The organism is Streptomyces sp. SID13031, assembly GCF_010548305.1.
In the GTDB taxonomy this organism is placed as follows: domain Bacteria; phylum Actinomycetota; class Actinomycetes; order Propionibacteriales; family Kribbellaceae; genus Kribbella.
Genome location: NZ_JAAGLV010000021.1, coordinates 112,698 through 154,762 on the forward strand (window position 1 = coordinate 112,698; position 42,065 = coordinate 154,762).

The 42,065-nt window shown below is 68.2% G+C and carries 50 protein-coding genes and 1 riboswitch (1 of these 51 only partly in view); of the genes, 30 read left to right on the plus strand and 20 right to left on the minus strand.

Annotated features, from left to right (window positions below; genetic code table 11):
* On the minus strand, nt 1–190 hold the start of the coding sequence (locus G3I17_RS33070) for a hypothetical protein (RefSeq protein ID WP_164602025.1). The gene continues 482 nt to the left of window position 1, outside the view; only the first 190 of its 672 coding nucleotides appear in the window; the start codon lies at nt 188–190; its stop codon lies beyond the left edge, outside the window.
* A 210-nt stretch (nt 191–400) separates the two neighbouring features.
* On the opposite strand from G3I17_RS33070, the gene G3I17_RS33075 reads away from it, so the two are divergent.
* Nucleotides 401–2,182: a PHP domain-containing protein gene (locus tag G3I17_RS33075; protein WP_164602027.1), complete on the plus strand. Its 1,782-nt coding sequence runs from the start codon at nt 401–403 to the stop codon at nt 2,180–2,182.
* Nucleotides 2,179–2,730: a hypothetical protein gene (locus tag G3I17_RS33080; protein ID WP_164602029.1), complete on the plus strand. Its 552-nt coding sequence runs from the start codon at nt 2,179–2,181 to the stop codon at nt 2,728–2,730. Before G3I17_RS33075 ends, G3I17_RS33080 begins: the two co-directional genes overlap by 4 nt.
* Before the next feature lie 17 nt (nt 2,731–2,747).
* Here G3I17_RS33080 and G3I17_RS33085 read toward each other — a convergent pair whose 3' ends face one another.
* Nucleotides 2,748–5,000, minus strand: a complete 2,253-nt coding sequence (locus tag G3I17_RS33085; RefSeq protein WP_239063150.1) for an AAA family ATPase — start codon at nt 4,998–5,000, stop codon at nt 2,748–2,750.
* A gap of 133 nt (nt 5,001–5,133) precedes the next feature.
* Here G3I17_RS33085 and G3I17_RS33090 point away from each other — a divergent pair, with 133 nt between their 5' ends.
* Together G3I17_RS33090 and G3I17_RS33095 are read left to right on the plus strand one after the other, a co-directional pair.
* Nucleotides 5,134–6,594, plus strand: a complete 1,461-nt coding sequence (locus tag G3I17_RS33090; protein ID WP_343238497.1) for a M4 family metallopeptidase — start codon at nt 5,134–5,136, stop codon at nt 6,592–6,594.
* A 192-nt stretch (nt 6,595–6,786) separates the two neighbouring features.
* Nucleotides 6,787–7,341 (plus strand): NAD(P)H-dependent oxidoreductase, encoded by a 555-nt coding sequence (locus tag G3I17_RS33095; protein WP_343238498.1) that lies wholly within the window; start codon nt 6,787–6,789, stop codon nt 7,339–7,341.
* A 23-nt stretch (nt 7,342–7,364) separates the two neighbouring features.
* Here the strand turns inward: G3I17_RS33095 and G3I17_RS41845 are convergent, their stop codons facing one another.
* Nucleotides 7,365–7,487 carry a hypothetical protein gene (locus tag G3I17_RS41845; protein WP_275402605.1) on the minus strand — a complete coding sequence of 41 codons (123 nt, stop codon included), beginning with the start codon at nt 7,485–7,487 and terminating at the stop codon, nt 7,365–7,367.
* Nucleotides 7,488–7,671: 184 nt separating this feature from the next.
* Between G3I17_RS41845 and G3I17_RS33100 the strand changes: the two genes are divergently transcribed.
* Nucleotides 7,672–8,676, plus strand: coding sequence for an LLM class flavin-dependent oxidoreductase (locus G3I17_RS33100; protein ID WP_164602128.1), 1,005 nt, complete (start codon nt 7,672–7,674; stop codon nt 8,674–8,676).
* 225 nt (nt 8,677–8,901) lie between these two features.
* Here the strand turns inward: G3I17_RS33100 and G3I17_RS33105 are convergent, their stop codons facing one another.
* Nucleotides 8,902–9,399, minus strand: coding sequence for an Lrp/AsnC family transcriptional regulator (locus tag G3I17_RS33105; protein ID WP_164602031.1), 498 nt, complete (start codon nt 9,397–9,399; stop codon nt 8,902–8,904).
* A gap of 129 nt (nt 9,400–9,528) precedes the next feature.
* Here G3I17_RS33105 and G3I17_RS33110 point away from each other — a divergent pair, with 129 nt between their 5' ends.
* A complete protein-coding gene (locus G3I17_RS33110; protein ID WP_164602033.1) occupies nt 9,529–10,689 on the plus strand; it encodes a PLP-dependent aspartate aminotransferase family protein in 1,161 nt (386 codons plus the stop codon).
* Between the two features lie 40 nt (nt 10,690–10,729).
* Here the strand turns inward: G3I17_RS33110 and G3I17_RS33115 are convergent, their stop codons facing one another.
* Nucleotides 10,730–11,317, minus strand: coding sequence for an ATP-dependent Clp protease proteolytic subunit (locus G3I17_RS33115; protein WP_275402611.1), 588 nt, complete (start codon nt 11,315–11,317; stop codon nt 10,730–10,732).
* A gap of 39 nt (nt 11,318–11,356) precedes the next feature.
* Here G3I17_RS33115 and G3I17_RS33120 point away from each other — a divergent pair, with 39 nt between their 5' ends.
* Both G3I17_RS33120 and G3I17_RS33125 read left to right on the plus strand, forming a co-directional pair.
* A complete protein-coding gene (locus G3I17_RS33120) occupies nt 11,357–11,800 on the plus strand; it encodes a helix-turn-helix transcriptional regulator (protein WP_203591097.1) in 444 nt (147 codons plus the stop codon).
* A gap of 26 nt (nt 11,801–11,826) precedes the next feature.
* A complete protein-coding gene (locus G3I17_RS33125; protein ID WP_164602037.1) occupies nt 11,827–12,222 on the plus strand; it encodes a GNAT family N-acetyltransferase in 396 nt (131 codons plus the stop codon).
* Here the strand turns inward: G3I17_RS33125 and G3I17_RS33130 are convergent.
* Nucleotides 12,209–13,090 (minus strand): hypothetical protein, encoded by an 882-nt coding sequence (locus tag G3I17_RS33130; RefSeq protein ID WP_203591098.1) that lies wholly within the window; start codon nt 13,088–13,090, stop codon nt 12,209–12,211. The genes G3I17_RS33125 and G3I17_RS33130 overlap by 14 nt on opposite strands.
* A gap of 70 nt (nt 13,091–13,160) precedes the next feature.
* On the opposite strand from G3I17_RS33130, the gene G3I17_RS33135 reads away from it, so the two are divergent.
* The 3 genes from G3I17_RS33135 to G3I17_RS33145 all read left to right on the plus strand — a co-directional run bounded on the left by G3I17_RS33135 (nt 13,161) and on the right by G3I17_RS33145 (nt 16,093).
* Nucleotides 13,161–13,736, plus strand: a complete 576-nt coding sequence (locus G3I17_RS33135) for a DUF4865 family protein (RefSeq protein WP_164602039.1) — start codon at nt 13,161–13,163, stop codon at nt 13,734–13,736.
* Between the two features lie 145 nt (nt 13,737–13,881).
* Nucleotides 13,882–15,033 (plus strand): MFS transporter, encoded by a 1,152-nt coding sequence (locus tag G3I17_RS33140; RefSeq protein ID WP_343238499.1) that lies wholly within the window; start codon nt 13,882–13,884, stop codon nt 15,031–15,033.
* A 157-nt stretch (nt 15,034–15,190) separates the two neighbouring features.
* Complete coding sequence (locus G3I17_RS33145; RefSeq protein ID WP_164602041.1) at nt 15,191–16,093, plus strand: DMT family transporter; 903 nt, start codon at nt 15,191–15,193, stop codon at nt 16,091–16,093.
* Here the strand turns inward: G3I17_RS33145 and G3I17_RS41265 are convergent.
* Together G3I17_RS41265 and G3I17_RS33155 are read right to left on the minus strand one after the other, a co-directional pair.
* Nucleotides 16,054–16,581, minus strand: coding sequence for a hemerythrin domain-containing protein (locus tag G3I17_RS41265; RefSeq protein ID WP_343238500.1), 528 nt, complete (start codon nt 16,579–16,581; stop codon nt 16,054–16,056). The two genes, G3I17_RS33145 and G3I17_RS41265, sit on opposite strands and share 40 nt — an antisense overlap.
* 94 nt (nt 16,582–16,675) lie before the next feature.
* Nucleotides 16,676–17,362 carry a TetR/AcrR family transcriptional regulator gene (locus G3I17_RS33155; RefSeq protein ID WP_164602043.1) on the minus strand — a complete coding sequence of 229 codons (687 nt, stop codon included), beginning with the start codon at nt 17,360–17,362 and terminating at the stop codon, nt 16,676–16,678.
* Between the two features lie 51 nt (nt 17,363–17,413).
* On the opposite strand from G3I17_RS33155, the gene G3I17_RS33160 reads away from it, so the two are divergent.
* Nucleotides 17,414–18,325: an SDR family oxidoreductase gene (locus tag G3I17_RS33160; RefSeq protein ID WP_164602046.1), complete on the plus strand. Its 912-nt coding sequence runs from the start codon at nt 17,414–17,416 to the stop codon at nt 18,323–18,325.
* Nucleotides 18,326–18,339: 14 nt separating this feature from the next.
* Here the strand turns inward: G3I17_RS33160 and G3I17_RS33165 are convergent, their stop codons facing one another.
* Entirely contained in the window at nt 18,340–19,161 is an 822-nt protein-coding gene (locus G3I17_RS33165; protein WP_203591100.1) for an MBL fold metallo-hydrolase, read from the minus strand.
* A 10-nt stretch (nt 19,162–19,171) separates the two neighbouring features.
* Nucleotides 19,172–19,774, minus strand: a complete 603-nt coding sequence (locus tag G3I17_RS33170; RefSeq protein ID WP_164602048.1) for a LysE/ArgO family amino acid transporter — start codon at nt 19,772–19,774, stop codon at nt 19,172–19,174.
* A gap of 79 nt (nt 19,775–19,853) precedes the next feature.
* Between G3I17_RS33170 and G3I17_RS33175 the strand changes: the two genes are divergently transcribed.
* On the plus strand, nt 19,854–20,741 hold the full coding sequence (locus G3I17_RS33175) for a LysR family transcriptional regulator ArgP (RefSeq protein WP_164602050.1): 888 nt from the start codon (nt 19,854–19,856) through the stop codon (nt 20,739–20,741).
* On the opposite strand, the gene G3I17_RS33180 is transcribed toward G3I17_RS33175, so the two are convergent.
* Nucleotides 20,692–21,951, minus strand: a complete 1,260-nt coding sequence (locus tag G3I17_RS33180; protein WP_164602051.1) for an FAD-dependent monooxygenase — start codon at nt 21,949–21,951, stop codon at nt 20,692–20,694. The genes G3I17_RS33175 and G3I17_RS33180 overlap by 50 nt on opposite strands.
* A 103-nt stretch (nt 21,952–22,054) precedes the next feature.
* On the opposite strand from G3I17_RS33180, the gene G3I17_RS33185 reads away from it, so the two are divergent.
* Together G3I17_RS33185 and G3I17_RS33190 are read left to right on the plus strand one after the other, a co-directional pair.
* Nucleotides 22,055–22,639, plus strand: coding sequence for a TetR/AcrR family transcriptional regulator (locus G3I17_RS33185; RefSeq protein ID WP_164602053.1), 585 nt, complete (start codon nt 22,055–22,057; stop codon nt 22,637–22,639).
* A 1-nt stretch (nt 22,640) separates the two neighbouring features.
* Nucleotides 22,641–22,841: a hypothetical protein gene (locus G3I17_RS33190; protein WP_164602055.1), complete on the plus strand. Its 201-nt coding sequence runs from the start codon at nt 22,641–22,643 to the stop codon at nt 22,839–22,841.
* On the opposite strand, the gene G3I17_RS33195 is transcribed toward G3I17_RS33190, so the two are convergent.
* Nucleotides 22,807–23,700 (minus strand): hypothetical protein, encoded by an 894-nt coding sequence (locus G3I17_RS33195; RefSeq protein WP_164602057.1) that lies wholly within the window; start codon nt 23,698–23,700, stop codon nt 22,807–22,809. The genes G3I17_RS33190 and G3I17_RS33195 overlap by 35 nt on opposite strands.
* 47 nt (nt 23,701–23,747) lie before the next feature.
* Here G3I17_RS33195 and G3I17_RS33200 point away from each other — a divergent pair, with 47 nt between their 5' ends.
* Nucleotides 23,748–24,146 carry a VOC family protein gene (locus tag G3I17_RS33200; RefSeq protein WP_164602059.1) on the plus strand — a complete coding sequence of 133 codons (399 nt, stop codon included), beginning with the start codon at nt 23,748–23,750 and terminating at the stop codon, nt 24,144–24,146.
* Here the strand turns inward: G3I17_RS33200 and G3I17_RS33205 are convergent.
* Complete coding sequence (locus G3I17_RS33205) at nt 24,143–24,640, minus strand: GNAT family N-acetyltransferase (RefSeq protein WP_164602061.1); 498 nt, start codon at nt 24,638–24,640, stop codon at nt 24,143–24,145. The two genes, G3I17_RS33200 and G3I17_RS33205, sit on opposite strands and share 4 nt — an antisense overlap.
* A gap of 21 nt (nt 24,641–24,661) precedes the next feature.
* On the opposite strand from G3I17_RS33205, the gene G3I17_RS33210 reads away from it, so the two are divergent.
* On the plus strand, nt 24,662–25,798 hold the full coding sequence (locus G3I17_RS33210; RefSeq protein ID WP_164602063.1) for an ionic transporter y4hA: 1,137 nt from the start codon (nt 24,662–24,664) through the stop codon (nt 25,796–25,798).
* Here the strand turns inward: G3I17_RS33210 and G3I17_RS33215 are convergent.
* Together G3I17_RS33215 and G3I17_RS33220 are read right to left on the minus strand one after the other, a co-directional pair.
* Nucleotides 25,788–27,224, minus strand: coding sequence for an ankyrin repeat domain-containing protein (locus tag G3I17_RS33215; protein WP_164602065.1), 1,437 nt, complete (start codon nt 27,222–27,224; stop codon nt 25,788–25,790). The genes G3I17_RS33210 and G3I17_RS33215 overlap by 11 nt on opposite strands.
* 144 nt (nt 27,225–27,368) lie before the next feature.
* The gene (locus G3I17_RS33220) at nt 27,369–27,734 is read right to left on the minus strand and encodes a nuclear transport factor 2 family protein (RefSeq protein WP_164602067.1); all 366 of its coding nucleotides are present in this window, start codon (nt 27,732–27,734) and stop codon (nt 27,369–27,371) included.
* Nucleotides 27,735–27,783: 49 nt separating this feature from the next.
* Here G3I17_RS33220 and G3I17_RS33225 point away from each other — a divergent pair, with 49 nt between their 5' ends.
* The 4 genes from G3I17_RS33225 to G3I17_RS33240 all read left to right on the plus strand — a co-directional run bounded on the left by G3I17_RS33225 (nt 27,784) and on the right by G3I17_RS33240 (nt 30,425).
* On the plus strand, nt 27,784–28,818 hold the full coding sequence (locus tag G3I17_RS33225) for an amidohydrolase family protein (protein ID WP_164602069.1): 1,035 nt from the start codon (nt 27,784–27,786) through the stop codon (nt 28,816–28,818).
* Between the two features lie 97 nt (nt 28,819–28,915).
* Nucleotides 28,916–29,365, plus strand: coding sequence for a hypothetical protein (locus G3I17_RS33230; RefSeq protein ID WP_164602138.1), 450 nt, complete (start codon nt 28,916–28,918; stop codon nt 29,363–29,365).
* A gap of 6 nt (nt 29,366–29,371) precedes the next feature.
* Nucleotides 29,372–29,782, plus strand: coding sequence for a DCC1-like thiol-disulfide oxidoreductase family protein (locus G3I17_RS33235; RefSeq protein WP_164602071.1), 411 nt, complete (start codon nt 29,372–29,374; stop codon nt 29,780–29,782).
* Nucleotides 29,754–30,425 (plus strand): TetR family transcriptional regulator, encoded by a 672-nt coding sequence (locus G3I17_RS33240; protein WP_164602073.1) that lies wholly within the window; start codon nt 29,754–29,756, stop codon nt 30,423–30,425. The genes G3I17_RS33235 and G3I17_RS33240 overlap by 29 nt, the downstream gene beginning before the upstream one ends.
* Nucleotides 30,426–30,428: 3 nt before the next feature.
* On the opposite strand, the gene G3I17_RS33245 is transcribed toward G3I17_RS33240, so the two are convergent.
* Entirely contained in the window at nt 30,429–30,947 is a 519-nt protein-coding gene (locus G3I17_RS33245) for a DinB family protein (RefSeq protein ID WP_164602075.1), read from the minus strand.
* A gap of 191 nt (nt 30,948–31,138) precedes the next feature.
* On the opposite strand from G3I17_RS33245, the gene G3I17_RS33250 reads away from it, so the two are divergent.
* Both G3I17_RS33250 and G3I17_RS33255 read left to right on the plus strand, forming a co-directional pair.
* Nucleotides 31,139–32,941 carry a DEAD/DEAH box helicase gene (locus tag G3I17_RS33250; RefSeq protein ID WP_203591102.1) on the plus strand — a complete coding sequence of 601 codons (1,803 nt, stop codon included), beginning with the start codon at nt 31,139–31,141 and terminating at the stop codon, nt 32,939–32,941.
* Between the two features lie 149 nt (nt 32,942–33,090).
* Complete coding sequence (locus tag G3I17_RS33255; protein ID WP_164602077.1) at nt 33,091–33,459, plus strand: DUF1304 domain-containing protein; 369 nt, start codon at nt 33,091–33,093, stop codon at nt 33,457–33,459.
* A gap of 216 nt (nt 33,460–33,675) precedes the next feature.
* On the opposite strand, the gene G3I17_RS33260 is transcribed toward G3I17_RS33255, so the two are convergent.
* A complete protein-coding gene (locus tag G3I17_RS33260) occupies nt 33,676–34,317 on the minus strand; it encodes a LysE family translocator (RefSeq protein ID WP_164602079.1) in 642 nt (213 codons plus the stop codon).
* Between the two features lie 117 nt (nt 34,318–34,434).
* Nucleotides 34,435–34,562: riboswitch (cobalamin riboswitch) on the plus strand.
* Nucleotides 34,563–34,595: 33 nt separating this feature from the next.
* On the opposite strand from G3I17_RS33260, the gene G3I17_RS33265 reads away from it, so the two are divergent.
* The 6 genes from G3I17_RS33265 to G3I17_RS33290 all read left to right on the plus strand — a co-directional run bounded on the left by G3I17_RS33265 (nt 34,596) and on the right by G3I17_RS33290 (nt 38,560).
* Nucleotides 34,596–34,799: a CbtB domain-containing protein gene (locus tag G3I17_RS33265; protein ID WP_164602081.1), complete on the plus strand. Its 204-nt coding sequence runs from the start codon at nt 34,596–34,598 to the stop codon at nt 34,797–34,799.
* A 40-nt stretch (nt 34,800–34,839) separates the two neighbouring features.
* Nucleotides 34,840–35,610 carry a CbtA family protein gene (locus G3I17_RS33270; protein ID WP_164602084.1) on the plus strand — a complete coding sequence of 257 codons (771 nt, stop codon included), beginning with the start codon at nt 34,840–34,842 and terminating at the stop codon, nt 35,608–35,610.
* Nucleotides 35,607–36,233 (plus strand): histidine phosphatase family protein, encoded by a 627-nt coding sequence (locus G3I17_RS33275; protein ID WP_164602086.1) that lies wholly within the window; start codon nt 35,607–35,609, stop codon nt 36,231–36,233. Before G3I17_RS33270 ends, G3I17_RS33275 begins: the two co-directional genes overlap by 4 nt.
* Nucleotides 36,234–36,323: 90 nt before the next feature.
* The gene (locus G3I17_RS33280; protein ID WP_164602088.1) at nt 36,324–37,439 is read left to right on the plus strand and encodes an alpha/beta hydrolase; all 1,116 of its coding nucleotides are present in this window, start codon (nt 36,324–36,326) and stop codon (nt 37,437–37,439) included.
* Nucleotides 37,436–37,807, plus strand: a complete 372-nt coding sequence (locus G3I17_RS33285) for a hypothetical protein (protein ID WP_164602090.1) — start codon at nt 37,436–37,438, stop codon at nt 37,805–37,807. Before G3I17_RS33280 ends, G3I17_RS33285 begins: the two co-directional genes overlap by 4 nt.
* 177 nt (nt 37,808–37,984) lie before the next feature.
* The gene (locus G3I17_RS33290; protein ID WP_164602092.1) at nt 37,985–38,560 is read left to right on the plus strand and encodes a dihydrofolate reductase family protein; all 576 of its coding nucleotides are present in this window, start codon (nt 37,985–37,987) and stop codon (nt 38,558–38,560) included.
* A gap of 10 nt (nt 38,561–38,570) precedes the next feature.
* On the opposite strand, the gene G3I17_RS33295 is transcribed toward G3I17_RS33290, so the two are convergent.
* Complete coding sequence (locus tag G3I17_RS33295) at nt 38,571–38,948, minus strand: VOC family protein (protein WP_164602094.1); 378 nt, start codon at nt 38,946–38,948, stop codon at nt 38,571–38,573.
* A gap of 144 nt (nt 38,949–39,092) precedes the next feature.
* Here G3I17_RS33295 and rox point away from each other — a divergent pair, with 144 nt between their 5' ends.
* The gene (gene rox, locus G3I17_RS33300) at nt 39,093–40,523 is read left to right on the plus strand and encodes a rifampin monooxygenase (protein ID WP_164602096.1); all 1,431 of its coding nucleotides are present in this window, start codon (nt 39,093–39,095) and stop codon (nt 40,521–40,523) included.
* Here the strand turns inward: rox and G3I17_RS33305 are convergent, their stop codons facing one another.
* Both G3I17_RS33305 and G3I17_RS33310 read right to left on the minus strand, forming a co-directional pair.
* Nucleotides 40,524–40,625, minus strand: a complete 102-nt coding sequence (locus tag G3I17_RS33305; RefSeq protein ID WP_203591103.1) for a VOC family protein — start codon at nt 40,623–40,625, stop codon at nt 40,524–40,526.
* Nucleotides 40,626–40,642: 17 nt separating this feature from the next.
* Entirely contained in the window at nt 40,643–41,377 is a 735-nt protein-coding gene (locus G3I17_RS33310; RefSeq protein WP_343238501.1) for an SDR family oxidoreductase, read from the minus strand.
* Nucleotides 41,378–42,065: the final 688 nt, after the last annotated feature.

Consider the following 42,065-nt stretch of genomic DNA (forward strand, 5'->3'; position numbering starts at 1 on the left):
CCGACTGCGGCGTCGACGCCGTCTCCTTGGCCGAGTCCTGCCTGCTCATCATGACGACGAGCCAGGCCAGCAGTACGACCACCACCCCGACCGCGACCCCTGCCAGGGCAGCCAGCGTCGCGTTCCCGCTGTCCTTGCCCAGGTGGGTGTTCTCGTGACTTTCCGTGACTGAATCCGGTTCTACGCTCATGTTTCCCCCCGGGGCTCATTGAAGACCCGTCGCTCTGCGTTGTCTATGGCCTGGGGGTGGTCGTGGACGGCGAATAGTCAAATGCGACATCGTCGCAAAACAAGGGGTTCCGGGGCAAGGGGTGGGGGCTGGGGTTCATCCGGACAACATCTGGATGTCATTCGGAAAGGCGATGATCCCGCGGGATTCCGCCATCCGAGAGGAAACACGATGGGACACACCCACGACCACACCGGCCACGGTCATGGTCACGATCACAGCCACGATCACAGCCATGAGCACGGGCAGGGACACGGTCATGGGCACGATCACGACCATCACCACCCGAACACCGAGCTGGACGCGGCCACCACCGCGGCGCTGGACGAGTCGGTTCCGGACAGTGACCTCTCGCCGACCGAGCTGTCGCGCCGCGGGCTGCTGCGCTCGGCCGGGATCCTCGGTGGAGCAGCGGCGCTCGCCGTCTCCGGTGCGGAGTTCGCTGCCGCGACCTCGCCGACCTCGCACGTGTTCACCTCCGGCGGCCGGCCGAACGTCTGGCTCGCGGGGGACCACCACATCCACACCCAGCTGAGCTCCGACGGTATGTACCGGGTGATCGACCAGGCGCAGCACGCGGCCGCCAACGGTCTCGACTGGCTCGTCATCACCGACCACGGTGGCGCCACCCACGCCCGGATCGGCGTCGACCTGGTCAACCCGCAGATCAAGGCGGCTCGGGCAGAGCTGAAAGACACCCTGATCTTCCAGGGCCTGGAGTGGAACATCCCGGCGGCCGAGCACGGCACCGTCTTCGTCGCTCCGGGCAGCCGTGAGGTCGAAGTACTGAAGCAGTTCGAGAACAGCTACGACGGCAGCGTGAAGAACGCCGGTGCCAACACGCCGGTCAACGAGCAGCTCGCCGTCGACGGCATCCAGTGGCTCGGCCAGCAGGTCGACCTCCGCCGGGTCTCGGACGCACTGTTCCTCGCGAACCACCCCGCCCGCAACGGCATCGACAGCCCGCACGAGATCCGCAACTGGCGCGACGCGGACCCGCGGATCGCCGTCGGCTTCGAGGGCGCACCCGGTCACCAGGCCGGCGGCCTGCCCGCCGCGATCGGCGCCGGCGGGGCCCGCGGCCTTTACGGCAACGCCCCGAACGCGAACTCCTTCCCCGGGTACCCGGCCGAGTCGTACCGGACCTGGGGTGGCTTCGACTGGATGACCGCCACTGTCGGCGGCCTGTGGGACAGCCTGCTCGCCGAGGGCAAGCCGTGGTGGATCAGCGCGAACTCCGACTCACACGTGAACTGGAACGAGACCGCCCGCCGACCCGACGGCTCGGACCAGGCCCAGTTCGACCGAGACGGCCGCTACATGGACCCGGTCTACAGCGGCACGGTCAACCGCACTGCGGCTGACTTCTTCCCCGGCTACTACAGCCGCACGCACGTCGGCGCCGACAACCGCGACTACCGCGCGGTGATGGAAGGCCTGCGCAACGGCCGGGTCTGGGTCGACCACGGCGCGCTCGTCAAGGGCGTCGAGGTCGAGGTCCGCGAGGCCGGCAAGACTCGTGGCGAGCCGCTGGGCGGTGCCTTGCACGTACGCCGGGGTCGCGCGGTCGAGCTGGTCGTCCGGATCACCGCGCAGAACGTGCCGAACTGGTCCAACTTCGTGCCGTCGCTCAACCGCGTCGACGCGATCGTGGGTGCGGTGACGGGTGCGGTCAGCGACAAGGACACCTTCACGGCGCCCGACACCAAAGTCGTCCGGCAGTGGGACACCTCCGGCAAGCGCGGCATCTTCGAGCTGGTCCTGCCGCTGGGCAAGGCGGAGACCCCGTACTACGTGCGCGTACGTGGTACCGACGGCAACCGCAGCCAGCCGGGCTACCTCGGTGCAGCGATCGACCCTGCCGGTCCGAAGCTGGACGTGGTCGGCGACGCAGACCCGTGGGCCGACCTGTGGTTCTACACGAACCCGATCTGGGTGCTTCCGACCAAGTGATCATCGCCGTCGATGCGGACTCCGCAGACGCCGTGGAGGCAGAGCATGTCCTCCACGGCCTGCTGGAGTCCGCGACAGGCCCGGTAGTCGCCTGCACCCACGTGGTGCCAGGCGGCCACCTGGCTGTCTCCATCAGTACCTCGGCTGCCTTCGACCAGACAGCTCTGACCCAGGAGGTCGGCTCGGCCATCATCCGCGCGGGGGCGGCTGAGCCAGAGGTCGCAGGCCCGAGCCAACTCGTCCGCGGCGCCTACGTAGCCGCAGTAGAGACAGCACTCGGTACGGCGGGCCGCCTGGTCGCGTTCCCCGGTCAGGAGAACGCCCACGGCACCCTGACGGCAGCAGACCTGCGTGACCGCTGCGGTATCGACCAGGTAGAAGCACTGGGCGGCCTCACCGTCGAGGACTCCACCCTGATCGACACCCGCGGCTTCATCCGCCCGATCCGCCGCAACGGCCAGGTAGTCCTCCTGGTCCAGCCGGCCGCCGGCGGCGTACTCATCCCCTTCGAGGTAGAACACCAGATCAAGTGCTGCGCTAACCACTGACGCGAAAAGCTGGACCGTCAGGTGCGGACATCCCAGGAGTCCGAGCTCTGCAGGACTTCTGGGAGCGGGCCGATGACGCCCAGGCGCTGGGTGCAGCGCGTCAGGGCGACGTACAGGTCGCGCAGGCCGCGAGGGGACTCGATCAGGATGCCGTCGGGGTCGACGACCAGGACGGAGTCGAACTCGAGGCCCTTCGCGCCCGCCACGGTAAGCACGGTGATACCGGCAACGTCGCCGACTGCCTCCTGCACCAGCTCGAGCCGGTGCCGCGAGGTGATCACCCCGACCTGCCCGTGCTGCGTCTCCTCGTGTGCCACCTTGCTCACGTACGCCGCCTGCTCGGCCGCCGGGACGTCCAGGTGCCAGGGCTTGACCCCAGTGGACCGCACTGACCGAGGGGCCTTGGCTGTCGGGTCGACCTCGCGCAGTACGTCCGCAGCGAGCTCCATCACCTCAGCCGGTGTCCGGTAGTTCAGCGTCAGCTCCGCCAGCCGCCAGCGGTCCCCGAACGTCGGTGCCAGCGCTTGCTGCCAGCTAGTACTGCCGCCGGCAGCACCCGTCTGGGCGACGTCGCCGACCAGCGTCATCGAGCGCAACGGACAGCGCCGCGCGATCGCGCGCCACGCCATCGGCGACAACTCCTGCGCCTCGTCCACGATCACGTGCCCGTACGTCCACCGCCGGTCGACCGAGGCGCGCTCGGCCAGCGTGCGATCGTCATCGGCCTCATATCTCGCCGCGAAGGCTTCCGCATCGAGGATGTCCTTCGCCGACAACACCTCCGCCTCGTCGTCCTCGTCGAAGTCGGTCGACCCTGATCCGGACAGCACGTCCAGCGAGCCCTGCGCATACGCGATCGCCCGCGCGCGTTCGGCCCGTTCGCGAGCCAGGTCGCGCCCGTCGTCACCGAGCAGCTCAGCGGCTTCATCGAGCAGCGGTACGTCGGCGGGGCTCCAGTCATCGCCGTACCGGAGCAGGTGCTCGCGGTCGAGCGCACTGAGCTGCGGCGCCGCCGACGCGAGTCGCTGCTCATCGCCGTACAGGTCGATCAGTAGTTGTTGCGGGCTGAGCACCGGCCAAAGCTTCACCAGCAACGCCTGTACTTCGGGGTCCGCGACGACCTCCTTGCGCAACTCCTCCAGGTCGTACTCGTCCAGCAGGTTCTCCCCACCGAGCGGGTCCTCGCCGATGATGTCGGCGTACTGCGTTGTGAGCAGGTCGATCGTCTCGTTGGCGAAGAACGGCTGGGCCTGGTTGTGCGTCAGTTGCCGGGCGCGCGCCTTGGCCCGGGTCTCCTCGACCACGGACGGTTCCAGCCGTAGTACGGTCCGGTCGATCGTCAGCTCGATCGGTTGGCCGGGCACCCATTGACGGTCGGCGACCGCGGTCTTGATCACCTCGGCCATCACCGCACGGCCCTTGACCTCGGCCACCTCGGCGGGCTCCGGCCGGGTCGCGGTCAGGCCCGGGTACAGCTCGGCGACGGTGACCAGGCGGACGCCGTCCTCGCCGAGCGACGGTAGTACCTGGCCGATGAACTTCAGGAACGTCGAATTAGGGCCGACGACCAGAATTCCGCGCTTTTCCAGTTGACTGCGATGTGTATACAAAAGGAAAGCGGCCCGGTGCAGCGCGATTGCGGTCTTCCCGGTGCCCGGTCCGCCCTGGACGACGAGCACACCGGCCAGCTCGGAACGGATGATCCGGTCCTGGTCGGCCTGGATCGTCCGCACGATCGACTCCATCGTGCCGGTCCGCCGGGCGTCGAGCGCGCTGAGCAGGACCGCCTCGCCGACCACACCGGTACCGGGCTGGGACGCGCCGTCCGCGGTCCGGTCCAGGTCGAGCTGCTCGTCCTGGACGTCGACCACCTGACGCAACCTGGTCTGGATGTGCCGGCGGCGGACGACGCCCTCGTTCACCACCGCTGTGGCGATGTAGAACGGCCGCGCGGCAGGCGCGCGCCAGTCGACCAGCAACGGTTCGTAGTCCTCGTCGTGCAACCCGATCCGCCCGATGTGCAGGACGCCACCGTCCTCGTCGTCGAGCCGGCCGAACGCGAGACCCTCCTCGGCCGCGTTCAGCCGGGACAGCCTGGCGTTCAGGTCCCGGACCCGGCCGTCGCGCTGGTGCAAGGCTTGCGCGTTCTTGGTGCCGGCCACCTGCTCGTCTTGCCGGCGACCCTCCGTACGTTCGCGCTCACGGTCGAGCGTTGCGTAGAAAGCCGTCAGGTAAACCTGTTCAGCCTGGACCGGATTCAGCAATTCCAACCCCTCGTGATAAACTGCACCTCGTTGGTTCCCAGGGCCGATTTCGGCAATTTCTCTGGTAGCAGCCACAAATCCTTGAGTTTATCGCATTTCGCTCTTTGCGGTACCCGGCCGAAAGGGCACGATCAGGTCCATGACGGTCCACCACATCGTCCCGCCGTACCTGCTCGAACACCTCGAGCGCACCGCGGACGACCCGAATCTGCGCGCTCGCTACCGCCAGTCGCTGCAGCACGACGCCGTACTCCGGAGCCGCCCCGCCGCTTTCGGGCAAGGCTCTGCCCAGCTTGAAGGCAGCGAGGCCGGAGCGCGACGGGTCGTCCACGATGCGGAGAACGGCACCTGCCTGCCAGGGACTCCGGCCAGGCGCGAAGGCGACCCGGCCGTCGCGGACGAGACCGTCAACCGGGCCTACGACGGCACCGGCGCGACCTGGACGATGTTCAAGGAATGCTTCGGCCGCGACTCGGTCGACGGCGCCGGACTGCCGCTGAACTCGACGGTGCACTTCGACCGTGGCTACGCGAACGCCTTCTGGGACGGCGCGCAGATGGTGTTCGGCGACGGGGACGGCGAGATCTTCGGCGACTTCACCCGCTCGATCGACGTCACCGGCCACGAGTTGACGCATGGCGTCACGCAGTACACGGCCGGGCTTGTCTACGAAGGCCAGTCGGGCGCGCTCAACGAGAGCCTCTCCGATGTCTTCGGCTCACTCGCGAAGCAGCACCACCTGGGCCAGTCCGCCGCCGAAGCCGACTGGCTGATCGGCGCCGAACTCTTCCGCCCAGGCGTCGCAGGAGTAGCCCTCCGCTCGATGAAGGCCCCCGGTACGGCGTACGACGACCCCCGCCTCGGCCGCGACCCACAGCCGGCCCACATGTCCGGCTTCGTCGAAACCACCGACGACAACGGGGGAGTCCACCTTAACTCCGGCATCCCCAACCACGCCTTCTACCTACTGGCCACAACCCTGGGCGGCAACGCCTATGAGAAGCCCGGCCAGATCTGGTACACCACCCTGACCTCAGGCACCCTCACCCCCACTACCACCTTCACCACCTTCGCCGAAGCAACTCACAGAACGGCCAGCACCATGTACGGCCCCACCTCCCCCGAAACAACCGCCGTAACCCAAGCCTGGCAATCAGTAGGCGTCCTCCTCCCCACCACCGCCGAGGTCAGCTCCACCGATGCCAGCCCTGCCGACGCCGGAACCACCGACACGGCGCGAACCACCGACGCCGAAACGACTGGTACCGAAACCACTGGTACCGAATCCGCCGGCACCGAAACGGCCGCTACTGAAACCGTCGGTACCGAAACCGCCAGCACCGCCGACACAGGCGATGCCACCGACTCGTCGAGCGAGCGAAGCGAAGCGGAAGCCCCGCCCGGCCAATCAGCCGAGTCGGTCGAGCTAATGCGTGCCGCCAACACCTCCCTGGCCCTCAACACCCCACCGGCCCCACCCGCAACCCCGCCTGCAGCAGCACCATCCGAGGCGCCCGCGACCCCGCCGACCTCCGCGACCCCGCCGACTCCGGCCGACTCATCGCCGACCCCGCCATCCGCACCCTCGCCGACCGACTAGCGGCCCGCCGCCTTGCCGACGCCGTACCGTCTCGCGCCGTGCCGTCTTGCGCCGCTCCCGGCGACGTGCGCTCTCGCCGGTCGGGCTTGACCTCAAGGAGGCTTGAGGTTCTAGCGTCGAGGGGTGACTGTGCATCCGCTTCGTCTGGCGTTGGTGGTCCGGAATTCTGAGCCGGGTAAGTTCGGCACCGTTGTGGCTGAGTGGTTTGCGCGGGAGGTTGAGAGCCGGGACGAGTTCAAGCTCGACCTGATCGACCTCGACCGCACACCTCTGGCCGACCTCCCCGCCCGTATCGACGAGGCGGATGCGTTCGTAATCGTCTGCCCGGAGTACAACCACGGCTACCCGGGCGACCTGAAGACCGCGATCGACGCAGTACGGCGCCCCTGGTACGCGAAACCGGTTTCCTTCATCGTCTACGGCGGCCGCTCGGGCGGTCTCCGCGCCGCCGAGCAACTCCGCCAGGTCTTCGGCGAACTCCACGCCGTCACCATCCGCGAAACCCTTAGCTTCCACCAGCCAACCGACCCCTTCAACCCCCGACGGCACCCCGACCGACCCCACCACCCCACTCGCCGCCGCCACCCTCCTCACCCAACTGGCCTGGTGGTCCCGCCCCCTCCGCGAAGCCCGCACCACCACCACCCCCTACCCCGCCTGACCCCCCCGCTTTGGACACGACCCACCCGCCCAACCCCCACCCAGTCCCCAATGTCGCCCACGCCAGCCACCTTGTGCACGGCCTGAGCGCCGAGCTCCGGCCGAATTGCTCAGGCCGTGCACAAAGTTGGCTCGGCCCGCTCGGCCCGCTCGGCCCGCTCGGCCCGCTCGGCCCGCTCGGCCCGCTCGGCCCGCCGTCGGCGACGGCGACGGCGACGGCGACGGGCGAGCACCGACCTCGTAGTACCGGTTGGCCGGTACTACGCCGCGCCCGTGTTCGCGTCGAGCGCGACCTCAGCCTTGGGGGTGCTGCGTCGCGCCCGCGTTCGGGCGGGCGGGAGCGCGGTGCCGTAGTACGGGTGAGGCGGAATAGTTGGCGAGGGGCGGCGGTTGGCATTCAACGTGAGTGCTGAAGCGATGCCCCTGTCCGTGCTTGACCTTTCGCCGGTGCCGACGGGGACTCGTCCGTCCGAGGCGCTGCACGAGACGCTTGAGCTTGCTCGAAGCGCGGAGGCGGCCGGCTACCACCGGTACTGGCTCGCCGAGCACCACAACATCTCCAGCGTGGTGAGCACGAGCCCCGAGGTGATGATCGCGGCCGTCGCCGCCGCGACCTCGTCGATCCGTGTCGGCTCCGGCGGCATCATGCTGCCGAACCACTCACCCCTCAAGGTCGCCGAATCCTTCCGCGTCCTCGGCGGCCTGTACCCCGGCCGCATCGACCTCGGCATCGGCCGCGCGCCCGGCACCGACCAGCGCACCGCGCTCGCCCTCCGCCGCAGCCGCGAGGCCCTCGCCGCCGACGACTTCCTCGACCAGTACGCCGAGCTCCGCGCGTACGCCGAGGGCTTCCCTGCCGGGCACCCGTTCGCCCCGATCTCCGCGCAGCCGGACGACGTCCCGCTGCCGCCCGTCTGGATCCTCGGCTCCAGCGCGTACGGCGGCCAGGCGGCTGCGGCGCTGGGTACGGGCTTCGCCTACGCCGGCCACTTCGGCACGCTCGATCCGGCGGGTGTCATCAGCTCCTACCGCGAGCTCTTCCAGCCTTCACCCGAGCAATCGAAGCCCCACGCGATCCTCGCCCTCGCCGCAATCGTCGCGGAGACGGAAGAGCGCGCCCAAGCCCTGAGCCTCGCGAACCAGCTCTCCATGCTCCGCCTCCGCTCAGGCCGCCCGAGCCCGCTTCCCTCGCCCGAAGAAGCCGCCGCGTACCCGTGGTCCGACGGCGAACGCGCAGCCGTCGAGGAGTGGGCAGGCCTGGTCACCGTCGGCACGCCCGACCAGGTGGCCGAAGACCTGTCCCGCCGAGCCCAATCAGCCGGCGCCGACGAACTCATCATCACCACGAACATCCACAACCCTGCCGAGCGCCGCGAATCGTACGACCTCCTAGCCACCGCCTGGGGCCTGAAACCCCGCTGACCGGGGTGATGCCGAGGACGTCGTACCGGGCGCCGAAGCCCGGGGCGTGGCGCCGAAGTCCCGGGCGTGGCGGAGAACAGGTACGACCGAACAGTCAACGAACCGAACCGAACCGACCGGTCGCCGCTGGCCGACGACCTTCGATGCCGCACTGCCGCGCCTGCTGTCCTTCCAACTCAAGCGTATCCAGCTGACTCGCTTCGGGCGGGGAGTTATCCACAGGGGCTAGGTGTGGGTGCCTCGGACGTGTTCGAAGATGAGGCTGGTTTCGGCGTGGATGACGGCGGGGTCTGCGGTGAGGTGGTCGAGGACGAAGTCGCGGAGGGCGTCGGGGGACTCGGCCGAGACGTGCAGCAGGTAGTCGTTCGCGCCGCTGACGTGGAAGAGGGACAGTACGCCGGGGAGGCGGGGGGCCGCCGCGCGGAAGCGGTCGATCTCGTCGCGGGAGTGGGCGCCGATACGGACCGCGACCAGCGCCTGCAGCGGCCGGCCTAGGGCAGCCAGATCCACATCCGCGTGGAAACCGCGGATCACCCCGCGTTCGCGCAGTGAGCGGACGCGCGTCAAACACGTCGACGGCGCGATGCCGGTCGCCTCGGCGAGGGCGTTGTTCGGCATCCGGCCGTCGGCCGTCAGCAGCCGGACCAGCTCCTGATCGACCTCGTCGAGCGCAGCAGACACCGGCCGCGGGGCCGGTCCAGGCGTCCGACGATCCTTCGGCATGCCCCCACTGTAGGTCCCATCCACAGAATCCACAGCGTGTGGATAAGCCTGTGGACGAATTTTCTTCGGAACTCTTGCACCAAATCTGCAGAAGATTCCATCCTCAGGCGTATCCCCGAGGAGGCGACCATGACCCAGCTGGACACCCGCTCCGTACACGCCGGCCGCGACGACCTGACCGCGCTCGGCGTCCACGTCCCCCCGATCGACCTGTCCACGACCTACCCGCTGCCCGGCGTGGCGAGCGGCGGAGCCTCGTACGACGCTCTGGCGCTCGGCAACGGCCCCGACGGCGGCAGCCTCGTGTACCAGCGCCTGTGGAACCCGAATGTCGCCCGCTTCGAGGAGGCCCTCGCCGAGCTCGAGTACTGCGACGGCGCAGTCGCCTTCGGCTCCGGCATGGCGGCACTCTCCGCTGCACTGCTCGCCACCGTCGTCGCGGGCCGCCCGCACGTAGTCGCCGTCCGCCCGCTCTACGGCGGCTCGGACCACCTGTTGTCCACAGGTCTCCTCGGTACGACGGTGAGCTGGGTGACCCCCGCCGGTATCGCTGACGCCGTCCGCCCCGACACCGGGCTCGTCCTGGTGGAGACCCCGGCCAATCCGACCGTGGAACTGGTCGACATCGCCAACGCGGTCCGCCAGGCCAACGGCGTACCGGTGCTGGTGGACAACACGTTCGCGACGCCAGTACTCCAGCAACCCGCGCAACACGGCGCCACACTCGTCTTGCACTCCGCGACGAAGTACCTGGGCGGCCATGGCGACGTGATGGGTGGAGTAGTCGCAGCGAACGCCGAATGGACCGCCCGGCTTCGGCAGGTCCGTGCGCTCACCGGAGGGCTCCTGCACCCGCTGGCGGCGTACGAGCTGCACAGGGGACTGCAGACGCTGCCGGTACGGGTCCGGGCGCAGCAGACGTCGGCAGCGAAGGTCGCTGACTGGCTGAGCACACACCCGGCTGTGGATGACGTCTACTACCCAGGACTGCCCGAGTGCGACCCGCTAGGCCTGGTCGGACGCCAGCAGGCCGGGCCGGGTGCAGTGTTGGCCTTCACCACTGCAGGCGGGTACGACGCTGCCGCCCGGGTGGCAGCGTCGCTCCAACTCATCACTCACGCCGTCTCGCTGGGCGGAGTCGACACCCTCATCCAGCACCCGGCGGGTCTCACCCACCGCCTGGTCGACGAGTCCGCCAAGCCCCACGACAACCTGCTCCGCCTCAGCATCGGCCTGGAGGACTCGGAGGACCTCACCACAGACCTGGCCCAGGCACTCACCGCAGGCTGACTCGGCTCAACACAGCGGCCTCAGCCCGGTACAGGCGACTTCAGGCTGGTACCGCGACTGGGTGTTCCAGCACCTTGTCGATGATTCCGTAGGCGAGCGCCTCCTCCGGCGTGAACCAGCGATCCCGGTCGGAGTCCGCCTCGATCTGCTCCAGTGGCTGCCCGGTGCGCTCGCTCAGCAGCCTGGCCAGGTCCTTCTTGGCCAGCACCGACTGCTCCGCCTGGATCTTGATGTCCGTCGCCGTCCCGCCCATCCCGCCGGTCGGCTGGTGCATCATGATCCGGGCGTGCGGCAGCGAGTACCGCTTGCCCTCCGCCCCGCAGGCCAGCAGCACCTGTCCCATCGAGGCGACCAGCCCCATCGCGTACGTCGCGACCTCGTTGCTGATGAAGTTCATCGTGTCGTAGATGGCCAGCCCGGCCGACACCGAGCCGCCGGGCGAGTTGATGTACAGCGAGATGTCCGCCTTCGGGTCCTCGGCGTTCAGCAGGATCAGCTGGGCGCACAGGGCGTTCGCGTTCTCGTCCTTGATCTCGTCGCCGAGTACGACGATGCGCTGCCAGAGCAGTCGCTGGTAGATGTGGTTGTCGAGGGCATTCGGTGCGGTGGTCTCGCTCATGTTCTCCAGCGTCGCCGCCCGGCGCCCGGCAGTCCCGGGAATCTGCCCATGGCAGATCTGCCCACCGCAGACCCGGCCGGGGTGGCACACTCGACACAGGACATCGAACCAACGACCTCAAGGGGAGGCCCGGACGTGCTGCTACGCCAGGTGATCGGAAACGTCTTCCGCCGGCTGCGGCGCGAGCGGGGAATCACCCTGCGCGAGCTCGCCGAGCAGGCCCAGGTCTCGGTGCCGTACCTGTCCGAGATCGAGCGCGGCCGCAAGGAGCCCTCCTCGGAGATCCTCGCCGCGATCTGCCGGGCGCTGGACCTGGAGCTCGCCGACCTGCTGACCGAGGTGCAGTTCGACCTCGCCACCGCGGTCCGCTCCACGCTGCCGTTGCACCTGCAGACCTCCTCGATCCGCGTGACCGAGTCTGGCCCGCAGCGAGTGGTCTCCTCGCCCACCGCGTACTCCACCTCTGCCCAAGCCTTCGCCCTGGTCGCCTAGGCAGAGCTCGTAACCGGCGCTGCCCTGTGATCGAGTACCGCACGCGCTTCCCAGTCGACGATGCTCAGCTGTCCAGCCTGCATGCGCTCGCTTTCGGGCACCCGGATGAGGTGCAGCCGTGGGCCGTGCGACTGGCGCGGCATGCGCTCACCTGGGTTGGCGCCTTTAGCAACGATCTTCTCGTCGGGTTCGTACAGGTCTGCTGGGATGGCGGCGCGCATGCTTTCGTGCTCGACACGGCCGTCCACCCGTCGTACGGGCGACAAGGCATCGGCAAGGAGCTGGTGCGCGTCGCCGCCGAGGAGGCGAAGGTGGCGGGCTGCGAGTGGTTGCACGTCGACTACGAACCGCACCTGGCCGACTTCTACGTGAAAGCGTGCGGCTTCTCGCCCACCGAAGCGGCCCTGCTCAAGCTCCGCTGAGTACTGCGGTCAGGCGCTCGGTCGAGATGCAGGAGATCAGGCATCGCTCCTTGGCGTCCCCGAGCAACTCGGCGGTCCAGCGCGTGAACCCGCCATCACCCAGTTCCACGCCCCCGACGCCGATGCCGAGCGCAGTACCGGAGTAGTAGTTGGATCCCTTGTCCCGCTCAGGATCCTCGCTGAGGTCGACCTTCAGCGCAGGCCGCACAGTGTCGTCGATGCGCTCCCGTACTGCGGTCCGCGCGAACGTGGTGTACGTCAACTGCGCCTCGTCGCCCAGTACGTCGTGCCAGAAGCGCAGGTGATCCACCAGCAGCTCTGCCTCGATCCGCCCCGACCCGGTGTCGCGCGCACTCGACACCAGCGCGAACAGCTGGAAATGCGCGGACATCCCCGGCGCATCGACCGCCTGAGCCCGTACCACCCGCTGGCAGGCAGCAAGATCCACGCGCGCCTGCCCCGCGCGCCGCCGGACAGCGGCCTCGATCGCCAACTCGTTGGTCGGATCACTGGCGACCTCGGTACTGCGAATCGTGCTGACGATCTTGTTCTGGTCGACCGTCGCCACCGCCGAGCAAGTCCCCAGCGGCGTCAACGGAGACAGCTCTACCCCGGCGAATCGCTCGGGCAGCCGCTCCCACAACCTCGCCTGAGTCTTGACCAACGCCCGCGGATCCACCCCGGACGGCCGCACGAACCGATCCTCCAGCCACCGCCGCATCACCCGAGCCGGCGTCACGGCGCCCGCCCGCTCACGACTGATCTGGAGCAGAACCGTCTGCAGTTCCGACGGGCTGAGGCCCCGCTCCAGTGCCTCCCGAGCCCCCTCGGGAATCTTCTGCCACACCCGCTCGCCCACGTCAGCCATCTAGAGAGCCTGCCGGATCACCGCCGAAAACGCTTCCCGATTAGTCTCTGTACCTACTAGTCTGTACGGCATGGATGCGATGCAGTATGAGATCTCGTTGCCGGCGGACTACGACATGGGGATCATCCGGCGGCGGGTAGAGACCTTCGGGGCGCGGACAGACGACTTCGACGGACTCGGGGTGAAGGCCTACCTGGTGCAGGACTTGGCAAACGGGTCGGTGGTGAACCAGTACGCGCCCTTCTACCTGTGGAACGACACGGCGGGGATGAGCCGGTTCCTCTGGGGTGGTGAGTTCTTCAGCGGGATCTGCCGGTCGTTCGGGCGGCCGAGCGTCCGGCATTGGACCGGCGTCGACTCGTTGGCCGGCAGCGAGGTGGATCAGCCGGCAGTGGGTGCGACGAAGAATGTCTGGCAGTTGCCGCCCGACGTCGACCCGGCGGGACCAGTGGCCGAGGCGATGGAGGCGCTGCGTCGGACGGCAGCGATGCCGGGTGTCCACAGTTCGGCGATCGCTGTGGATCCGGCACGCTGGGAGTTGGTGCACTTCACCTTGTGGAGCGGCGAACCGGGGATCGTGCCGGGAACTCGCTACCAGGTCCTGCACTTGTCCACACCCGGAATAAAGGAACTGTTCGGGCAGTGACTTCACGGATATCTTCTTGGGTATGACTTACTCGAGCCCGCACCTTTGACGTCCTGACCCGCAACGACCCAGCGCAGTACCGCGCAGCCTCTCGGCGCGCATCGTCGCCTTCGAGGCGCTGCAGGACTTCATCCCGCTCTATCCGGTGTACCAGTTGCTGTTCACGGATCACGGGCTGTCGGCGGCGGAGGTCTCGTCGCTGTTCATCATCTGGTCGACGACCGCTTTCCTGCTCGAGGTGCCCTCCGGCGCCTGGGCGGATGTCTTCTCCCGACGCAAGCTGCTGGTGCTCGGAGCGCTCGTTCGCGGTCTGGGCTTCGCCGGCTGGATCGTCGTTCCCTCGTACGCCGGGTTCGCGCTCGGCTTCGTCCTGTGGGGAGTCAGCTCTGCGCTGATCTCCGGCACGTTCGAAGCCCTCGTGTACGACGAACTCGCCGCGCGTGGAGCCGCCGATCGGTACGCCGGGCTGATCGGCAGGGCGAAGTCGGCCTCGTTGGTACTGAACCTGGCGGCTACCGCTTTGGCAGCGCCGCTGTTCGAGCTCGGTGGTTACCCACTGCTGGGTGCCGTCAGCGTGGCCAGCTGCCTGCTTCAAGCGGCAGTCGGCCTGTCCCTGCCGGAAGCGACCCGTGTCGCCACGGCTGATGAGACGGAGGAGGTGGAGACGGGAGCCGGAGACGGTCCGCTCGGGCGGTATGTGGCGATGCTTCGCTTGGGGTTGAGCGAGGTGACGACGAGTCGCACCGTCCGCAAGGCCGTCGTGCTGGTGGCTCTGCTGGGTGGATTCCTTGCGTTTGACGAGTATTTTCCCTTGCTGGCAAGGGAGATCGGCGCATCGACGGCCCTGGTGCCGTTGCTGATCGCCGGGACGGTTGCCGCCCAGGCGATCGGTGGAGCGCTCGCGGGTCCGGCGTACCGGTGGCCGGGATCGGTGCTGGCGGTCGGGCTGGCGTTGGCGGCCGGGTTGCTGGCGTGGGGTGCGTTGAGCGGGACGGCCGGAGGGTTCGTGCCGATCGCGATCGGCTACGGCGTGATGCAACTCGTCATCATCGTCGCCGAGGCGCGGCTGCAGGACGCCATCACGGGTCCGGCGCGCGCGACGGTGACGTCGGTGTCGGGGCTGTTCGCCGAGCTCTTCGCCGTGCTGGTCTACGCGGGATTCGCGCTGGGGTCGGTCTGGTTCGCGCTGCCGGTGCTGGTGGCGGGCCTCACGGTCCCACTGTTCCTGACCGCGCTGATCACCCCGTCGGCTCTGCCTGCGCCGCCTTCACAAGCGCAGGAGGGTGCTGAGGGATGAGGCGAGGCGGTTGATGAAGGCAATGCGGTTGGTGTCTGTGGTTGATGCCAAGGAGAGAAGGGGGTTGAGGTCTTCGAGTTCGACGAGGCGGATCCAACCGGGCGGTCCCCTCGATTATTAGGTGTCTGCCGAAGTGTCCGCCGCCTACGGTCAGCAGGTGACTACGACCGATCGACGCCAGAGTGTTCTTGCCGCGGCTGCGGCTGCTGTGACCGTAGTCCTGTGGGCCTCGGCCTTCGTCGCGATCAGGCATATCGGGCAGGAGTTCTCGGCCGGGGCGCTGACACTCGGGCGGTTGCTCGTCGGGAGCCTGCTGCTCGGAGCGTTGGTGTTCAGCCGGCCGCGGCGATGGCCCGCCAAGGCTGACTGGAAGTTGCTTCTTGTCTGCGGGCTGGTGTGGTTCGGCGGCTACAACGTCGCCCTCAACCTGGCCGAGCAGCGCCTGGACGCCGGTACTACGGCGATGCTGGTGAACATCGGCCCACTAGTGATCGCGTTGCTCGCCGGGCTACTGCTCGGCGAAGGGTTCCCGAAGCAACTGGTGATCGGCAGCATCGCGGCGTTCGGTGGGGTGGTGCTCATCGGCGCGTCCTCATCCGAGGGCAAGGCGGAGACGTGGGGAGTCGTCCTCTGCCTGGTGGCCGCGGTTGCCTATGCCGTCGGAGTGGTTGCGCAGAAGCCACTGCTCAGCCGGTTGCCCGCGCTCGAGGTCACCTGGCTCGCCTGCACGATCGGAGCAATCGCCTGCCTGCCGTTCGGGCCGGCGCTGGTGCGCGAGACGGCCGATGCCCGGCCGTCCACGATCTGGTGGGTCGTTTTCCTCGGTGCGTTCCCGACGTCGGTCGCCTTCACGACCTGGGCCTACGCCTTGGCCAGGACGAGTGCCGGGCGGCTCGGCGCGACGACGTACCTGGTCCCGCCACTGGCCATCTTCCTTGGCTGGCTGCTGCTGGACGAGTCGCCGGCCGGGCTCGCGTTCGCCGGTGGCGCGCTCTGCCTGGTCGGAGTGGCGATCTCCCGCTACAAGCCGAGGCGTGACTCAGGTACCTGGTCCGGGTAGAACCCGAGCCTCGCCAGCGGCTCGACAAGATCCTGTTCCTCGTACGCAAGGTGTGAGAGGAGGGTGTCGGTCAGGTGATCGATCGCACCTTGGATGGCGTCGTGGTTGTCCGGCCGGGTCAGGTGCTGAACGAGGGCCCGGTCGACCTCCTGGATCGCGTCATGGATCACCAGGTGCTCCTCGGTCAGCCGATCGATCACCGGTTTGAGCCGCGGTTCGCGGCTCGCCAGGTGCGGGGAACACGGCGGCGTCTTCGTGGGCGTGATGTTGGGTAACTGTGCTGCAGTAGCGGGCGCAGATCGCGCCGAGGGTCCAGTCGACCTGGAGCTCGAGGGCTGATCGAACGCCGGCGCGACCCCGCCGACCGGCGCCGGCACATCGTCGAGATCACCCCGCAGGGCAAGAGCCGGGCGGGGTGATTTCGAGGCCGCGCTCGCCGGCGTCGAAGCTGCGCTTTTCGCGGACCTCTCGGCCGGCGAAGTCGCCACACTGCAGGGACTGCTGGCCCGTGTCAGATCGCCCGGCGACGAAGGCTCGTGCCCAGAGTAGGGACTCGGCAAATCGCCTCAATGGCTCCGGTAGTCACAAGCCGAAGCGCGCCTCGATGCCGCCGACGACCACGGAGATCCCAGTGACGAAACCGCTGTCGAAGTCGTAGTGCAGTCCCTCGGCGCCCAGTTCGGTGACCACGCGGACCAGCGTCGGCGCTTTGCCCGGCGGCAGGTTGCTGATGCGGGAGAGCAGATCAGGAGCCAGGTCGAAGGTCTCGGCGCGGACCGACGCCTCGCCGAGGCTGAAGCCGTGGATGAAGTCGATGAGCGTGTTCACGGCCTCGAAGATCTGCCGTGGTTCCGCACCGGCCCGGTCGAGCGCCCGGTAGAACGGTTCGACGGTGACCACGACGACGTCCGAGACCGCTGACGTGTCCGAGAGGATCTGCAGAGCCAGGTTCGGGTGGGCTCGCAAGGCAGCGCGGTAGGCGCCGGCCGCACCGATCAGCTCCTCCTTCCAGGAAACGCTGTCGTCGGACGGTGCGGACTCCAGTTGGGCGAAGACGAGCTCGGCGAGTCCGGCGAAGACGGCGGCCTTGTTCGGCAGGTGGTGGTAGATCGACATCGGGTTCACCCCGAGCGTCGAGGCGAGCCGGCGCATCGTCATCGCCTCGATCCCCTCGGCGTCGACGATCCGCAGCGCCGCCTCGAGGATCGCGCGCCGGCTGAGCCGCTCTTCCCCGGCCCGGGGCCGGCCAGGCTTGCCAGCATTAACCATACGACGTATGGTACGAAACCATACAGTGTATGGCTACAGCGGGAGGCAGCTATGAAGCCGTTGGCGGGCAAGGTGGCGTTGGTCGCGGGGGCGACGCGGGCTGCCGGGCGGGGGATTGCGATGCAGCTCGGCTCGGCCGGCGCCACCGTCTATGTGACCGGCCGGTCCACGAGGGCGCAGCGGTCGGAGATGAACCGGCCGGAGACGATCGAGGAGACCGCCGAGCTGGTCGACGCGGCAGGCGGCCACGGCATCGCGGTACGGGTCGATCACACCGATCCCGAGCAGGTGAAGGCACTCGTCGAGCGGATCGAGGCCGAGCAGGGTGCGCTGCACATCCTGGTGAACGACATCTGGGGTCAGTCCGGCGAGCCGGAGTGGGACAAACCGGTGTGGGAGTCGTCGCTCGACGCCGGGCTCAAGCTGTTCCGGCTCGGCGTCGAGACGCACGCGATCACCAGCCACTTCGCGCTGCCGCTGCTGATCAAGTCACCCGGCGGCCTGGTGATCGAGATGACCGACGGCACCGACGAGTACAACGCGGACACCTACCGCGTCTCGTTCTTCTACGACGTCGCCAAGGGCGCGGTCAGCCGGATGGCGTTCGCGCTGGCGCACGAGCTCAAGCCGTACGACGCGACCGTGATCCTGCTGACCCCCGGCTGGCTGCGCTCGGAGGCGATGCTCGACGGCTTCGGCGTCACAGAGGAGAACTGGCGCGACGCGACCGAGAAGATCCCGCACTTCGCGATCTCGGAGAGCCCTTCGTACGTCGGTCGCGCGGTGGCGGCACTGGCCGCCGACCCCGAGGTGTCGCGCTACCAAGGCAAGTCGCTGTCCAGTGGGGAGCTGGCCAAGGTCTACGGCTTCACCGACCTGGACGGCAGCCGGCCCGACGCCTGGCGCTACATCGTCGAGGTCGAGTCCCAGGGCAAGCCCGCCGACACCACCGGCTACCGCTGACCAGCTAGACCTCGCTAGAGCTTGTGTGGCGGGCAGACCTCGCGTCCAGGACTCACAGCGGGCAGTGGAGAAGCAGTGCCGGTGAAAGCGGTCTGCGGATGCGCGGCAGCAATCGGTACTCCGGTAGCTGCCGCCAACGCCAGTACGTCGCGCCGCGAGGTCACCGCCACCGCAGGCTCACTCTCATAGACATAGGTCAGCTCAGGCCACCGCGCCTGCGCCGGATGCACTAGCACATCGCCACCGAGCACAGCCCGCGACGTCACCACGCACTGATGCCCGGGCGTGTGCCCCGGCGTCGGCAGCAACCGCACGCCTCCATCTAGCGAGGTCTCCCCATCCACTGCCCGCAGTTGCCCAGCATCGGCGAGCGGCCTGATCAACCTCTCGTACGTCGCCCCGCCGCGTGCGTGCTCCAGTTCCGCCTGCTGCACCACGTAGGTCGCGTTCCCGAAGCGCGGTACCGCCGCCTCCAGGTTCCAACCCGCGTGGTCCAGATGAATATGCGTCAGCACCACAGTGTCGATCTCATCAGCCCGTACTCCGGCCGCCGACAACAGCGCGGGCAACCGCCCGACAGTCCCCAGCCACTCGGCCGCCTCGCCTCCAGCCGGCCCGATCCCGGTGTCGACCAGCATCGCGCCCGCCGACGAAGTCACCAGATAGCTGTGGAAGTGCAGCCACCAACCACCGTCGGCCGCGACACTCCCCGGCGCAGACGCCGCCGTCCACTCCTGATGCGAGGCAGACCACCCCGGCAGCGCAGTCTCCACCGCCTCCGGAAACACCGCCACCGCATCGCACAACACCGTCACATCCACACTGGGCAAGTCCACACCGGGCACGCTAATGCGAAGGCAGGAGCATCCACACGCCCAAACCGGCCATGATCAGCGCAATTCCACCGTCCAAAAACTGCCAGGCGCGAGGCTTGGCGAAGATCGGGCCGAGTCTGCGGGCGAAGAAGCCGAGCGCGAAGAACCAGACGAAGCTGGCCGCGACCGACCCCAGGCCGTAGATCCAGCGGCCGTCCGAGCCGCGCTGGTTGGCCAGCGAGCCGAGCAGGACGACGGTGTCCAGGTAGACGTGCGGGTTGAGGAAAGTGAAGCCGAGGCACGTCAGTACGACACTCCGCAGCGCGGCCGGCGCGTGATCGGCCGGCCTCAGCGCCGCCGGGTTCACGGCTCGCCGCGCCGCGATCAGGGCGTACGTGAGAAGGAAGAGCGCACCGCCGTACCGCGCGATGTGCAGCGCGGTCTGGCTGCTCGTGATCAGCGCGCCCAGACCGGCGATACCGCTCGAGATGAGGAGCGCGTCGGAGAGCGAACAGATCAGTACCACCGGCAGCACGTGCTCGCGCCGCAGCCCCTGGCGGAGGACGAACGCGTTCTGCGCGCCGATCGCGACGATCAGCGACAGCGTGGTGGCGAAGCCGGCAAGGAGGGGCATAGCTCGACCGTAGGAGTCGCCCAGGCAACAAACCAGCTAAAGTTTCTGAAGTACCATTAGCAAACCTTAAGGCCGACAAATGCAGCTCGACTCAGCCCAGCTGGACACCTTCGCGGCCGTGATCGACGAAGGCAGCTTCGACGCCGCCGCGCGCAAGTTGCAGATCACGCCGTCGGCCGTCAGCCAGCGGATCAAAGCGATGGAGAGCCGCCTTGGCCACGTGCTGGTGCAGCGGACCAAACCAGCCCGCACCACCGAGGCAGGCGAGCCCGTACTACGGCTAGCGCGCCAGGTCTCTCTCCTCGAGGTCGAAGCGATCGCCGCCGTCAAGGGAAAGCTGGAGGGCCTCCGCCTCCCCATCGCGGTGAACGCCGACTCGCTGAACAACTGGTTCCTCCCGGTGCTCTTCGCCGTGCCGCCCGAGTTGGTCACCGCGTTCGACCTGCGCCAGGAAGACCAGGACCACTCGGCCGAGCTGCTGCGCAACGGCACCGTACTGGCCGCGGTGACCGGCGATCCCAAGCCGGTGCAGGGCTGTCGGGTCCAGGCACTCGGCAAGATGCGCTACCTGTCGGTCGCGACGCCGGAGTTCGCCGGCCGCTGGCTGACCGGGCGGCCGTTGCCGGAGGCGCTCGAAACGGCGCCGATGATCGTCTTCAACGCCAAGGACATGCTGCAGCACCGGCTACTCCGCAAGGTCACCCGTCGGCGGCTCGACCCGCCGACCCACACGATCCCCGCGCCGGGGCCGTTCGTCCGGGCGATCCGGCTCGGCCTCGGCTGGGGGATGATCGAGGAGGAGATGGTGGAGGAGGAGCTTGCCGACGGCCGCCTGGTGGAGGTTGCCAAAGGCAAATATGTCGACGTGCCGCTGTACTGGCAGCACTGGAAACTCGACTCCGCCGTGCTGGACGCTCTCACCGCCGCGGTGCTCCAGGCTGCCGAAGCCGGTCTCCGGACCCGCTGACCCCGACTCCGTCCCTGACTCCGACCTTGGCTTCGGCTTCGTAGTCCGGCAGGTCGATCGCGTTGCCGACCTTGAGCGGCAGCTCGTCGATCAGCTTGCGCCAGGGCAGGTACGGCATGAACTTGAAGGTCAGGTTCCGCAGCATCAGGAACGCCTTGCTGCCTGGGACGAACCACTGCGCCCCGTCCTTGCCCTGCTTCTGGCAGGCCTCGACGAAACCACGCATCCGGTCGTCGTACGCCGCGAAGGCGCGCAGGTGATCGCCGTCAGCGGCCAGCAGTTCGCCGGCCAAGACGTACGCGCCCACGACGGCGAGGCTGGTGCCCATCCCGGACAGCGGTGATGCGCAGTAGCCCGCGTCGCCGGCCAGCGCGACTCGGCCGACCGAGTAGTTCGGCATCTTGATCTGGCTGACCGCGTCGAAGTACCAGTCCGGTGAGGTCTCGATGCCGGACAGCAGCCGCGGCACCTCCCAGCCGACTCCGGCGAAGGCGTTGCTCAGAAGCCTCTGCTGCGCTGCGATGTCATTCCGGTCGTAGGTCAGCGGCTTCGATGCGAAGTAGAAGAGCGCCTTGGCCGCGTTGTTCCCCGCGCTGTAGGTGCCGGCCGTCTTGCCGGGCACATTGACGAATCTGGCGGTGTGGTCCAGCCCCAGGTGGTTCTCCACGGTGAAGACTGAGTTGTAGTAGCCGAGGTCATGGAGGTACTTCGACTCGTCCCCGAAGGCGAGCCGGCGCACGTTCGAGTGCAGCCCATCGGCGCCGATCACCAGGTCGAACCGACGGGATCCGCCGCGCTCGAAGGTCACGTCGACGCCGGTGCCGTCCTGCGTCAGCGCCGCGATCGAGTCGTCGAAGAGGTACTCGACCTTCGCTCTCGTCGCGTCGTACAGGATCTCGACCAGGTCGCCGCGAAGCACTTCGAGTTCGCCGCTGAGCACCTTGGACGTCATCACGGCGACCGGCTTACCGGACTCCTTCACGTACGTCATCTCGCCCATCCCGGTGGTCCTGGCCTGGACCTGCGCCAGCAGACCCATCCGGTCGAGCACCTTCAGTGAGGCGCCGCGGAAGTCCACCGCGTAGCCGCCGGGCCGGGGCTCCGGCGCCCGCTCCACCACGGTCGGGCGGTAGCCGTAGCGCTCCAGCCAGAAGGCCAGCGCGGGTCCGGCGACGCTCGCACCCGAGATCAGCACGGTCGTGTTCGTCATTTTCTGCTCCTTGAGGTCCGGGGAGGGGGTGATGAGACGACTGTACGATGGTCTTAGACGCACGTGCAAGACATCTGTATCAGACGTCGGCTAGGATCGGGCCATGGGAAACCGCGAAGCCCTGATCGAGGGCGCCAAGAGCTGCCTGATGGAGAAGGGCTACAGCCGGACCACCGCGCGCGACATCGCGACGGCGGCCGGGGTGAGCCTGGCCGCGATCGGCTACCACTTCGGCTCCAAGGAAGCCTTGATGAATGAGGCGATGCGGCAGGCGCTGGACAGCTGGGGTGCGGACGTCGCCAAGGCGATGAGCGCCGACCAGTCCACGGAGGGTGATGTCCGGGAGCGGTTCGCGGCGACCTGGAGCCAGGCGGTCAAGACGTTGGAGTCGCCGGCGACCCGCGCGCTGTGGGTCACGCAGTACGAGGTACTGAGCCTGGGTGCTCACATCCCCGAGCTGCTCGAGGCGTTGTCGAAGCTGCAGGGCGAGGCGCGCGAGGGGTTGGCGCAGCTGTTCGGCTCGGCGGACGAGAGCACCGACCAGGAGACGGTCCAGCAGCTCGGCGGCTTCTACCAGGCGCTGATGCTCGGCGTGATCGCGCTCTGGCTGTTCGATCCTGAGAAGGCGCCCAAAGGCGATGACCTGGCCAAGGCCATCCAGCTGGTGGCAACCCAGCTAGGCTCGTGAGATGAAGAAAGCGCTACCGGCCGCCTTGGGGCTGCTGCTGACCGTCCTCGGTGTCGTCTGGGCGGGGCAAGGCCTCGGTTATATCGGCGGCAGCTCGATGAGCGGCAAGAGCCTGTGGGCGATCGTCGGACCGATCGTGGCCGCGATCGGCGTCTCCCTGCTCTACGTCACTTTCCGGGGTCCGCAGAAGCGGCAGAGGTAGGCAGGTCGGCGGCGTCCCAGCGCATCGCCATCGGGTTGTCGGCCGGGACCGCGCCAGACGCCATGATGGCGCCGCTGATCGGCCGGAGCAGCCGGTCGAGCTCCGCGGCGTTCTCGTCGCCGAAGGCTGACCAGCCCACCTCGGCGAGCCGGTCCGTCGTGTCCTCGACCGACTGCCGCAGCGCATGACCGGCCTCAGTCAGTACGCCGTCCGCCGTGAGCAGCCCGCGTTCCCGGAGGTCCTCCGACGCGGCCGCCCACTCCTCGTCGCTCCAGCGCCTGTTGAGCTGGAACACCTCCTTGGACGGGCCGCCCGCCGCGGAAATGGTGATGCACGCCTGGCACGGGGACAGCCCCGCGCCGACCAGGGCACTCACGTGTCCGTCCCCACGAGACTCTCTGAGGATGGTGGTGGCCTGCCACAACACCAGATGCGGCTCGTCGGGCCACTCGAGAGCTGCGTTGGCCGCTGCGAGGGGCCGGCCGGCAGTCGGCGCCAGTTCGGCTGCTTGGCGCGCCAGTTCGGCGGCACGGCGTACCGGCGTACCGGGGTCGGGGAAGCGGCGTACTGCGCTGTCGACCGCCTCCAGGCGAGTGGTCAGGAGCTGCGAAGGCGTGGCGAAGTTCCACGCGTCGGGGATGGCTCGGGCGACCATCGACGGGTGGAAGTTGTAGAAGACCGCCGTCACGAGCTCCGGGCCGACAGCGCCCAGCGGAGCGGCCCGGCAGGCGAAGTAGCTCATCCAGCCGCCGCGTAGCCCGAGTGCGTCGGTGGCCTTCCTGGTGTCGGGCGCGAAGTACGTGATCGCGTGGTAGGGCTCCAGGACTTTCCACAGGCGACGGGCGCGCGACTCGGTCATGCCCTCGATCAAAGCAGATCGAACCTCGGCGATGAGAGGCTTCCGCCATGAGTATCCGGGTGCAGTGTGTGATCTACGACGCGATCGATCCAGCCGCGCAGGCGAGGTTCTGGGCCGAGGTGCTCGGCTGGCGGATCACCCACGAGGTCGAGAAGGAGTCGGTGCTCGAGCCGCCGCTGGGGAGTCGCGAGGACGGCATCGTGCCCGATATCTTGTTCGTCCGGGTACCGGCCGACGAGACCAAGTCGCGCAAGAACCGCGTGCACATGGACCTGCGCCCCGACGACCAGCAGGCGGAGCTGGCCCGGGTCGAGAAGCTCGGCGCCAAGCGCGCCTCGGTCGGCCAGGACGAGTCCGTCTCCTGGATCGTGATGGAAGACCCCGAAGGCAACGAGTTCTGCGTCCTGCGGGCCTTCACCCCGGAGGAACTCGCCACTCTGAGCTAAAGGTGCCGATGCATTATGTGCAGCCCGACGTACCCCTGCGTCGGGCTGAGGAACGCCTCGGGCACCGTGCCGATGATGGCGAAGCCGAGCGACTGCCAGAGCTTGACCGCACCCGTGTTGGACTCGACCACCGCGTTGAACTGGATCGAGCGGAACCCGGTACGGTCCGCCCAGTCGATCATGTCCTGGCAGAGCGCGCGGCCGACGCCCTGGCCGCGCGCCGCGGCGTCGACCATGAAGCTCGCGCTGGCGACGTGCGCGCCCGGGCCGGGGCGGTTCGGGTACATGTTGGCGCTGGCCAGAACCTTGCCCTCGGCATCGACCGCGACCGTCGTCCGGGCCAGCGGTGACGAGGACGCTGACATCCAGATCGCCCGCGCCTGCTCGAAGGTGAGCTCGGGGTCGTACGTGTAGGTCTCTTGTGTGGTGATGATCTCGCGGAAGAACGGCCAGATCGTGTCCCAATCCTCCGCGACGGCCTCTCTGATGTCCATGAACCGATAGAATCACAGGGGATGACCAACACAGCCGTTCATGGGTTGCCGCGCTGGAGTCTGGCCGTGCCCCCGCTCGCTCTCGTCGTCCTTGCGCTGTCCTGGGGTCGCAAGCCCGGTGTGGTGCTGCTGATTCTCATCTGCGCCGGCCTCGGTGCCGCGGTGATCGCCGCCGTCCATCACGCCGAGGTCGTGGCGCACCGCGTCGGGGAACCGTTCGGCACGCTGATCCTCGCGCTCGCGGTGACCGTGATCGAGGTCGCGCTGATCGTGACGCTGATGGCGTCCGGCGGCGACAAGACCGCCTCGCTCGCCCGCGACACGGTGTTCGCCGCGGTGATGATCACCTGCAACGGCATCCTCGGCCTCGCGCTCGTCGTCGGCTCGTTGCGGCACAAGACGCAGGAGTTCCGGGTGCACGCGTCCACCAGCGCACTCGCTGTGATGACCGCGCTCGTCACGCTCAGCCTGGTCCTGCCGACCTTCACGACCAGTACTCCCGGCGCCACCTTCAGCACGGCGCAGCTCGCCTTCGCAGGCGTCGCTTCGCTGGTGATGTACGGGGTCTTCGTCTTCGTCCAGACCATCCGCCACCGCGACTACTTCCTCCCCAATGCCGATCCGGTGGTCGATCCCACGGCCAGATCGGCCCGCGACGCCGAGGCCGACGGCGAGGACGAGGTCCACGCGGCGGCGCCCAGCAGCAAGGTCGCGCTGCTGAGCCTCGCCCTGCTGTTCGGTTGCCTGATCGCGGTGGTCGGCCTGGCGAAGACGGTCTCGCCGAAACTGGAGTCCGCGGTCGAGTCGGCCGGCGCACCGCTTGCCGTCGTGGGCGTCGTCATCGCGCTACTCGTGCTGCTGCCGGAGACGGTTGCCGCAGTACGGGCCGCACTGCGGAACCGTCTTCAGACCAGCCTCAACCTCGCACTCGGCTCGGCCTTGGCCAGCATCGGACTGACGATCCCGGCGATCGCCATCGCGTCGATCTGGCTCGACGGGCCACTCGTTCTCGGGCTGGGCGGCAAGGAGATGGTGCTGTTCGCGCTGACCGTGGTGGTCAGCATGCTCACCCTGGCGACGGGCCGGGCCACCTTGCTGCAGGGTGCCGTCCACCTGATGATCTTCAGCTCCTTCCTGTTCCTGGCCGTCAGTCCTTGAGGTTGTCCAAGTAGTCGACGACCTCTTGCTGGTGGTTGTGCTCGGCCCACCCGCGCGGCGTGCTTTGGTAGGCGGGCTCCACCAGCGTCGGATCGGCGCCGAGCGCGATCAGCTTCTTGACCGTGTCCAGGTGGCCCGAGAAGGCCGCTTGGTGCAGCGGCGTGATCCGGCCGGGCATGAAGAGGTCGAAGCCCAAGTCCCTCAACGGCTCCAGGGCTTCGGTACGACCCAGCTCGGCTGCCTTGAGCGGGATGTGCGGATTCCGCCGTACTGCGCGCGCCGCCAGCTCTGCATCCACATGGACTGACTCGCCCCGGAAAGCGGCGGCGTACAGCTCGTGGATCTCGTCGAGCGGTGCCGCGCCGGCTGCGAGCAGGAGCGTCGCGACCTCGTCGTACCCCTGCGTGGCCGCCAACTCGTAGGCCCGATGCCCAACGAATATTGGGTGTTCCGTACCTCGCCTGTCCGGGTCGACGCCTTGGGCAAGCATCAACTCGACCCGATGCAGCAGCCCTCGGGAGGAAGCGAAAACCAACTCGTCCTCCAGCAACTGCTTCGGGGTCGGGTGCGCGGTCGTCAGCCGCTGATGCCAGGGGCCGCCATCGCCCTTGCCCAGACCGAATTCGAGCAGCAGCTCCAAGTGATCGTCGTCGTACGGCGGTGCGCAACCGGGCCCGCAGTTGTACATCGTCTGGCTGTCGTTCGCATCGGCGCCGGCTTCGAGTAGCAACCGGGCCAGCTCCAGCCGACTCTGATGCGGCGGCTGGTCGCCTTCGCCCCGCCCGAAGGCGCCGGTCAGCGCCGTGAAGGGCGACGGCAGGCCGTCCCACAGGAACCCGGCGTTGGGGTCTGCGCCATTGGTGAGCAGTAACCGAGCGATCTCCAATGGCGCGTCGATCGGGAGCCGTGAATAACTCAAGTACAGAAGGGGTTCCCATCGAAACGGGCCACCTTCGCGCCGAGCTAGGGTACGGTCCTTCGTCAGCGATGCCCGGACAGCCTCGACCTCACCCGCGACCACCTGCGTATAGATGTTGCTCAGAGCAATCTCTGGATACTCCGCCAGCAACCGGGCAGCCGCGTCCTGACGAGCCGGATCGTCCTGCCCGTAGTGCAAGATGGCGAGCCGGAGGAACTCGTCGCTGCGTTGACCAGGAGTGTCCAGCGGTCCGCTGGTCGGTTGCTCATGCGGAGAACGGCTGTAGCGGTCGACCAGTTCGAGATGATGGACGAGACGCGGCCAGCTACCGAAGCCATAGCTGCGGGCGATTACCACCTGCGCATCGGCGAGAGTGCTCACCGGATGGAATTCGGCTGCCAGCGCGACGGCTTCGGGATCTTTCGCGCGGACCTGCTTGAGCAGGGTCTTGGCCTGGTTCTTCAGGTGCTCCAGGCGCGGGGAGTTCGGCAGATTACGGGTCGGCATGGCGACCTCCTCTCAAAAGCCTGCTGTCCGCGTCGTCAGGCGAGAAAGGAGGTGGGCACAAGAAACTCAACCTCGAGATCAGGTGGGCTGAGCCCTTCCCGCGGACCGGTGGCACCCTGAGCGCCTCGTCCCGATCGTAGGCCACTACGTCCTTTCCATCCACCACTCGGTGAATTCGTGCGCGCGGCCGTTCTTGTCCAGGCGGATCACCCACAGGTTGCTGTACTCGCCCGGCGGGTCGGTCTGGTACGTCGTCCAGCCGCGGACGAAGCCGACGCCGTCGCCGAACCCGAGCACCTGGTACTCGAACAGCGTCTCGCCCGGCGCGTCCGCGACCTCCAGCCAGGCGTTCACGATCGCTTCCCGGCCCAGGACGGGCTCCTCGTCGGGCCGCCGGTAGAAGGCGGCGTCCTCGGTCCACAGCGCGGCGATGTGCTCGGGATCGTTCGACTCCCAGGCTCGCCGGTACGCCTGCACCCAGGCGTCCAGATGCTTCTCCTTGAGCGCCATGGCGAGCATTCTGCCGCGTGATGAACTGATCGGCGGGGAGGATCGGGGTATGGCGACTTGGGTGTTCGACGGGATCGGCCTGCCGGCCGGGGAGCAGGTCCATCTCGAAGCCGGAACGGGTGACCGGGAGCCGTTGCCGGGGCGGTTCGTACTGCCCGGGCTGGTCGACTCGCACTGCCACCTGACCTTCGGCGTCGGCGAGTGCGGCCCCGTCCTGCTGGGTGAGGACGACGCCCGCACGATGCTCGACAACCTCGCGCAGGCCGGCGTCGGCGCGCTGCGGGATGTCGGCGGGAACCGGTCCGTCACGCTGAAACTGGCCGCCAGTCCCGAGGACGGCCGGCCGGTCGTGCTCGCCGCCGGGCGCTTCGTCGCGCCGGAGAACAAGTACTTCCCGGGGATGTACGAGCCGGTACCAGCCGAGGAGCTCGTGGCCGCTGTCGAGGCCGAGCTGGACGACGGCGCCACCTGGATCAAGCTGGTCGGCGACTTCCCCGCCGTCGGGCCGGATGGGCCGATCCGGGGCAGCGCGGTGACCCCGAACTACGAGATCGGCGCAGTGACCGAGATGGTCGCCGCGGTCCACGCGCGGGGCGCACGAGTCGCCGCGCATACCCAGAGCCCGCTGGTCAGCGACCTGGTCCGGGCCGGTATCGACTCCGTCGAGCACGGCGACGACATCACCGCCGGGGACCTCGAAGTACTGGGTGCCCGCGGCGGAGCGTGGACTCCAACCCTCTCGGCCGCCATGTTCGGCTCCGAGAACGACACCCCGGAGCGAAGCGCGCGCCGGCGAGCACGGTCCGAGAAGGCGGCGGCGATGCTGCGGCTGGCCCACGGGTACGGCGTCCGCGTGCTGGCCGGCTCGGATGTCGTCGGCACGGTCGCGGGCGAGGTCGAGCAGCTCGTCCGGCACGGCCTCACCGTGACCGCGGCACTCGAAGCAGCGAGCACGTCGGCGCGGGAGTACCTCGGCCTCACTGGCGAGGGGGATCTGGTCACCTACGAAGCAGACCCGCGGGAGCATCCCGAAGTACTGGCCACTCCCGCTGCCGTCGTGCTGCGGGGCCATCGCATCCGCTGAGACCCAGCTCACCTTGCCCGCTTCTTGAACATGTTCAAAAGGCGGGCCTACTCTCGTCGTGTCAGAGAATTGAACGTGTTCGAAAAGTGAGGACGTGGTGAGAATGACGGTGGTCACCTACCTGATCTACCTGCTGATCTCGGTACCGCTGACGATCTGGGTGGCGCGCACGCTGAGCCGCAACGGGCGGATCTTCCTGGTCGACGTGTTCCACGGCAACGACGACTTCGCCGACGCGGTGAACAGGCTGCTGGTGGTCGGCTTCTACCTGGTCAACCTCGGTTTCGTGACGCTGTTCCTGCGGACCGGCAGCACCGTGATCGACGCCCGCGGGGTGATCGAGCAGCTCAGCGTGAAGGTCGGCATCGTGATGGTCGTGCTCGGTGTCCTGCACCTGTCGAACGTCTGGATCTTCAACGCGATCCGCCGCCGCAGCCGGCTGGAGGAGATGACCACGCCGCCGGTCCCGCCGAACGACTTCGTCGGCACCGGCCCTTTCCAGCCCCCGCTGACCGGCACGCAGCAGCCGATGCCGCAGGGCTACTGACGGACCATGCAAGAGCTGGTGGTGTTGTACGACGCGCAGTGCGGGCTCTGCCGTCGCTTCAAGGAGTGGCTGGCGGGGCAGCGGTTGGCGCCGAACATGGTGCGGCTCGGATTCGTCGCGGCGGGGTCGACGGAAGCCAGGCAGCGCTACCCGGGGCTGGACCACGCGGCCACACTGCGCGAGGTGACTGTGGTCGCCGACGACGGAGCGGTATACGTCGGCGATCGGGCGTGGATCGTGTGCCTCTGGGCGACACTGGAGCACAGGGCTACCGCAGTACGGCTGGCGAGTCCTGCGATGCGGCCAGTGGCTCGGGCGATGGTCCAGGCGGCGGCAGGGCTGCGGAGCAGGAACCGGGAGAGGGACGGGGGTGGTTACGCTGACGGATGTGACGGACAGTGCGACCGCCAAGGGTGAGCAGACGCGTGAGCTGATCCTGTCGACAGCCCTGCGGTTGTTCCGCGAGCAGGGCTACGGCAAGACGACCATGCGGGCGATCGCCGCCGAGGCGGGCGTCTCGGTCGGCAACGCGTACTACTACTACAGTTCCAAAGAGCACCTGATGCAGGCGTACTACGACCACCTGCAGGACCAGCATCGCGAAGCGGTCCAGCCGATCCTGGCCGGCGACAAGTCGTTCACCAAGCGGCTCACCGGCGTACTGCGGACCTGGCTGGAGGTGTCCGAGCCGTACCACGAGTTCGCCGGCACGTTCTTCAAGACGGCGGCCGAGCCGAAGAGCCCGCTGTCGCCGTTCAGCGAGCAGTCCCAACCGGCCCGGGAGTCGAGTATCGAGGTCTTCCGTCAGGTGGTGGAAGGCTCGGACCTGAAGCTCCCGGCCGACCTGCGCGCGGAGCTGCCCGAGCTGCTCTGGCTGATGCAGATGGGCGTCGTGCTGTTCTGGGTGCACGACGACAGCGAGGGCCTGCGCCGTACCAACATGCTGATCACGAGCACGGTGCCGCTCGTGGACAAGCTGCTCCGGCTGACCCGCATCCCCGGAGTCAAGGGTGTCGTGAACGACCTGGTCGGCGTTATCCGCTCGATCAAGGGCGTGTGAGGACTACTCGCCGGTGAGGCCGTCGATGCTCTGGCGGAACAGGTCGGCGTGACCGTTGTGGCGGGCGTTCTCCTGGATCAGGTGGAAGTAGAGCGAGCGCACGGAGTGCTCGGTGCCGACCCGTGGCCGGACGAAGGTGTGGTCGAGGTCGTAGCCGGCCAGGATCTCGTCGGAGAGCTTGGCCGTCTCGCGGAAGTCGGCCAGGTCCTCGTCGACATGGGCCGGGTCGACCAGGTCGAAGTCGCCGTCGGGATACTCCTGGCTCCACGTCTTCAGCAGGTCGAACGAGCGGCCGTCCAGGCAGAGCTGGACCCAGTACCGCTCGACCTCGGTCGCGTGCCGGACCAGCCCGATCAGGCTCATCGTGGACGGCTCGATCCTGCGCTCGGTGAGCTGCTCGCCGGTCAGGCCGGCGGTCTTCCACAGCAAGGTCCCGCGGTGGAAGTCGAGATAACTCTGCAGGAGCTCTCGCTCACTGCCCACGGTCGGCGGACTGACTCGGAACTCCTCAGCGGCGGTCACCCGCCGAAAGATACCCAGTTCAGGTAACTCTCTGCCAGTGGTCGCCGAGTGCCGTACACTGATTGTGACGGCCCGCCCAGTTCTGCCTCGGGCCGCTTAAGTGCACACGCTGCGCTAGCAGTCGACCACCACGCGCCGCGGCCCACTGGCTGCGCCGGGCAGGACGACCCCCCGATCTTTTGGAGTACTTCATGGCGGCACGCCGCCCCAGCACCACCACGCCCATTTCCACCTCCACCGGTGCTTCGCGACCGGCCCGCGCCCAGGGTGAGGCCCCGGCGCGTCCCCGCCGCCGTCGCCGTACCGGTGCCGATGGCAACAATCCCGGTACCGGCAACGCCCGGCAGGTCTCCGGTACCACCGGTGCCCGCCAGCTCGCCGAGAGCAAGCCGGCCGCGTACGCCGAGGTCGCGCCGACGATCGTCGACGAGAGCCTGACCTTCTCCGACCTCGGCGTTCCCGCCGGTCTGGTCAAGGCGCTCGCCGCCGCCGGCATCCTCAAGCCGTTCCCGATCCAGGCGGCCACGCTGCCGGACTCGCTGGCCGGCAAGGACGTGCTCGGCCGTGGCCGGACCGGTTCCGGCAAGACCTACGCGTTCGTCCTGCCGTTGCTGGCCCGGCTCACGACGAGCACCAGCAAGCGCCGGCCGAACCACCCGCGCGCGCTGATCCTGGCGCCGACGCGTGAGCTCGCGACCCAGATCCAGGCCTCGATCACGCCGTTGACCGACGCGCTCGACCTGCGCACGATGACCATCTTCGGTGGCGTCGGCGCGGGCCCGCAGATCACTCAGCTGCGCCGCGGCGTCGACATCGTGATCGCCTGCCCGGGCCGGCTCGAGGACCACGTCAAGACCGGGCACGCCAAGCTCGACCAGATCGAGATCACCGTGCTCGACGAGGCCGACCACATGGCCGACCTCGGCTTCCTGCCCGCCGTCCGGCGGATCCTGGAGGCGACCCCGGCGAACACCCAGCGGCTGCTCTTCTCGGCCACCCTGGACGCCGGTGTCGACATCCTGGTCAAGCGGTTCATGAAGTCGCCGGTCACGCACAGCGTCGACTCGGCGCAGTCGCCGGTCACGAAGATGACCCACCACGTGCTGCACGTCCAGTCCGACAGCCGGTTGCCGGTGCTCGTCGACCTGACCGCGGCCCCCGGTCGTACGCTCGTCTTCACCAGGACGAAGTACGGCGCGAAGTCGCTCACCAAGAAGCTCATCGCGCTGGGTGTCCCGGCCGTCGAGCTGCACGGCAACCTGTCCCAGGGTGCCCGCACGCGGAACCTGGAGGCCTTCTCCGACGGTTCGGCGAAGACGCTGGTCGCGACCGACATCGCCGCGCGCGGTATCCACGTCGACGACATCACGCTGGTCATCCACGCGGACCCGCCGATCGAGCACAAGGCGTACCTGCACCGTTCCGGCCGTACTGCGCGCGCCGGCGCCGAGGGCACGGTCGTCACGCTGATGACCGATGACCAGGTCCGCGACGTCCGCGACCTGACCCGCAAGGCCGGTATCGCCGCAACCGTCACCAAGCTTCGCGTCGGCGACCCGCTGCTCGAGAAGCTGGCTCCGGGTGAGCGCATCTTCGTGACCCCGACCATCAAGGTCGTCTCCGACGACGAGTCGGTACGCCGTACCGGTGGTGGCGGCGGTCGTGGACGTGGCGCACGTCGCGGTGCGGGCTCAGCACGGGGCACTGGCTCCGCGCAGGGTTCGGGCGGCGGCGCTTCGCGAGGCCCTCGCTCCGCAGGCGGTGGCGCCGGCGCCGGCCGTGGTGCAAGTGGCGGCGGCCGGGGCGCAGGCTCCGGTGGACAGGGCGGCGGACGGGCGGCTGGCGCAGGCCAGGCGACCAAGACCCGGTCCCAGGGACGCGGCAGCGGCTCGGCTGCTCCGAAGACCTACAGCACCACCACCCCCGGCGCGAGCAGCCGCCCAGCAGGCGCTGCAGCGTTCTCCGCGGGCGCCGGCGGCCGTCGCGGTCGCTAGCAAGAGCTAGATAGTCGGTAGAGCCCGGTCAGGCATAGCTTGACCGGGCTGCGGCCTCGGTTGATCCGCGCCTTCGGCCCCGAAATCGCGACCCGATTGTTCGTCGACAATCCGGCTCGCGCCTTCGGTACTCGCGGTACCGTTCGCAGGTGAACACGATCGCGCAGATCTTCGTCGCCCTCGCCGGTGTCTTCCACCTCGCCGTCTTCGCCATGGAGAGCCTGCTCTTCATGAAGCCGAGCACCTACAAGCGGTTCCTGATCCCGAACGAGGCCGAGGCAACGATTTCCAAGCCCTGGGCCTTCAACCAGGGCTTCTACAACCTGTTCCTCGCGCTCGGCGCCATCGGTGGACTCATCGCCGGCGGCGACAAAGGCCACGCGATCTCGCTGTTCGCCTGCGCCTGCATGGCCGGTGCGGGCATCGTGCTGATCGCCTCCGACCGCCGGATGGCGCGCTCGGCCGCCCTGCAGGCGGTTCCGCCGATCCTCGCGCTGGTGCTCGCCGCCGTCCTCTGATCCTGCTGTCGCTTGACCTCAAGCGCACTTGAAGCCGAGCGATTGACTTCAAGCGCACTTGAGGTCCGAGGCTGCTCGGCCTGACGACAACCGCCGACCACCCCCGCACCGCCACCACACACCAACCTCCCGCAGCGCCCGTCGCGCGGCCGCTGCTGAGCGTGGCCGGCCTCGGTTCGGCCGGCTTTGTGTGTGGTGGGGCACCGGGAGTCTTGGTCAGTCCTTGGCGCCGGTAACCGCGATGCTCGCGCCGAGGCCGATGATCATCAGGCCGCCGGTGCCGCCGACGAGCTCGAGCCGGCGTGGTGAGCGGGCGAACCAGTTCCTCGCCGTGCCGGCCACGAGCGCCCAGAGGCCATCGGAGCACACCGCCATCAGCAGGAAGACCGCGCCGAGGAGCAGGATCTGCAGGGTCGCCGAGCCGCCCGCGCTCTTGTCGACGAACTGCGGCAGCACGGCCGCGAAGAACACCGCCGTCTTGGCATTGGTCACGCCGACCATGAAGCCCTGCCGAAGCGCCCGGCGAGCGCTCCCCGGCTTCACTCCGCTGCTCAGCGCCTCGGCCAGCGACTTGCGTGTGCGGAACGCGTGCACGCCGAGATAGATCAGGTACGCCGCTCCGGCGAGCTTCACGATCGTGAGCGCGATCGCGCTGGCGGCGATCAGCGCGCCGAGCCCGAGGGAGACGGCGAGCAGCATCACCGCGGCGCCGGCGGTATTGCCGAGCATGGTCAGGACGGCTTCCCGGCGACCGACGGCCAGCGCGCGGCCGACGATGAACAGCAGGCTCGGTCCGGGGATGACGATGATGATGAACGCGGTGATCGCGAAGGCGACCAGGTGATGAGCGGACGGCATCTCCTCAGCGTAGGTCAGCTGCTCGTCCCGCGCCTGAGGGTTTCGCAGGGTGGGCGGCGGCGGGAGTACGGGTGATCTTTCCCACCCGGGCGTGGTCAGCGCGTTGACCCCGGTGGAAGCGGGCGACTACCTTTCGAGGGACAACCTGCGGTGTCATGAGGGAAACCGGTGCAAAACCGGTACGGCCGCGCCACTGTGAACGAGCTTGCTCGTGAGTCAGGACGCTCGGGCACCAGCAGCCTTTCGAGAGGGACGCGCACTTCCCTTGGAGGTCTCCGATGTCGGTATCCACGCCTGCCAGCTCAGCCGCAGTCCCGGCGATCTCGCCCCGGCTGCTCGCGATCGCCCTCGTCACCGTCGTCCTGGCGCTGATGCTGGCCTACCTGGTCGGCTTCGACCAGGGCGCGCTGTCCCAGTCCGGCATGTACCTGCACGAGCTGATGCACGACGGTCGTCACCTGCTCGGCGTCCCCTGCCACTGAGTCCTGCCGTAGCACCACCCCTCTGAACGACAGGACTGCCATGCGTACCTTCGGATCCCTCCTGGTGCGCGGACTGATCGTCGGTCTCTTCGCCGGCCTACTGGCCGGAACTTTCGCGTACGTGATGGGCGAACCGCACATCGACTCCGCGATCGCGATCGAAGAGGCCAACGCCGCCGCACACAGCCACGACGACGCCGCTGCCGGCGAACACAGCCACGAGGCGGAGGAGAAGCCCCTCGTCAGCCGCGACGGCCAGCGAGCCGGGCTGTTCCTCGCCACCTCCCTGTACGGCGTGGCGCTGGGCGGCATCTTCGCCGTCGGCTTCACCCTGCTTCGCCGTCGTCTGCGTACCTCCAGCGACTCGTACGCCGCCCTCGGGCTGGCCGCCGCCGGGTACATCGGGATCGTGCTGGTGCCGTACCTCAAGTACCCGCCGAACCCGCCTGCGGTCGGTGATCCCGAGACGATCACCAAACGGACGATCACCTACCTGCTGACGCTCGTGATCGGCCTGCTCGCGATCTGGGCCGGCGTCGCCGCGTCGCGCTGGTCGGCCCGGTTCGGCACGGCGCCGTGGATCAAGCTCGCCGTCGGCGGAGCGGCCTTCCTGGTCACAGTGGTCGCCGCGTACCTGCTGCTGCCCGCGATCAACGAGGTTCCGGAGACGTTCCCCGCTACGCTGCTCTGGAAGTTCCGGCTGGCCTCGCTGGGCACCCAGACCACGCTCTGGCTGCTCCTCGGGCTCGGCTACGCGGCGGCGATCGACCGTCGTACGGCGAAGGTCGACTCTGAGGTGGTTGCCGCTTGACGTCCCTGACGCTGGTCGCGCACGCGCTGACCCCTGCCCTGCGCGGACTCGTCCTCGGCGGTGACGCGTCGCCGGACCCCTCGGGGGTCGAGGCGGCCCGCGAGCTGAAGATCGTCGCCGACGAGGTGTACTCCGGGCCGGAGATCGCCGCGCTGCGTACCGCTGACGCGCTCGGGCTGTCCCCCGTCGTGGTGCCCGCGCTGCGCGATCGGGACTACGGCGACTGGACCGGGCGCGAGCTCGAGGAGCTGCTCGAAGCGTCCCCCGGAACGGTGGCGACCTGGCTCGAGCGACCGCACACCGCCCCGCCCGGTGGCGAGTCGGAGAACGACGTGATCACGCGGGTCGCCGACTGGCTCGGCGATCTCACCCAGTCGGGCCCGAGTTCTGGCTCGTTGGGCGGCTCTGACTCTGGCCCTGGCTCCGGCTCTGTCGATGGCGGCGGGCGGGGCCAGGCGGATCGGCGTACGGTCGCGGCGGTTGTGCATCCGGCGGTGGTCCGGGCGGCGGTGCTCTACGTGCTCGACGCGCCGGCGGAGTCGTTGCGCCACGTCGACGTACGGCCGCTCTCCGTGGTGCGGCTGTCCGCCCACGCGGGCAGCTGGTCGCTGACCTTCGGCTGAGCTGCCTCTTCCCGTCAGGGGTTGCCGGGTGCCACACTGCCGGGAGCCCGGTGTGAGGCCTGGGTGACAGCGCGCTGACGGGGAGTCGCGATGCCAGAAGAGCTCGAGACACGGTTCCACGCGAACCACCTGCTGCTGGTCGCTGCGCGCGACCGGTTGCAGGCGGCGACCGATGCCGGGATCGCGAGCAAGCAGGACCGTACCCGGCTGGACACCGTCAAGGATCTGCTCACGCCTGTCTCTTCGGCCGAGGTGGATGCTTCAGGCAACGTCATCGCGGTGCAGCGGAACCGCCGGTTCTGGTCGGTCGATCCGGAGGGCCAGGGGCGGGCGGTCGAGGTGCTGGGTGATCTCGGGTCGGCGCAGAATGTCGCCCTGCTGGTGCCGGGGATGGGCAACTCGCTGGAGACGTTCGGTGGTCAGGCGGACCGTGGCGAGGCGATCCGGCATGAGGCCGGTCCTGGTACCGCGGTAATCGTCTGGCTGGACTACGACTCGCCGCAGGGGATCCCCGCGGCGATGAGCAAGGCGCCGGCTCTCGATGCCGCGCCTCGACTGGCTGCCTTCGTCGACGAGCTGGACGCGGTGAAGTTGCCGGAGGCAAAGGTCACGCTGGTCGGCCACAGCTACGGGTCCGAGGTTGTCGGCCAGGCCTTGCTGAACGGCGCGCACGCGGACCGGGTCGTCCTCTCCGGCAGCCCCGGAATCGACAAACACGTCGACCAGGCAACGGATTTAGTTGCCTCACCCACCCGTCTGTACGTCGAACGTGCACCGGGCGACTACGTGTCCTACACCCAGTGGCATGGTCCTGACCCGGCCGACTTCCCGGACGCGATCCGGATGGCGACGAACGATCCGTTCGCCGGTGATGAGGCGATCTCGGTGCACTGGCACAACGAGTACTACCGCACGAACAGCGAGTCGCTGCGCAACGTCGGCCGGGTGGTCCGCGGGGATCTGGCGCACATCACCCGGACCTCGACCACCCCTTCGCAGGAAACGAAGCTTGCCTGGGGCCCGGGTCTGCGCGCGCTGTCGGGCGCGGCCGCGAAGGTGTACGGCGGGGTGGCGGCCGTCACCAAGCCATCTCGCGAAACCGCCCGCCACGCTGCCGCCGAGGGCGCGCGCCCAGCCCCAGGGGACGGCTCCCGGATCCCGCCGAGGCCGGCGGGACCGAGACATTCGAGAGGACCGCAGCGATGACAGACGCCCGGGAGTTCTTGCGCGAGGAGCTGCTCGCGGTGGCAGCGATCGTCGTACCAGCCCAGCGCCCCGTAGTAACCCACGACCCAGGCCCGGTGAACCCAGGCGCCCTCTTCGACGGCCGAGCCCCCGCAACCGTCTCCAGCGTCACCGTGGAAACCGGCAACCCCTCATCGGTGGACCCCGCCTGGGCGGTCGCCGCCGCATCCGCAGCCCTCCAAGCCCGGGGCTGGACCACCGAGATCGCCCCCGAAGAAGCCGGCCACTACACAGTGATTGCCCACCACAACGGCTTCGACGTAACAGTCCACGCCTGGACCACAGACTGGCGAATCACCTTCACCGGCCAAACCCCCTCCACGGCGTAACCGCTCGTTACGACGACTTTGTGCACCGGCTGAGCGTTCTACCGGCGAGTAGGTGACTGAGCGGTGCACAAAGTGGAGCTCTGACAGGGGCTGGGTGTCGGATCGGGGGTGGGCGTTCGTGGTGGGGGTGAGAGTGGGTGCCCGGGAGGGGCGCCTGCCGTGACTTAGGAGGGCATCATGAGCGCGACCTACACCTTTGACATCTTCTCCAGCCTCGATGGTTACGCCAACCACACCGGCGACTGGGGCGGCTACTGGGGCAAGCAGGGCCCCGAGTTCCTCGACCGTCGCCTCGCCCAGTACGCCCAGGAGCAGCGGATGGTCTTCGGTGCCGCCGCCTACCGGGACAACGTGGAGATGGCGACGGCGTTCCCCGAGGCGTTCGAGGCGCCCGACTCCTGGATCACCCAGTTGAGGAACCTGCCGGCCACGGTGGTGTCGACCACACTCGAAGGCCCCCTCGACTGGCCGGACGCGACCCTCGAGAGCGGCGACGCCGTCGAGGTCGTCGCCCGCCTCAAGAAGGAGTCCGACGTACCACTGCGCTCCCACGGCAGCCTGGCCCTGAACCGGGCGCTGCTGGCGGCCGGCCTGGTCGACCGCATCCAGCTCACCATCTTCCCCGTGATCACCGGTCAAACCGGGGCAAACCCGGTCTTCCAAGGCGCCGACCTCGACCTGGAACTACTGGAGAGCCACACCCTCGACGGCAACACCCAAGAACTCACCTACCGCCCCACCCTGCACGGCTAGGCGTTCCGGGTCAGCTGGTTGCGGCTCTTTCGGCGGCGCTTCGGAGTACGCAGAATTCGTTGCCTTCGGGGTCGTGCATGACGACCCAGCCGGTGCCGTCGGGTTCGCGGCGGTCGTTGGTGATGGTGGCGCCGAGGGTGAGGAGCCAGTCGACCTCGGTGTCGCGGGGGCCGTCTGGCTGGAGGTCGAGGTGGAGGCGGTTCTTGACTGCCTTCTCGTCGTTGTTCTGCTCGAAGAGGAGCTTCACCTCGGGCGTGTTCACCGCGGCGTACGGGTCGCCGGGCTCGTCGTCCGCGGGGCGCTCGGCGCGCAGTACCTGCAGCCAGAAGCCGGCCAGTTCATAGGGATCACGGGCGTCGAAGGTCACCGTTCGCACAACTGAAGTCATGGCAAAAAAATAGCGGCAAGAGAGTTCATTCTCTCTTGCCTCATCTAATTTATAGCGCAGGGGTGGGCTTGCCGCAAGCCCCGATTCTTGCGGAGAATCACTCGCCGTAGCCAGAAACCTGTAGGGAATCGGGGGATTGTTTTGATGATTGACGTGATCATCGCCGGTGGTGGACCGACCGGCATGATGCTGGCCGCCGAGCTGCGGCTGCACGGGGTACAGGTGGTCGTGCTGGAGCGGTTGCTGGAGCCGAGCCCCATCGTCCGCTCGCTCGGAATGCACGCGCGCACGGTGGAGGTGATGGACCAACGCGGTCTGCTGGAGCGGTTCCTCGCGCTCGGTACGAAGTACCCGGTCGGCGGCTTCTTCGCCGGCATCCGCAAGCCGGCACCTGAGCGACTGGACACCGCCCACCCGTACACCCTCGGCATCCTGCAGCCGGTCACCGACCGGGTGCTGACCGAGTACGCCGTCAAGGTCGGCACCGACATCCGGATCGGCTCCGAACTGGTCGGGCTGAGCCAGGACGACGACGGCGTGACGGTCGAGCTGGCCGACGGCACCGAGCTCCGCTCGCGCTATCTCGTGGGCTGCGACGGCGGCCGCAGTACGGTGCGGAAGCTGCTCGGGGTCGCCTTCCCCGGCCAGCCGCCCACCAGAGAGGCGCTGCTGGCGGAGCTGAAGCTGACCGCACCGCAGGAGACCATCACCGAGGTGATGACCGAGGTCCGCAAGACCCAGCTGTGGTTCGGCGCGGGGCCGGTCGGGGACGGGATGTTCCGCGTCGTCGTACCGGCCGATGGCGTGTCGGAGAACCCCCGGATCCCACCGACCATCGAGGAGATCAAGAAGCAGTTGGTCGCCACTGCCGGCACTGACTTCGGGGCGCATTCCCCGAGCTGGACGTCGCGCTTCAGCGACGCCACGCGGCTCGTGGAGCAGTACAGGACCGGCAGGGTGTTGCTGGCCGGCGACGCGGCGCACGTCCATCCCCCGATCGGCGGGCAGGGGCTCAACCTCGGGATCCAGGACGCGTTCAACCTCGGCTGGAAACTGGCCGCCGCGGTCAACGGCTGGGCGCCGGAAGGGCTGCTCGACAGTTACCACGCCGAGCGGCACCCGGTCGCCGCCAGCGTCCTGGACAACACCCAGGCCCAAGGGGTTCTCATGTCCACCGAACCGGGCGCGCAGGCGGTCCGCCGCCTGGTGACAGATCTGATGGACTTCGACGAGGTGAACCGCTACCTGACCCAGATGATCATGTCGGTCGACATCCGGTACGACTTCGGCGACGGCCCCGACCTGCTTGGCCGCCGCCTGAAAGACGTACCCCTGAAACAGGGCCACCTGTACGGCCTGATGCACGCCGGCCGCGGCCTACTCCTCGACCAGACCGGCAAACTCTCCGTCGAGGGCTGGGCAGATCGGGTCGACCATGTCGTCGACGTCAGCGAAGATCTGGCCGCCCCTGCAGCCCTGCTCCGCCCAGACGGCCACGTCACCTGGCTCGGCGAAGACCAGCAAGACCTGCAAATCCACCTGGCCAAGTGGTTCGGCGATGCAGCACAGCAGTAATCAGTGCTGCCAGCTCTTGTAGACGAGCGGCGCCAGGGCTCTTGTGTAGAAAGCGATCGAGCGATCGAGGTCGCTCACTGAGATGAAGACGTGGTCGAGCATGGTGGTTTCGCCGATCACTAGATGTTGAAGCCGCCCGTGACCTCGATGGACTGCGCATTGACCCAGCGATTCTCGTCGGAAAGCAGACTGGCGACGACGCTACCAACCTCAGCCGGCTCACCGACGCGACCGAGCGCCGTCTGCGAGGCCAGCAAAGCCTCGAACTCATCGGTCAGCCCACCACCGAGCTCGGTGCGAATCGCGCCAGGCGCAATCGAGTTGGCCCTGATCCGCCGCTCACCGAACTCCTTGGCCATATACCGCGTCAGCACCTCGAGCCCACCTTTGAAGCTGGCATAAGGCGCGACCCCGATGGTCGCCACCCGGCTCGTCGCGCTGACCATGTTGACGATCTGCCCGCCGTCCGCAATCAACGGCAGCAGCGCCTGAGTAAGAAAGAACGGCCCCTTGAGATGCACATTGAATAACCCGTCGAACTCCTCCTCGGTGACCGTGGCAATCGGGTTGTAAAGCCCGTACCCGGCGTTGTTCACCAAGTAGTCGAAGTCGACCCGACCCCACGTCGCCTTCAACTCCGTCCGAACGGTGTCAGCGAATGCCGCAAAGGAGGAGCTGTCCGACACATCCAACTTCAACGCCACCGCCGTACCGCCGCCCGCAACGATCTCCTTGACCACCCCTTCGGCGGAGCCCGGATTGCTGTTGTAGGTAAGGATGACGCCCATGCCACGCCCCGCACAGGCAACTGCAGTAGCAGCCCCAATACCTCGGCTGCCCCCAGTAACGATCACGATGCTCAAGTGAGTTCCTTCTCCCGGTGTTGTTGTCACCACCCAGTCAAGGTTCACCGAGCCACCCGCGGAAGGGTGACTCTTCCTGGGTGCCCCACACCCACGATCAACCTCTGATTGGATCCCGGTAAGACGGAATGGGCCCCACTGCAAGACACATACGGACCCGCAGACCGCGCTCACCGCACAGAAGCGGAATCGATTCCGCTTCTGTGCGCCGTATCCGGGATCAAGATGCATGTGACTCCCGTCCGGTGCCGATGCGTCGGATTGGGAGAGACACCAGCGCGCCAGATCGCGAAGCCCAGCAGGATCGCCGAGTATCTCGATAACGCCGTCGACCAACTCGATGCGAACCGTTCCACCTTCGACAGGCGCGACGACTCCGACATCTCGGCGATAACGCGGAACCGACAAGGAGATCTCATCCACGGCGCCACTATGGCTCGCCGGCTGCTCCCGAACGGTGTGCGCCGCTATGGCTGGTTCCGCGAGTCCACCCCTCAGACGGTGGGTTGCCCCCTCGGAATCCGGCGGGGCAACCCACACTCTGAGGGGTCGACCCCTCAGACGGGCCAGGCCACCGGCGGGAGTAGGCGGATCGGGATGGGTCGGCCGTGGGATGGGGGTCGAGGAAGGCACTCAGCCGGTATTAGGAGTGAGCGGCGGAGGCTGCGTGGGGATTTCT

Excerpts from the sequence above, each read along its gene's own strand:
- G3I17_RS33075 (WP_164602027.1), top strand. The coding sequence starts at position 401 with ATGGGACACACCCACGACCACACCGGCCACGGTCATGGTCACGATCAC.
- G3I17_RS33090 (WP_343238497.1), top strand. The coding sequence starts at position 5,134 with ATGACGGTCCACCACATCGTCCCGCCGTACCTGCTCGAACACCTCGAG.
- G3I17_RS33100 (WP_164602128.1), top strand. The coding sequence starts at position 7,672 with ATGCCCCTGTCCGTGCTTGACCTTTCGCCGGTGCCGACGGGGACTCGT.
- G3I17_RS33105 (WP_164602031.1), bottom strand. The coding sequence starts at position 9,399 with ATGCCGAAGGATCGTCGGACGCCTGGACCGGCCCCGCGGCCGGTGTCT.
- G3I17_RS33110 (WP_164602033.1), top strand. The coding sequence starts at position 9,529 with ATGACCCAGCTGGACACCCGCTCCGTACACGCCGGCCGCGACGACCTG.
- G3I17_RS33120 (WP_203591097.1), top strand. The coding sequence starts at position 11,357 with ATGGCAGATCTGCCCACCGCAGACCCGGCCGGGGTGGCACACTCGACA.
- G3I17_RS33130 (WP_203591098.1), bottom strand. The coding sequence starts at position 13,090 with ATGGCTGACGTGGGCGAGCGGGTGTGGCAGAAGATTCCCGAGGGGGCT.
- G3I17_RS33135 (WP_164602039.1), top strand. The coding sequence starts at position 13,161 with ATGGATGCGATGCAGTATGAGATCTCGTTGCCGGCGGACTACGACATG.
- G3I17_RS33155 (WP_164602043.1), bottom strand. The coding sequence starts at position 17,362 with ATGGTTAATGCTGGCAAGCCTGGCCGGCCCCGGGCCGGGGAAGAGCGG.
- G3I17_RS33160 (WP_164602046.1), top strand. The coding sequence starts at position 17,414 with ATGAAGCCGTTGGCGGGCAAGGTGGCGTTGGTCGCGGGGGCGACGCGG.
- G3I17_RS33170 (WP_164602048.1), bottom strand. The coding sequence starts at position 19,774 with ATGCCCCTCCTTGCCGGCTTCGCCACCACGCTGTCGCTGATCGTCGCG.
- G3I17_RS33175 (WP_164602050.1), top strand. The coding sequence starts at position 19,854 with ATGCAGCTCGACTCAGCCCAGCTGGACACCTTCGCGGCCGTGATCGAC.
- G3I17_RS33180 (WP_164602051.1), bottom strand. The coding sequence starts at position 21,951 with ATGACGAACACGACCGTGCTGATCTCGGGTGCGAGCGTCGCCGGACCC.
- G3I17_RS33185 (WP_164602053.1), top strand. The coding sequence starts at position 22,055 with ATGGGAAACCGCGAAGCCCTGATCGAGGGCGCCAAGAGCTGCCTGATG.
- G3I17_RS33190 (WP_164602055.1), top strand. The coding sequence starts at position 22,641 with ATGAAGAAAGCGCTACCGGCCGCCTTGGGGCTGCTGCTGACCGTCCTC.
- G3I17_RS33195 (WP_164602057.1), bottom strand. The coding sequence starts at position 23,700 with ATGACCGAGTCGCGCGCCCGTCGCCTGTGGAAAGTCCTGGAGCCCTAC.
- G3I17_RS33200 (WP_164602059.1), top strand. The coding sequence starts at position 23,748 with ATGAGTATCCGGGTGCAGTGTGTGATCTACGACGCGATCGATCCAGCC.
- G3I17_RS33205 (WP_164602061.1), bottom strand. The coding sequence starts at position 24,640 with ATGGACATCAGAGAGGCCGTCGCGGAGGATTGGGACACGATCTGGCCG.
- G3I17_RS33210 (WP_164602063.1), top strand. The coding sequence starts at position 24,662 with ATGACCAACACAGCCGTTCATGGGTTGCCGCGCTGGAGTCTGGCCGTG.
- G3I17_RS33215 (WP_164602065.1), bottom strand. The coding sequence starts at position 27,224 with ATGCCGACCCGTAATCTGCCGAACTCCCCGCGCCTGGAGCACCTGAAG.
- G3I17_RS33220 (WP_164602067.1), bottom strand. The coding sequence starts at position 27,734 with ATGGCGCTCAAGGAGAAGCATCTGGACGCCTGGGTGCAGGCGTACCGG.
- G3I17_RS33225 (WP_164602069.1), top strand. The coding sequence starts at position 27,784 with ATGGCGACTTGGGTGTTCGACGGGATCGGCCTGCCGGCCGGGGAGCAG.
- G3I17_RS33235 (WP_164602071.1), top strand. The coding sequence starts at position 29,372 with ATGCAAGAGCTGGTGGTGTTGTACGACGCGCAGTGCGGGCTCTGCCGT.
- G3I17_RS33250 (WP_203591102.1), top strand. The coding sequence starts at position 31,139 with ATGGCGGCACGCCGCCCCAGCACCACCACGCCCATTTCCACCTCCACC.
- G3I17_RS33260 (WP_164602079.1), bottom strand. The coding sequence starts at position 34,317 with ATGCCGTCCGCTCATCACCTGGTCGCCTTCGCGATCACCGCGTTCATC.
- G3I17_RS33265 (WP_164602081.1), top strand. The coding sequence starts at position 34,596 with ATGTCGGTATCCACGCCTGCCAGCTCAGCCGCAGTCCCGGCGATCTCG.
- G3I17_RS33270 (WP_164602084.1), top strand. The coding sequence starts at position 34,840 with ATGCGTACCTTCGGATCCCTCCTGGTGCGCGGACTGATCGTCGGTCTC.
- G3I17_RS33280 (WP_164602088.1), top strand. The coding sequence starts at position 36,324 with ATGCCAGAAGAGCTCGAGACACGGTTCCACGCGAACCACCTGCTGCTG.
- G3I17_RS33285 (WP_164602090.1), top strand. The coding sequence starts at position 37,436 with ATGACAGACGCCCGGGAGTTCTTGCGCGAGGAGCTGCTCGCGGTGGCA.
- G3I17_RS33290 (WP_164602092.1), top strand. The coding sequence starts at position 37,985 with ATGAGCGCGACCTACACCTTTGACATCTTCTCCAGCCTCGATGGTTAC.
- G3I17_RS33295 (WP_164602094.1), bottom strand. The coding sequence starts at position 38,948 with ATGACTTCAGTTGTGCGAACGGTGACCTTCGACGCCCGTGATCCCTAT.
- rox (WP_164602096.1), top strand. The coding sequence starts at position 39,093 with ATGATTGACGTGATCATCGCCGGTGGTGGACCGACCGGCATGATGCTG.
- G3I17_RS33305 (WP_203591103.1), bottom strand. The coding sequence starts at position 40,625 with ATGCTCGACCACGTCTTCATCTCAGTGAGCGACCTCGATCGCTCGATC.